Raw genomic sequence first — 55,837 nt, forward strand, 5'->3', positions numbered from 1 at the left:
GTCTGAATAGTCGTTAAACAACTATCCCAACAAGTGCCCACACTTCTGTCTTCATCTTCTTGTTAAATACCCATCAAATCGCTCGGATTTGATGCTTGCCGGCCAACCCTCGGGCTGGGCGAGGCGCGCATTATACGCATGCGCCAATAGTGCACAAGTCTTTTTATCAAAAAAGTTTTTAAGCCCAGAGCGGGCTAAAAAAACGGGCTAGTTTCGCCAGCGCCGAAGCTGCTCCACAGGGCCAGAAAGCGCATAGGCAAGGGATGCCAGCAAGAGGATTTTTGGAGGGTCTACAGTGACCAACCCAAACACGAGAACAACGGCAAGAATGGCAACAAAAGGCACTCTTCCGTGCAAATCGAAACCTTTAAAACTGTGGTAAGGAACATTCACCACCATAAGCATAGCCACGATGGCTGTGAGAGCCGCCACAACAACCGCGATCTCGACCGGCAGTGCTGCTCCGACCCAACCCTGATCCTGACACACCCACACAGTACAGGCCATGATGCACGCTGCTGCAGGACTAGCGAGTCCCATAAAGAAATTCGGATCGCCAACACCCACCTGGGTATTGAAGCGCGCTAATCGCAAAGCGGCGCAGGCGACATACACAAAGGCAGCGCTCCAACCTGCTTTACCAAGATCACCGAGGGCCCAACTGAACATCACCAAAGCAGGGGCAACGCCAAAGGACACCATATCCGCCAGGCTATCGTATTCAGCGCCAAACTTACTGGCGGTATTGGTCAGACGCGCAACCCGTCCATCAAGGCCGTCAAACACGAGAGCAAACAAAATGGCGATGGGCGCTGTTTCGTAATCGCCGCGCATCCCTGCCACCACGGCGTAGAAACCACAGAACAGCGCCCCGGTGGTAAATAGATTTGGCAGCAGATAAACACCACGACGCTTAACCGTCTGGCCGTTTTCAGAGACTTCTTCTTCGTGATCCTCAATCAAGCTCTCTATAGAGCTCGCAGCCTCGCCGAGACTATCGGTGAGCGAGCTGGCTGCGCCAACAGCACCCGATCCTTCGCCGTCGTCCGCCGAATTGGCACTCTTCACCCCATCAACCACATTCAAGCTTTCAACGCCTGTGTCGATGTCGGATACCACGTCTCTTGGATCTTGGTCAGCCATGGGCCCAATCCTGTTGTTAGCCGGCAAGTCTACCAGATCAGCACTACAGCTCTCGCGCCACCTGCCAGAGGCCATGAATAACGGGATCCACCAGTCTCGGCCGTCTGGTGCACAAACCGATCTCGAACCTGGGTAAATCCTCTTCAAGAACGATCACGCGTAAGTTTTCCCCAAGGCCACTCGCCTCCACCACCAATCGCGGAAGGATTGCTACGCCCAACCCTAGAGAGACCATCGCCACAATCGCTTCGTGACCCGCAACCCGAGCATATATAGAAGGCGATCGCACAAAACGTCTGTTCAGCAAACGGTCAATCAGGTCTTTACTGACCCCTCGCTCGGGTAACACCCACGGCGCCTCCTCTAGCGCAGTCCATAATGCTTGCCCGGAAAGCTCCTGCAGAGCATCGCGCAAATCACAATCCACGCTGGGCAAACACAGACAAAGGGGTGTACTCGCAAGCGGACTGAAAGCAAAACTGGCGCCGAGACTCTCAGGGCGAGCAATCACCGCCACGTCAGAGTTACCGCGGCGGACCCTCTCAACCCCGTCAGCCTGATCACCGGTCTGCAGCAAAATATGCACCTGGGGATACGCCTCGCGATGCGCCGCTAACAACGGCGATAACAGCCTGTGAGTTGCGGTAACGGAGCAAAATAGTCGAAGCTCGCCCTGGAGGCTGCCGTCACTGCCCAGGGTCTGCTGCAAAGATCGCCAGTCTGACAACATTCGCTCTGCCACAACCTGGAGTCGACGTGCGGCATCCGTCGCGGTCATCCCCCGGCGATCGCGGTCAAACAAGCGCTCCCCGAGCTCCTCCTCAAGGCGCAGTACGCTGCGACTCACGGCAGACACGCTGAGATGCTGCTCGGCCGCCGTTTGCGTAAAACTCAGATTGCTGCAGACCGATAAGAATATGTGCAGTGACTTTAAGTCCATGTTTTGCATTTTACGCAAAACAGTTTTCTTTATATAGCGTTTTACGCAACTAATGCATTCCCTTAGAATTGCGCGCTTTCTATCAACAAGGAACACAATCATGGGCCAGAATTACTTCAACACCCTTCCTTTACGCCTGCAGCTCCAGCAGTTAGGTCAATGTCGATTCATGGACGCCAGCGAGTTTGCAGATGGCGTAGAGAAACTCCGAGGAAAGAAACTCGTTATTGTCGGCTGTGGCGCCCAGGGCCTCAATCAGGGTCTAAACCTTCGCGACAGCGGCCTCGACGTAAGCTATGCGCTGCGTGAGTCTGCGATCACAGAGCAGCGCGCCTCCTGGCGCAACGCTACGGACAATGGATTTACTGTGGGCACCTATGAGGAACTGGTGCCTACCGCCGACGTGGTACTGAACCTTACCCCTGACAAGCAGCACAGTGCAGTGGTTACCGCCGTCATGCCTCTGATGAAGCACGGCGCTTGCCTCTCTTACTCCCACGGTTTCAACATTGTAGAAGAGGGCATGCAAATCCGAGATGACCTCACGGTAATCATGGTAGCCCCCAAGTGTCCGGGCACCGAAGTGCGCGAAGAGTACAAGCGCGGCTTTGGCGTACCAACGCTGATCGCCGTACACACAGAGAATGACCCTCATGGCGACGGCATGGAGATCGCCAAAGCCTACGCCGTGGGAACCGGCGGCCATCGTGCCGGTGTACTCCAAAGCTCATTCATCGCCGAGGTAAAGTCAGACCTCATGGGCGAACAGACGATCCTCTGCGGCATGCTACAGACCGGGTCGATTCTGTGTTTCGACAAGATGGTCGAGAAAGGCATCGATGCCAGCTACGCCTCCAAACTCATCCAGTATGGATGGGAAACGATCACCGAAGGCCTCAAACACGGCGGCATCACGAATATGATGGACCGTTTGAGCAATCCCGCAAAGCTGCGTGCTTTTTACCTGGCAGAAGAGCTGAAAAACATCATGCGCTCTTTGTACGAGAAGCATCAGGACGACATCATGACGGGCGAGTTTTCACGCACCATGATGGAAGACTGGGCGAACGATGACGTCAATCTGTTGAGCTGGCGCTCAGCAACTGCAGAGACCGCGTTTGAAAAATCCGAGAACTGCGCTCAGGAAATCACAGAGCAGGAATACTACGATCACGGCATTCTTATGGTGGCAATGGTTAAGGCCGGTGTAGAACTGGCATTTGAAACCATGGTGGCCGCAGGAATCATTGATGAGTCTGCCTACTACGAGTCCCTGCATGAGACGCCGCTCATCGCAAACACCATTGCCCGTAAGAAGCTCTATGAAATGAACGTGGTGATCTCAGATACCGCAGAGTACGGCTGCTATCTCTTTGATCATGCCTGCCGACCGCTGCTCGCAGACTTCATGAAAGATATGGAAACGGATGTGATTGGTGGAGGCCTGGGTGACGACAATACCGTCGACAACCAGGAGCTCATTCGTGTCAACGAAGCCATTCGCTCACATCCGGTAGAGACTGTGGGAACCCTGCTCCGCGGTCACATGACCGCCATGAAGAGCATTCTGTAAGTAGCTATCGACTGAAACTTCTGCGGCCCTAGGGCCGCAGCACTTTCTCCCCTCTAGAAATCCCCGCAACACCCGAGCGTACGACTTCCAGAATATCTGCCTCAGGTATCGCGGAGACGAAGGAATCCAGCTTGTCCGTAGTTCCCGCCAGCTGGATGGTGTAGACCCTGGGGCCGACATCCACGATTTGCCCACGAAAAATATCTGTGGTGCGCTTGATCTCTTCCCGTTGGGTAGAGTCTGCGCGCACTTTAATGAGCATCAGATCTCGCTCGACGTGCGCCCCTTCCGTGAGATCAACCAATTTAACTACGTCCACCAGACGATTGAGGTGTTTGGTGATCTGCTCGATGTGCCTATCATCACCAAAAGTCGTCAGGGTGAGCCGCGACAAGGTCGCGTCCTCGGTCGCGGCCACGTTGAGCGTCTCAATGTTGTAGCCCCGTTGCGAGAACAGCCCCACAACTCGAGATAGTGCACCCGGCTCGTTCTCCATCAATATTGAAATAATGCGTCGCATGTCAGCTCCTCTCATTCTTGCTAAGCCACATGTCTTTCATGGAGCCGTTGGGAGCCACGTGCATGGGGTACACATGCTCCATGGGGTCCACAAACACATCAAGAAATACGAGCCGGTCTTTGAGCGCAAAAGCTTCTGCCATCTTTTCGTCCAGCTCAGCCTTATCGCGCACGGTAATACCCACATGGCCATAGGACTCCGTAAGCTTCATGAAGTCCGGCAGTGAATCTTCGTAGGTACTCATGGCGTAGCGCCCCTCGTACTGCATGTCCTGCCACTGCTTGACCATGCCCAGATAGTTATTGCGAAGATTGATAATCTTGACCGGCGTGTTGTATTGCAGACAGGTCGACAGCTCCTGAATATTCATCTGAATACTGCCCTCGCCGGTGACGCAAGCGACCTCCTCCTCAGGGAACGCCAGTTTGACGCCCATCGCAGATGGCAAACCGAACCCCATGGTTCCCAGCCCGCCCGAATTGATCCAGCGGCGAGGCTTGTTAAAGCGGTAGTACTGCGCTGCGAACATTTGGTGCTGCCCCACATCAGAGGTCACAAACGCATCGCCTTCGGTGATGCGATACAGACTTTGAATAACCTCCTGAGGCTTGATGTAGTCGCTTTCGCCAAAGCGTCGGCCTGTCCAGAGGCCATGACTTGCTCGCCACTCTTCTATTTGTGCCCACCAGGGGTCGAGGGACGTTGGCTCCATCGCTGCGTCATCACTGCTTTGCGCACTGCGCACGGCTTCCATTAAGTCCGTAAGAACCGCCCGCACAGGCCCAACAATGGGAATGTCGGCCATTACCGTTTTTGAAATCGCTGCGGGATCAACATCGATGTGAATAATTTTCGCACCCGGGCAAAATTTACCCACGGTATTGGTCACACGGTCATCAAAACGCGCGCCTACCGCCAAAATCACATCGGAGTGATGCATGGCCATATTTGCTTCGTAGAGCCCGTGCATGCCCAGCATGCCCAGAAACTGACGATCCGACCCCGGATAAGCCCCCAGGCCCATCAGCGTATTTGTGACAGGAAAGTTCAAGTGCTGCGCCAGCTCAGTCAGAAGGTCACTGCCCTCTCCCAGAATGACGCCGCCTCCAGAGTAGATGATCGGACGCTTGGCAGACAGGAGCAGCTTAGCCGCTTTGCGAATCTGTCCGCTATGCCCACGCACCGCAGGAGAGTAGGAGCGTAACTTCACACTCTCGGGATATTCGTAGGGGAAACGCTCGTCGGGGCGCGTAATGTCCTTGGGTATATCAATGACCACGGGGCCGGGCCGGCCACTGGCAGCGATATGAAACGCCTTTTTGATAACCCCGGGCAACTGGCTCGCGTGGCGCACCTGAAAACTGTGTTTTACGATAGGCCGGGAGATCCCCAGCATATCGGTTTCCTGGAATGCGTCCTCGCCAATGAGGTGACTCTGTACCTGACCGGACAATACCACCATGGGAATAGAATCCATGTAGGCCGTAGCTATACCGGTGACGGCATTGGTTGCTCCAGGGCCTGAGGTAACGAGCACAACCCCGGGCTTACCCGTAGCTCGGGCATAACCATCGGCCGCGTGCGTCGCCGCCTGCTCGTGGCGAACCAACACGTGAGGCACGCTCGCTGACTTAAACAGGGCATCGTAGATGTGCAGTACTGCACCGCCCGGATACCCAAAAATAAACTCTACGCCTTCATCTTCCAGCGCCCGTGCAATCATTTCTCCGCCGGAGAGCATTTCAATGCCCTCCTCCAAATCTGCGGCTACTTCTAACTCTGCGTTCACAATTGTGACTCCCGCTCGTGCCAACGCTTACCCTCGCCCGCAACAAACATGACTAAGCGCACCCAAACATCAGGCACGCCTCGTCCGTCGACACAACAGGTCAACCGCTACTACAGAGGGAAAACAAGCACGAAGGAACCCCGTGTCGCTGTCGCCCTGCGCGGTAACGCAGTGTGGACTGCAAAAATCTGACAAATAAGACGGATTTTTGCCGACGGGACGAAACCAAGGTCAGCGCAGATAATGGCACCGCGATGATAAGCCAGTGGCAGGGGGTACCCTGCGTGACTGTTGCCATAGTTTCGACGCTGAGAGTTTGTGAGCGAAAAGCTGCAAAGTCAATGGCAGAAATTCTCAGTCATTCCCCGCCACTGCGTTGCACACTGCCTGACTGTCAGTTATGTTCAAAGTGTGCAGAAAAACCAATCGGAGTGGTCCATGATCAGCTTGTCGTCATGGGGTCGACATAAGCGTACGGCTCTTTCGCTGAGCGCCGCAGCTATAACGCTGTGCGTCCTAGTCCTGTCACCGCTTTCAATCGCGGACTCAACTTCCTATTACCGCTGGCTAGACGCGAACGGAAAGTTGGTCATTAGCGACAGGCCTCCTCCCTCGGGACAGCCCTTCGAGGAGGTCACTGCAAGCGGTCAGCGAAGACCGCAACCGGGTGTTGCGCCTTCCGTAACAGGAGTCGAGGCCGCCAGTAATATGGCTAGCAGTGAAGCTGCTGATCCGCGAACCTGCCAGATCGCGAAAGACAACCTGCACGCCCTCGAAACGACGGAGATGATCCGCAGTCGAGGTGCCGATGGTGAGTATTACTATCTGAACGACGAAGAAAAACAGCTACAGGTTGAACGTGCGAGCGCACTCATTCGCGTGCACTGCCGCGATGGCGGCGAAGGAGATGCAAAGTAATGAAAAGTAAACGATGGATACCGTTAGCGTGCGCCACAGCGCTGCTCACAGTAGTGTCCTTAAGCTCTCCCACGCATGCTAACGACTATTACACCTGGCTTGATGAACGCGGCAAAAAAGTAATGAGTGATCGCCCCCCTCAGGACAAGAGCATCAAATACGAACATGTGCAGGGCGCCTTCGGTGCGCGCAAAGATGCTCCCGCCAATCGGGCTTTTCGCCCCAAGGATGACCCCGCCAGGCCAGCAAACGGCTCGCCCAGTTCCTCGGCCTCGCAACAGCAACCGGAAAGTTTAGCTAATGAGTCCAGCGCGGCTAAGTGCGAAGCGGCGAAAGAACGTCTTTTCAAGCTAGAAACCTTTCCGCAATCGCGCACCTACGATGAAAATGGGGAAGTGCGATTTATGACAGATGCCGAGCGAGACCAGCAGAAAGCCACTAACCAGCAGCTAATCGACGAGCATTGCGGCTAACTAATCTGGTGCAAAAAAAGGGGCGCCTACAGGCGCCCCTTAAGGTACAAACGGCAATTCAGCGCTCTATCGATCCATATCTTCTATCCACCAAACCCGCTGACGCGTCTGGTCAACACTGGGGTCTAGTTCGATAACATCGAAGCCGGTACAGCCAATGCACACCGTTCGCGTCACCGGCTCTTCGCAAACGTTTGTTTCACTAGGGACACAGTCGGGATTGTATCCGGGAGGATCAATAGACACCGTCGCAATGACCGGAGGAATTGGCATACCACCTCCGGGAAGTTCGGTGCCATCGCTAATCACAGGAGAAAAGATCGGAATGTCATAGGCCGTTGCTATCCCCAGAGGCGGAGAGCATAAGCCGCGATCTTCCCCACCAGGCTGATAGCTGTTGAAGAATACCCGTCCGCCACCTATCGCCGCCGGGTTCACAATCTGCTCCCCCCTGTCAGGCACAGAAAACAGCCAACCGTTAGCGGTAGTAATCTGCTCTGTCGTAGGAGCCGAGCCCGTCAACGCGAGCAAAGAGTCAAGATTGATCGGCAGTGTGGCAGCCCCAAAGCCACTGGGGCGATCGAAGAACATGTACAGCTTGTTTTGCACAGAGTCTTCATAGGGGTAATTCTCTACCAAAGGTTTCTCACGGTCTCCACTGGTAATGGCTACCGCGACAAAGTTCGTCTGTGGCACCTTAAATGGCTCTGGACGACTGAAAAAGCGCCTCTCATCAGCGTCGCCTGCACTTGGAGCGGCCACCTTGAGTATGGTCGAGTTGGCAGGCGTGGCATCAAGCGTTATTCGATACAGCCCACCCGCCGCGTCCACTACGTAAACCAGATCAGCCTTGCCATCAAAGTCGGAGTCCAGCGGTGCAGGCTCAGCTACCACGGGGGCATCCACTGCAAACTTTTTAAGGACGGCCCCGCTTCGTGCATTGACAATGTAAATCGAACGCCCGTTGGCCGAACTGTCACAGCCGTTAGCCGCCACATCAACATCCAGGCACTCATCGTAACCGCCACCAAAAACGACTACCGGGATAGGGTCCACGGCAGCATCGAGGTCATCAACGGGCGGGGCCTCATCATAACCTTCTATGATGAGTGCCTGTGGCGTAGACCAGGTATCACCAATGTCGGTAAAGTCGGCCGACGAGCAAGCGCTAGTGGTATCGTCGGCGCAGCCAAGCACCCAAAGCAGACTCGGTGCAGCCGCAGGATCAGAAACATCCAGAGCGTATATCTCCCTGCCACCACGTCGCATAGACGGGAATATGAGCGCTTCCGATACCACGTCATCGTCGTCGTAAGTCACATACTGACCGGACGCCCCATCAAAGAAATAGTCCTTAGGCTCATAATTGGCATCCCCGACGTCGCCCGGGAAGCCCCCATACAGGATCTTCGGTGCGTTATCATGCAAGCGCTCCACGCGATCCATGTGCCCCGGGGCCATGAGTGCCCAGTCTTCCTGTCCGGTTACTGAGTCTGTGGCTCTGAAGAGTCCGTCGTTTGCACCGTAGAAGATCTTGATGCTGCTCCCGTAATTGACTACGAGGGGTCTGGAGTGCACTACGCCACCGTGAAGTGATGCACGAAGGCCAGTATCTGGCAGGGTTTCATCGATTCCCGCCGAGGTTCCCAGGAAGTAACTATAGATGTCGGCCCCACCCATGGCTGCTGCATCGGAGGCACTAGTCATGGCTCTGAGAGTATCAACGCCACTAACGGTGCCCACCGTATACAGTGTTCTGGTCCCATTGCCACGCACCATCTGAGCGGCGCCGCCCTTGGAAGTAAATGGGCCATCGGGGGCATCCGACCAGTCACTGGTCAATACGTCGTCAGCGAGACAGGACCCCCGCGGCGCAGGCGCATAACCGAGTTCTTCCCAGTAGTTGCCGCTATCGGTGCTCCACCAGCTGGTTGCACACTCCGCGGGCGCGCCCGTTAGCGGATTGATCGCAAGACGGTAATCAACATCAGCAAGCTCTACCGCCCCGTTAAAAAGGCCGAGTTGATAGCGCTTAAGATTACCAAACCAGCGGGGCGTCTTATCCAGTGCGGGCCGAAAACTGCCGACATACACCTGATTCGCGCTTTGAGTTCGCTCACCCGCGTTTACGGGGAGGGTCACTGCCGCAAAGCTGGAGGTCACCGAAATGATGTCTGACAGAATCGAATCAAAAGCATTAATAATGTCGTCTTCATTGGTAGCAGCGAAATAGCTTCCGCCTCCCGCGTCAGCGGTGCTCACAAGCAGCGATGTGTGATCTGAATTTGGCTGCGCATTGAACACATCGACTGTATAAGTCACTACAGAGACTCTTTGCTCCATATCGACGCCGTCAACATTCACGGTGTATTTGGGACCGTAGTTGAGCAAGAACTTCGCCCAGTCGTCCAGATTCCAGTCCCGCCCGCTCTCTGTATCCTCATTTCCGGTGGGTGTGATGACGGTGGATGATTCTCCGGCAATACCGACCTCAAAAGAGCAGTCCGGATTGCTGCCACTCTCGCACGCCTGTTCGGTGTCAGCGATACAACTACAATTCGTCTGCCCCTCGCAAGCACCGCGAGAGCCGTTCTCAACGCGGGTACACTGGTCGACCGCACCCTCTCTGTGTTTAGAAGCAGACAGTCCTAAAATAGTGATGTCCCCATCGATTACGCTAGTCGTGATTTCTGGGAGAGGAATAGGAACACCGGAAGCGGAATCAGCCAGCGCGTCAGGTGGCGTTGCAGACGCCTCTTCATAAAGGGCTGTCAGCGCTGCGGAATTCGTGGCGTCGTCGTCTGCGGGACCGCTGGAATTCGGATTGCCCACAAAGACGACATACACATTACCGCAGGCGTTGTCGGAGGTCAGCGGGGAATCAAAGACTGAGTCGTAAGTCGAGTAACCGGTCGCATCTGCAGTACCCAGCAGAGTTCCGTCGCCTCCGAAGCTCTGTGTGTCGCCACCAAGATAGTTGTAGACATCGTAAAGAAGGTTGCCAAACTCGGTGTTAGAGTTGCGCTTCTCTGCGGGAGCGTTGGGATCAATATTGTCCAGAACATTCGAAAAATCGGTATAAACATCATCGGTTAACGTACGAACGTCGTAGCGAACCTGTCCTCCGTTGAGGTTGGCACTACCGTCGTTAGAGAACGTAAACAAACCTACATTGACTTTATTGATCACATTGGACAGCGCCAACTTAATCGCCCGAAGCTCCGACTCGCCCATATTGTTGCCATCAGGCCAGCGCTGATTTTGCGCCGTCCAGTTAGACGTGTTATCGAGGACAAAAATCACCGTAGGCAGTGCATCAGTACCATCAACCGGCACGCCGGCAAACAGGTCGATATCTTCAGCAAAGCTAGGAGCGCTCAGCAAGGCGAAGCCCGCCAACACGCTTTTTAACCACTTCGTTGCTTTCATAGTCTTTACTCCAATGCTATCGCGGGGCAAGAGGTAAGCAGCTGCGCCCGAGTGGTCAGCAGCGATACTCCCTGTCGCACCGTCATCTGAGCGCCGGTCACGTTATCGGTGGCGACCGCGCTTAACTGCCATACTGATCTTGCGCAGAATGAGTATTCGCCTGGCGGGAAAAAGCACTCTGCATCATTTGGATTGTTAAACACATCCAAGTCTTCGTTTCGTATTTGCTCAACAATTACGCAGGCGGGCGGATCTACTACGACCGTGACGTCATTGGTCAGGTCACCATTGAAGTCGAAGCACTGCGTATTGGCTACTCCACAGGACTCTTTAAAAACATTGCCAGGCGAGGTAACAAATTGTGGAGAACTTATGGCCTCTTCAATGGCTGCCTTGGCTGCAAAGCGCGCCATCTCACGACTCTCCAGATTTTGGACTACCTTCAAATTGGTCTGCGCTAGGTTTGACGATGTTACGGAGATCAATGTGATCACCAAGAGCATGATCAACGCCACGGCCAGCACCACACCGCGCTCTCGCTGGCAGCCTACAGGCGACTTGCTTATGCGATGTAAAGTCATGGTTGGCGACGCTCAGAAATATTACGGATAGGCACAGTCCTTGCGAATACCTGTCGCTTGTGATCGGCAAAATCGGGGGGAACCGGATAGGTCACCCCACCAACGGTGTAGGTCCTATCATCGGTAAAGCCGGGCGTAGATGTGGGACTACGCACGACAACACTCAGCCGCACCGACACCACATCGGCCCATTCGACGCCGACCGGGTCCCGGTATTCATCAACCTGCCCGTCGCCGGCCACGTTATCCAGCCCATACTCGAGCTGCATAAACTCTACGCCATCAACCAGCTGTTGAGGATTGGCGTAGGCATTCGCACCGGTACCCTCAAGCTGTGCAACCATAAGATTGTCATCTACGTCGATATAAAAAACGCGGCTTAGATAACGATAAATCGGCGCTAGTACCGCCGGGGTTGCATCACCACAATCAATAGCGAAGTAATCAAGGTCGGCGATGGTCGCGCTCATCTGAATGTCACCAGTGGCAGGCTCCCCGGGCAATACCGGTAAACAGGCATTCACCTGCATGTGTATGTCGCTGCCATCCGCCACGTCACAACCCGCATCGCCCTGCGCGCAGGAACTCGCCCTTCGCACAACAAGGTAATCGGTACCGGCTTTCACAACCACGCCTGTTACAAGCGTTAAATCACTACCAGTCGGTGCGCTACCCCCTTGGACCGGGTAGCCCATTCCTTCGACAAGCTCATCAATCGCATCTGCGGGATCCGCTGCAGTGCCCACCAGCACCGGCGGGGCCGCGCTGGGATCGGCAAACTGTGCGCCCGTCTCTCCCCAAAAACCGGCGTTGCTAATTTCGCCTTCGATGGCTCGCACTGAGTACACACCATTCTCTATCTGTGCCGCCGTGCGCTCCAGCTCGTTGCGGGTTGACGAGTTACGCGTGGCAACTTCGGTGACTGCCAACATCAGCAAAGCACCCAGTGCAATGGCAACCATGAGCTCGATGAGCCCGTATCCACGTTGCCCGCCAAAGGTGAACGTAAGAGTCATAAGGTATTACTCAAGTCAGCAAGAATGATATTTGCGGACACGGTCCGGCGTAAGGTTTCATCACCGTACTCACCCGAAGCACAGCCGATAGCGGGGGCTTGCGTGCTGGCAAAACCCTGCCAGGCCACCGTCACGCGAATGGTCACAAATGCGTCGCCGACCGCGCCTATTGACTCGATGCAACCACGCGCCGATATGATGCTCCCCAGGTTAGGATTGTCCGGGTCTGCGACACGTTGCACGCTACTGCCTACCAGCGCGTTGTTCCACTCGCAGAGATCGCGCTCCGCCAAATCAACTTTAGTGGTGCAATCTTCTACGTCGCGCGCGCCGTAGAGGTCATCGCCGGGGGCAGCGAGGTAAAGATTGCCCGCCGTGCTTGCCACTGTCGCGTTCGCCCGCAATCGGCCCGCCATTTCTTCGGCCAGAAGCAGCGCTTGCGCCCTTTGGTAGGCGTCAAACTGCCCGTTCACCGTGCCCAGCTGCAGTCCCGCTAGACCTAACAAGCCCACCGCCAGTATCAGTAGAGTGATCAGCACTTCGATCAATCCCACTCCCCGCTGCTTGAACCCGACAACTCTGATCATTAGCAGGAACCTTTTTCGCTTTCGCTGCGGCCGGTTACAAACAGTTGAACACAACTTGGCTCGGCGGCGCTCACGCCCGGAACGGAGACATCAAAATCAGTCTGTGCGCCCGCCGTGATGCGTCCCGTGGGGCGAAAAGTGATATCTGCGCCTGGTCCAGCTACGACAACATCCTGTGCAAGCGAATAGGTCAGTAGCGCAACGGTCGCATCGACGGGGTCCTGTACCACCCAGCCGTTAGACCAGTCCCCATCTATTCTCGCCAGCGTCACGTTTGCGTTTCGTTTTACGGCCTCGGAACGCGCCATAGTCAGGGCCATTCGCAAATCCATGCTCGCCGAGCGTAAACGCTGTTGCGCAACAAAATTACGGAAGGACGGAGCAGCTACAGTAAGCAAAATCGCAATTATCACGATCACGATCATCAGCTCCACCAGCGTAAAGCCTTTGGCCAACTTAAGCTGTGCGTTTATATTCATTGGCGACTGCCGTTTCATACTTCTCGCTCACCAATCCACGCCGGGGCTACCGCGTAGCTTTTGGCCCGTGTTATCAATTGTGAGGATCCCGTCCGCCACCTGCCCAGTGCCTGCGACTGGGGTTGCAGTAATAGTGAAAGTTGGGGGTGGCCCGGCGCTTGTCGCAAAGGTAATCGTATAGTTTCCTTGCACGCGATCGGGAACAGTTTCGCCCAGCGTCGCAACATCCGCGGCGTAACGTCGCGCGTCCATGAGAAACTGCTGCTGAAGCTGAGCCACATCCATCAAGAAGGCCTGGGCCTCTCCGCGATTCGCTCGAACCACAGAATTTTGATACGCGGGGAGCGCAATTGTCACAAGGATCGCCACGATCGCCACGACGATCATCAGCTCGATAAGGGTAAAACCCGAATGTCTGCAGATTATTTTACGACGTAGTTCCGATTCGCCCGATTCACCCGATCGTTGTTCCGTTACGCTTTGCTTCTGACGCATTCTGCCGTCCCTAAAAAAATCTCCAGCGATAGATTAACCAGGGCCAAAACAAAAGCCCCGCCCAAACCGATGAGCGGGGCTTTTCGCAGATGAACGGTCAGGCAGCCTGCGCGCTAAACACCACCTTGGCATCCTCGGTATCGACCGAGATGGTGTCCCCGGGCGAGAATTCTCCCGCGAGCAAGCGCTGCGCGAGGGGATTCTCCAACTGATGCTGAATGGCTCGCTTTAGGGGTCGCGCGCCGTAAGCTGGGTCAAAACCCACCTCTACCAGCTGCTCCATAAAGGCATCACTGATCTCCAGCGACAATTCGCGGTCGGCTAGACGCTGACGCAGTCCTGCAAGCTGAATCGTAGCGATCCCACGGATCTGCTCCCTCAAAAGCGGATGGAACACAACGCTCTCGTCAACCCGATTGATAAACTCAGGTCTAAAGTGCTGCCCAACCACACCCATTACGGCGGACTTCATCGCATCGTAGTTCTCTTCACCGGCAAGCTCCTGAATCAAATCAGATCCGAGATTGGAGGTCATCACAATCACCGTATTGCGAAAGTCCACGGTGCGACCCTGACCATCAGTCAGCCGGCCATCATCCAGCACCTGCAACAAAATATTGAAGACATCGGGGTGCGCCTTCTCAATCTCGTCCAGCAATAAGAGGGAATAGGGACGACGTCGCACGGCCTCGGTGAGATAACCCCCCTCTTCGTAACCCACATATCCCGGCGGCGCTCCGATCAAACGCGCTACGGAATGCTTTTCCATGAATTCGGACATATCGATCCGAACCATGGCCTGCTCGCTATCGAAGAGAAAATCCGCCAGTGCTTTGCAGAGCTCTGTTTTGCCGACGCCCGTAGGGCCCAGGAACAGGAATGATCCATTCGGGCGATTGGGGTCTGAAAGACCAGCACGAGAGCGTCGAACCGCATTCGCAACAGCCACAACAGCTTCATCCTGCCCCACCACTCGATCGTGAAGGGCATCTTCCATGCGCAGGAGCTTCTCCCGATCTCCTTCGAGCATTTTAGAAATGGGGATGCCTGTCCAGCGAGACACCACTTCGGCAACCTCTTCATCAGTCACCTTGTTACGCAACAGTGTTTTCTCTACATCCTCTGCAGCCTGAGCCTGCGCCAGCTGCTTCTCCAGCTCGGGCAGCTTGCCGTATTGCAGCTCCGACATGCGGGTAAGGTCACCCGCGCGACGGGCAGTTTCAAGATCAAGCTTTAGCTGCTCGATATCGCTCTTGACTGACGCTTCTCCCTGCAATGACGCTTTTTCAGCCTTCCAAACTTCTTCAAGATCCGCGAACTCCTTTTCGATTGCTTCGATCTGTTCGTCGAGCAACGCCAGCTGCTTGGTTGCAGACTCATCCTCGTCTTTACGAACAGCTTCGCGCTCGATTTTTAGCTGGATCAGTCGACGCTCGAGACGGTCCAGGGGCTCAGGCTTGGAGTCGATTTCCATGCGGATACGGCTAGCAGCCTCATCAATCAGGTCAATGGCCTTGTCCGGTAGTTGACGGTCAGTGATGTATCGCTGCGAAAGCTGTGCAGCGGCGATGATTGCCGCGTCAGTAATATCGACCCCGTGGTGAACCTCGTAACGCTCCTTAAGACCTCGCAAAATCGCGATGGTATCTTCCTCGCTGGGCTCATCTACCAGCACTTTCTGGAAACGCCGCTCCAGGGCCGCATCCTTCTCGACGTATTGCCGATACTCATTCAATGTCGTTGCGCCCACACAGTGAAGCTCCCCACGAGCCAGCGCGGGTTTGAGCATGTTCCCTGCGTCCATGGATCCTTCTGCCTTACCAGCACCCACCATGGTGTGAATTTCATCGATAAAAAGAATGACCCGGCCTTCTTCTTTCGAGAGCTCGTTGAGCAATGCCTTGAGCCGTTCCTCAAACTCACCCCGAAACTTTGTTCCAGCCAATAACGCGCCCAAATCCAGGGACAATATGCGCTTGTCACGCAGTCCTTCAGGAACCTCGCCGTTGATTACCCGCTGTGCGAGTCCCTCAATGATCGCTGTTTTACCCACCCCCGGCTCGCCGATAAGTACGGGATTGTTTTTTGTGCGACGCTGCAGAACCTGCACCGTTCGGCGAATCTCATCGTCTCGCCCAATCACGGGATCGAGTTTGCCGTCCCGCGCACGTTCAGTGAGATCAATGGTGTATTTTTCCAGTGCTTGCCGCGTTTCTTCTGCATCCGCACTGTCTACGGAACTGCCACCGCGCACAGCTTGCACGGCAGCCTGCAGTCCTGCTTTGCTGACGCCGCTATCTGTTAAAACCTTGGCCACCGCGCCACCGGCCTCAAGCAGTGCCTCAAGCACAAGCTCGCTGGAAATAAAGCTATCTCCCCCCTGTTGCGCCTTCTTGTCGCTCAGGTTCAGCACCCGGCTCAAATCCGGCGACACGTGCACCTCACCCGCGGAGTTACTTACCACGGGCATGGCATCAATGAGGACCCGCAAAGACTGCTGTAAGGCGTCAATATTGGCGCCGGCGCGCTGCAACAGAGGTCTCGCAGACCCCTCCTGCTGATTGATAAGCGCCTGCAGCAAATGCGCTGAGTCAATCTGATTGTGATCCCGGCCCACCGCCAGGGACTGCGCGTCCGCCAGAGCGTTTTGCAAGGGATTGGTTAACTTATCCATTCTCATAACTGTCTACCTCCACAGCGATTCCAAGACCACCGTCAACCAGCTCTGTTGCTGGCGTGATCATCTATACCCCCATAGATATTGGGGTTTAAGGATGAATTTCAAGAGCTGGTTTTGGGGCTATCCCGCAGTATGAGACAGGCCATGCGTCCCGTAGTGCCGTCTCTGCGGTAAGAGAAAAACCGCGAGGGATCACTCACAGTGCAGGCATTCAGGCTTTGCACTTCGCGCAGACCAATGGCCCCGAGGCGCAGTCGGGCCAGCGCGTTGAGGTCTGCAAGGTAATGCCCAGGTCGATCGCCGGAAGCTCGAAAACAGGCGTCACAATCCGCAGTGTTAAGCCATTGCAAAAATGCCCATCGAACTTCCGGGCCCACTTCAAAGGCATCTCTGCCAATTACAGGGCCTAGCCAGGCACAGACTTCCCGCGGGGCAACGCCGAGGGCCGATACCGCCGACTCCAATACCCCATCGGCCAAACCTCGCCACCCAGCATGCACCGCCGCGACAACTTCACCACTGCGAGCGCTCAACAGCACAGGCAGACAATCGGCCACCATAACAGCGCAGGCAATACCCGCGTCAGCGGTCCAGGAGGCATCTGCCGTGACGGCTTCGTTCAAGCTGTCACGCGCAGCAACTGTGTGCGTACCGTGAACCTGATCCAGCCAAGCGATCCTCGTTCCCAAAGGCAGCTGTGCCTGGAGTTCAGTCCTGTTTTGCAAAACTGATTCTGCATCGTCACCCACGTGAAGACCCAGATTGAAGCCATCATAGGGCGCCTGACTGTGGCCAGCATCGCGAGTTGTGTAGAAAACGCGCACGTTTTCCGGCCAGCCCTGGAGACGGACCTCGTGGAGACTCACGGCACGCCCGGAGTCTGTGCACTGTCGGCGGCATTTTCTTCAGCCAGCACCTGAAGCAAGTGCTGCAGATCATCGGCCAAGGGCGACTCAAAACTGCAGTATTCACCCGACCCGGGATGCACAAAACTCAGACACCGGGCATGCAAGGCCTGCCGTCTAAACGCGCGCAGTGTTTCCACCAGGCGATCACTACAACCTCGCGGTAACTGCAGACGGCCGCCGTACACCGGATCGCCCAGTAGCGGGTAACCTCGATGCGCCATGTGTACACGTATCTGATGAGTTCGCCCGGTTTCGAGCTGCACATCCAAGGCTGTGTACTGCGCAAAACGCTGTGCGATCCGGTAGTGCGTCACCGCGGGCTTTCCGCCATTGGCTACCACCGCCATACGCGTTCTCTGCCTGGGATGGCGACCAATGGCAGCTTCGACGCGGCCTCCACCACTGGGCACTCCCCGTACAATTGCAAAGTACTCCCGCTGTACGTCCTTTTTCTGAAGCTGCGCCACAAGACTGCGGTGCGCATTCAGAGTGCCTGCCACCACCAGCAAACCGCTGGTTTCTTTATCCAAGCGGTGCACAATCCCGCCGCGCGGCATTGCCTCCAGCGCTGGGCGGTGATTCAACAGCGCATTGACCAGAGTGCCGTGGTGGTTACCAGCGCCGGGGTGGACTACGAGACCCGCTGGCTTATCAATGACCAGAAGCTCCTCGTCCTCGTACACGATGTCGAGAGGCAGAGCCTCCGCGGCCCAGGACACTTCGCTTTGCAACTCGGCATGGAGACTCAACAGTGCACCGCTCCTGACGGCATCTCTGGGGCGAGCCGTAACGCCATCCAGCAAAAGCTGGCCGCCACGAATCCAACTCTGAAGCCGGGCGCGAGAGAATTCTGGAAACAACTGTGCCGCAGCCTGATCAAAGCGAGCGCCCGCAAGATCGTCTCCCGCGGTTGCACTCCTTTCAATCTGACGCGCTTCTATGGTCTGTTCTATGGTTTATGGACTCCGCCGGCTGTGCTTAAATAGCGCCCTCGTTTTCACCGCCGATTTTAGCATGAGCCTTATTAGCAAACGCGTCACGCCGCTCCGACGCTGGCCTTTACTCGCCAGCCTCCTCTCTGCCCTGCTGTTTATGGGCGGCTGCGCTAACAATGACGAAGAGGGAGAGTTTTCCGCAGACAGCGGGGAGCAGCAGATTTACGAGGAAGCGCAGCGTTACCTCAATGCGCGAAACTTTGATCTTTCCATACGCGCCTTACAGGCCTTGGAGTCCCGGTATCCCTTTGGCCGCTATGCGGAGCAAGCGCAGCTGGAGTTGATTTATGCGCACTACGGAGCCTATTCGCCCGAGGCCGCTATCGAGGCAGCAGACCGATTTATTCGACTGCATCCCCAGCACCCCAATGTTGACTACGCCTACTACATGAAAGGTTTATCGACGGCCACGGCTAGCCAGGACTTTCTTGCGCGCTTCACGCCCACGGACAAAACCCTCAGGGACACCAGCTTTGCCAAGGAGGCTTTCGCGGAATTCTCACAGCTGGTGACGCGCTTTCCGGACAGTCCCTATGCAGCAGATGCCAAGTCGCGCATGGTTTATCTGCGCAACTTGCTGGCGCGCAACGAGATCCACGTAGCGAACTACTACTTTCGCCGAGGAGCATATCTCGCAGCAGCAAACCGCGGTCGCTATGTAGTGGAAAACTTTCAGCGAACACCTGCGGTCGGCGATGGCCTGGCGGTTATGGCACAGGGCTATCTAATCTTGGGAATGGACGATCTTGCCCAAAATGCCATTGATACTCTCGTGCTGAACTATCCAGACCACCCGGCCGTCACTAACGGGGAGTTTGATACTGTCTACACGCAAGATGGCCTGCAGCGTTCGATTATCAATAAGCTCAGCTTTGGGCTCTTCGATCCACCAAAGCCCCCGCAGTTTGATAGTCGCAGGGGCATCAGCTAGACCCACACTCCGTTAGCTTCTCGATTGACTGCCCCGGAGCTCGCTGCTCCCGAGTAACCTACTCCCCAATACGCCACGCAGAGGTAATTGGATAACGACGGTCGCGTCCAAAACCGCGCTGCGTAATGCGCACGCCAATAGGCGCTTGCCTACGTTTGTATTCATTAATGTCCACCAGCCTGACAGCGCGCTCAACATCTGCTCTGGCAATACCCTCGGCAATAATGGCTTCGGCACTGAAGTCCTGCTCAACATAGAGCTCAAGTATTCGGTCCAGCACATCGTAAGGCGGGAGGCTGTCCTCATCTTTTTGATCGGGGGCCAGCTCAGCGGACGGCGGTCGCTCAATCACACGGTCGGGAATACAGGCACCGAGGCTATTGCGGTAGCGACAGAGGGCGTATACCAGCGTTTTGGGGACATCCTTTAGAACGTCAAAGCCCCCCGCCATATCGCCGTAAAGCGTAGAGTAACCCACGGCGAGTTCGCTCTTATTGCCCGTGGTCAGCACTAATGATCGCTTTTTATTGGAGATTGACATGAGTAGCACCCCACGACAGCGGGCTTGCAAATTCTCCTCGGTGGTATCGGCCTCGAGCCCTGCAAACTCTTCGCTAAGGGCGGCCAAAAAGCTCTCATAGATCGGCTCAATAGAAATCACGCTGTGACGAACACCCAGCATCGCGCTTTGCTCTGCCGCATCAGCGATGCTGATATCAGAGGTATAGCGAAAAGGCATCATCACAGCTTCGACGCGCTCCGGACCGAGTGCGTCCACTGCCACCGCCAGGGTCAGCGCAGAATCAACACCCCCGGACGAACCCAGCACAACGCTGGGAAAGCCGTTCTTGTTCACATAGTCCCGCATGCCCAGAACCAGCGCCTGCCAAACCGCCTCCAGCTCTTCGAGCGGCTCCGCCAGCGCAGCCTTCCTGAAGCTTCCACTGCTCCCGGAACGCTCAACCCAGCTCGCCGAGGTGTCAAATCGGGGACTCTGAGCGGCCAGACTGCCGTCGCTGCTCATCGCGAAGGATCCACCGTCAAAAACCAGTTCGTCTTGCCCACCAACCTGATTCACATAAACCACTGCCAACGCGTTGTCCCGACACCGAGTGGCGACCAAATCCTGGCGCTCCTGCTGCTTACCACGGTGATAAGGAGAGGCATTGAGGTTGATCAGCAACTCGGCGCCCGCTGCTGAAGCCGCCGCGGTGGGGCCAGGCACCCAAATATCTTCACAGATGCTCAAGGCCACCTGAGTTCCCTGAATGTTCAGAACGCAGGGCTGTGTTCCCGCGGTGAAGTAGCGCTTCTCATCGAACACCTGATAATTGGGGAGCTCACTCTTACGATACTCTGCCTTGAGCTCACCCCCATGAATCACGCCAGCGCAGTTGTATAGAACCTCGTCGCGACGAATGGGATAGCCCAAAATCACCCAGGCACTTGCGGGGAGCTCTCGACACAGACGCTCAATGGAATCGTTTACCCGCTTGCACAGTGCGGGTCTCAATAGCAGATCCTCCGGCGGGTAGCCCGAAAGCGTTAACTCCGGGAAGACCACAACAGGCGATTCCCGTTCCTGGCAAGCCTGAGTCGCGACCTCGATAACCTGATCTGTATTGCCGACAAAATCACCCACCTGGGTGTTTATCTGGGCCATCAAAATGTGCATAAGGATTTTCCAACTTTCAGAGGTCGCTATTGTCAGTGATCCTGAGCAAGCTGACCAGATAGCGCGACAATATGTCGAGCGCTGCTAGAATGCACCCATGCAGCTGAAGGTAACTACGATTGGATAATACGCCGTGAGTAATCCAGCCATACTGGTGCCTCCCGGCGCCATGGGATCCGAACAGAATGCTCTGCTGCTTCGAATCTATCTCATCTACCGGACAGTACTGTCCGTGGTGTTTTTGGTTCTGATCACTCTGCCAGCCACCCGCCAACTCGTGGGCGCGCAAAACCCGGCCCTGTACGTGGCGGTCAGCAGCATCTTTTTATTCAGTAATGTCGCACTATTGGGCGCTGTCGCTGTTCAGTGGCAAAGCTCCAACGCCAAACTGGTACTTCTCTTTTGTGTCGACATCGTCTGCATCACGCTTCTGAGTGACGCGTCAGGCGGTATGAGTAGCGGGCTGCCGCTGTTATTGGCGATCACGGTAGCCTCGAGTGCAGTACTGATTAGTAATCGCACGGTAGCAACGCTGGTCGCAGCATTGACCGTACTGGCAGTACTTGGTGACACGCTTCGTCTCATGTCCACCAGCGACGCCGGCATTAGGGCGCTGTTTCCCGCCGGTCTTCTTGGACTCTTGTTCTTTGCCGTATCGGGCATGGTACAGCTCGTGGCAATGCGACTGGGTCGGGTTGAGGCCCTGGCAAGTGAGCGCGGCAGTGATATCTATCGCCTGCAAAGACTCAACGAACAAATCGTACAGAACATGCAAACAGGCATACTCCTCGTTGACTCTCAGAATCGTGCCCGATTGCTCAACGCCGCTGCGGGCAGACTGCTGGACCCCAGCAGGCCCATCGCTTTGGAGCAGGGTCGCGAGCTCATGGACTACAGCGCTGTGCTTACAGAGCGTATCGATAACTTCCGCCTCAACGGACACCAAGTCAGAACCCCCTTTGAGGCCAGGGGTGACGGCACTGAGGTGGTTGCTCGCTTTCATAGCCTCGAAGGTGGCGACGAGGACCAGATTCTGGTCTTTTTGGAGGACTATCGACCAGTGGCGGCCTACGCACAGTCGCTCAAGCTGTCCTCTCTCGGACGCCTCGCCGCTAGTATTGCTCACGAAATTCGCAATCCGCTGGGGGCCATAAGCCACGCCTCCCAACTGCTCAACGAATCACCCACGCTGGCAAAAGACGATCGAAGAATGGTTGATATAGTGCTGACCAACAGCCAGCGGGTTAACGACATTGTAGAAAGTATTCTGCAGATCTCTCGTCGGGAGCCGCCGAAGCCAGACACCCTGAAGCTTGTCGACTGGATGAGTGAATACTACGAACGCTACCGCAGTGCCCGGGACAACCCCGGACAGCTGACTATTGAGTATGTAGACCCTCAGGCGCGCATACTTATGGACCCGGAACACCTCGAGCGCGTGTTGGATAATCTCGTCGACAACGCCATGCGCCACAGTGAAGTGACCAACCAGAAGCAATCTGCAGAACTGAGAGTTCGCGTGGATCGCAAGAAACGGGAGTGCGTCGTTGATGTGTACGATGACGGAGAAGGCGTGGAAGCCGCCGACATCCCCCGGCTCTTTGAGCCCTTTTTTACACGCAGTCAGGGTGGAAGCGGTCTGGGGCTATATCTTTGTAGAGAGCTTTGCGAACTCAATCAAGCCAGAATCGCCTATGTGCCCACGACCGAGGGTCGCAGCCGGTTTCAGATCATCATCGAACAGCAGGAGTAACACAGTTTGAGCAGCAATGACGCCGCCCGAGTGCTTATCGTTGACGATGAGCCGGACATTCGCGAGCTTCTGGAAATAACCCTGGGGCGCATGGGACTGGAAACGGTCAGTGCCGCCACCCTTGGTGAAGCGTACGCGCAACTTGATAGCGAAACGCCTTTGCAACTGTGCCTCACTGATATGCGCCTTCCCGATGGCAATGGTATTGACCTGGTTGAGCACATACAGGCCACGCAGCCCTCACTGCCCGTTGCCATGATTACAGCCCACGGTAACGTAGACAGCGCCATTCGCGCACTCAAAGCGGGCGCCTTTGACTTTATTAGCAAGCCCGTGGCCCTCGAAAAGCTGCGAACCCTGATTGCTGCGGCGCTGGAGCTCGACGCGATTGCTGGCGATAGTGCTCGCCCTGCCAACGAAGAGCTCATTGGTGAGACCGAAGCCATGGGGCAACTGCGAAAGCAGATCGAAAAGCTTGCTCGCAGTCAGGCGCCCGTGCACATCAGAGGAGAGTCCGGAAGCGGCAAAGAAGTCGTCGCGCGCAATATCCATGGCCGTGGCCCCCGCGCCGCCGGCCCCTTTGTGCCGGTCAACTGCGGCGCAATACCTGCCGAGCTCATTGAAAGCGAGCTGTTTGGCCATCTCAAAGGAAGCTTCACCGGAGCCAGCCGCGACAAGCTAGGCTTGTTTCAGGCAGCCGAAGGAGGAACACTGTTTCTTGATGAAGTGGCTGACCTGCCCGTGGCAATGCAGGTCAAGCTGCTGCGAGCCATACAAGAGAAGCGGGTTCGTCCTGTAGGTGCAAACGAGGAAATAGCCACCGATGTGCGCTTGCTATCGGCGACGCATAAGAGCCTGGCCAAAGAGGTCGCTGAGGGGCGTTTTAGAGAGGACCTGTTCTTCAGGATCAATGTCATTGACCTTTACGTACCCAGTCTTCGTGAACGCAAAGATGACATCGCGTTACTGGCCAAAGCCTTGATATCGCGCATCGCCGTCGCCAACAATGCCCCGGCCCCAAAAATCAGTCCGAGAGCAATATCGAGCATGCTGGACTATCGGTTCCCGGGAAACGTACGGGAACTCGAGAATATACTGGAACGCGCTTTCGCCCTCTCTGATGGGGGAATCATCGAGGCTGATGATCTTCAGATAGGCAGCATCGAGTCTCCCGCAATCTCACAGAAGCAAAGCGAGGGCGACGCTCTCAGCGCAGTTGCCGGCGATCTGGACGTCTACCTGGCAGACATAGAACGAAATGTGTTGGTAGAAGCCCTGGAGCAGCATCGCTGGAACCGTACCAAGACAGCAGAGACTCTGGGGGTGAGCTTTCGAAGCTTGCGTTACCGGATGAAAAAACTGGGCCTTGATGAGTAATTAATCTTTATCGATAAGCATGTCTCGCCAGTAAAGTCGTTTTACAGCCGGATGTTCGATGGCAACGCTCGCCGGCAGGAGCGGCAATATGCCCTCTGTCTGCGAGTCTTCATCGCCGAGCGATGGCTCATTCGTGGAAACAGTGGGCTCTTTGAGAAACGACTGATCAGCTAATCCTTCGCCCGTTCGCAGATCCAGGGCGACTATTTCGGTGGGTCTTGGGAGTTCCGAGCACGGCTGCGAATCGGGTGTTTGGGGCGCCACAAACACCCGTCCGCTCACGACGACAAGACTGGGATTAATAGGTGCATCAACAATAGAGAGATCCTTCCACCAGCCAAGACACCGCGAACCCAAACAGGAGTCGCTTTGTCTCCCGTCCTCTAGAGAATCAAGATCTTCCAGTAACACCGGAGGCCGCTCTGGTGAGAGAGAATCAAAGTGGTAATCGCGTAGGTAAAACAAACGCGGGCCCCCTAACAGAGACTCGCCGAGCTTACTGCCAATCAGAAGTAGCCCATCAAAAGACGAACCCCGCGCATCGAAACTGTGCAGAAGCACCGGCGCAGATTCGAAGCGCAAGGGGTCGGCACCTGCTAGAGAGGCCAGGCGAAGCAACTGATTGCTCTCCCGCTGAGACTCCTGTGCTGTAACAGCGTTAGGGAAGAAAAGACGCCAAATGTTACCCCCGGAGTCGCCAAAGTACGCCCGCAGGGCTATTCCATCAGCTCCGACAACAACGCTTACAGCTGCGGGACTAAACTGCGCGGCCACCTCTGTAGCTGCCGCAGGAATCTGAGGTTTAGCAACCCAAACCTCCCGACCGGAAACCGCGTCCACCAAAGACGCGACTGGGCCGTTCGACAGATGCAGCTCAAACTCTTCGGGTACCCCGCCCCCAGCCATTGGCAGGCGCACAGTGACTACCCTGGAATCAATTTGACCTTCCGGCGGCCGGTTTTCGAGACTGCCGGACTGGACATTTGGGTCCAGACATTCAGGCTGTGCGACCACGTGGCTAACAAAGACCATCGAGTTAAGCCACAACAAGGTAAGTAGCGATAGTGAACGATGGCAGGCAGATGTCTGCATATACCGAGCAATCATGGTGGGCCCGCTCGCTGCGAAACCGCCAGCAAGAGGGAATGGTCCGCAGGGCTTTTACCGCTTACAAATACGCGAAGATCCAACACCCGGTGTTGATACAAACCCACCGATGACACAGTTGACTCACTACTGCGAATTGGTTCCTTAAAATCAACTTCTTTAATCGATGTGCTGTGTGTCAGAGGCTGCATGCTCTCAAGACTCAAGCCGAAGGCCTGCGCACGCTCATCGAGACACTCAGGCGTGGATAGACAGCTAAAGAGATCCTTGTTGAGCTCTCCCCGAGAAGCCGCCTCAGCCAGGGCAGTCACCACCACGTTCATTAAATTAAGGGCGGCATTGTCCGCATCCACCTGCGCCATCAACCCGCGGGCGAGACGCGCATCCATCAAGGATCGCTGCACAGCGGTATGAACCAAAAGTGCTGACAGGAGCGCAAAGATCATTGCAGCGATCAATGCGAAACCACCTTGAAGACGATGACCGCCGATGCTGCGGAGCGTAGTCATAACAGCGAATCCTGAAAACGCTGATTGGGCAAGGGTACCGTGACCCGAAATACACGCCGCAAAAACCCATCACCACCGAGAACCATGCGACGCAAGCCCAGGGCGTACTCCGTCTGATCCGAATCTGGCAGATTCAGGGGTTCGATAGAACGAATAAGTAGATACAAAAAGGCGTGAGTGGCTGGGCCAAAATTGAACCCGGAGCGCGGATCAACAACCCGGTCCGGCTTGCCATCACCATCTTCGTCAAGCGCCAAATCAACTTTCAGGGACTCTACGCCTTCGAACAAGCATTGAGAACGTAGCCCGGATCGAGACAGCTTTTTTACGCAAAGGGCCGGGATATCGTCACCAGGAGTCGCCGAATAATCTCGCAGGTAGTAGAGCGCAGGAGACCAACGCCAGTACTGATAAGCCCCTGATGCGGAATGAGAAGAATCGTCTGACCGTGCATCTGCCTCTATCGCCCGATAAAAACTCGCCGGGGCTTGCCCGGAGGTACGGAGGTACCAGTAACCATCCCTGAGGAGAGCTGCACCGTTATCTGTAACAGACTCAACCGCTACTGCTGCCACGCGCTGCACCGCAACAAGATCGGAGCTCGACTGCAGGTACCTCTGTGGCAAACAGTCCAGCGAAGACACATCCAAACCCGAGGCATCATCCACTGAGTAAACCTCAATAGATTGATGCAGTCGCATGGGCCAGCCCGCCGGATTGCCACAGTCGGGAACATCAGTGCTCTGGAGGTCAATTTCCGTCAGGGCCCCAGCAAAGAACCCGGACATGCGCAGCTCTCTGGACAGGTGTAACAATGCGCGACTTCCGGTCAGATCCACGTCCGACGAAGCCTGCTGCCAGGCCAATGCGTTGGTCAGCTTTTGAATAACCGTCAGCATGACCGTTAAAAGTACTAATCCCAACGTCATCGCTATCATCATTTCAGGCAGGGTAAACCCTCTATCTGAACCGGTAATATAGCGACGCAACATCAGAGCACTTCTCCCAGTCGTTGCATCGTCAGCCTCATCTGCGAAGGCCCAGCGTTCTCCGATTCCGCCTTTAAGCCGTGCAGTAATGCTCGCGACAAAGAAGACCAAACCGCCGTAAGATGTGTGATCTGGCCATGAACAGAGAACTCAAGGCGGAGGTCAGGTAACGCCCTCATCGCAACATCGCTTCCTCCATCGAATTGGCGCGTCATCAGAAGGTATTGATGGACTGTGTCCTCAGATGCCGACTGCACGGCATTGCGTTCCATCTGATCCCAGGCAATCAGCGTGGCGCGCGTATAACGGGAGGCATCCTCGCTATTTCGCATGGCGTCCAGTTGCAAACTGAGCAACCCCGACGCGGTCGTAGAGAAGACCAACACTGCCAACAGCAAGTCAATTGTCAGAAAGCCCCGGTGCCCCCTTTGCCTATCGAGCACTGGCGCCCTCGAGCACCCGCCATAACGCGGCACCTGTTTTGTGATGTTCAAACCACGCATCGCTGGTGCTCCACGGCTGACCGAACCCTGCCAACGCCACTCACGACCACCAGCCAGCTTTTACGCGGAATCGCGCCAGGCGCACAGACAACAAATGTCTTGCCCGGAACGACATATCCGCTAGCGCGATAACTTAGTCCGGAAGTGAGGCTGTGCTCACCATCACGATTTCGTATTTGCACCTGCGATTGAAGAGCCCCTTCGCGGCGAAGAGCGTGATCAACACCAAAAGTAAAATCGCCATCGCCATCAGAGTCCTCGAAAACCAACCAACCTTGCTTGTAATCTCCACCACAGGCGCTAGCGTGAGCGATCTCGATATTTTCGGCATTTTCACTATGTGTTGCCGGGCAAATCGTCACATCCACCCGATTCAGCACCGCATGGCTACGGGCAGTCTTTAGACTCGACACTAATCTCGATGCGTCGCTGCGGATTGCGAGACTTACCTGCAGGCGATCCATAGCCGGCAGACCCAAAGAGAGAAAGATCGCCAGCAGTGAAGCTACGATCAAAAGCTCAAGCAAGGTAAAACCCCGCGGGTTTTTGTATGGCTGTCTGGAGTAACTCGGCATCAGATCATAGTGGCCAAGTCGATATGCGCTCGCCACAAAAGGCCGCTATTTGATCAGATGACGGTGTTTTGGATGGTTTCGCGAATGATTGAATCTCACCAGCAGCGGCGTGTGTCGGATCCGGTAGCCGATCTTCGACCGTAGGAATCCAGGCTCATGCTAGTGCAGAGGACATCCCCTGTCTGCGATGAGCCTTGTCTGGGCCGGGCAGTTAGCAGATAACAGGTCCCCAGGGAGCCTTCGCTGCAAGCACTAGCTTCAACGGTGTAGTGACCCTGTTCAGAGGCAAGAGACCGTTCAGAGAAGCCGAGATCTCGCATATCAGCGGTATAGGTACCATGGCGGAGCATGAACAGCTCCTGCCGTGACGCGGCGTCCAGCAATGCCTTCACCGCGTCACCGCGACGAGTTTTTACTAGTGTTTGCCGATAGCCCGGAATAGCGAGCGTAGCGAGAACGGCCAACACCAAGATCACAATCATCACCTCGATGAGAGTAAAGGCGGATTGCCTGACCAAAAATCGTGCGGGGGGCATCACGCGACCGCGGAAACATTGAGCGCAGTTGGTGTCAGCAAGATAGCGATGGCGATGGCGACAACTAAGCAAAACGGACACGCCGGCAAATTCAGGTGCGACAATTCTGCCCCGAACGAGCGCTCAGCTCTTCATCCAGAAACGTACAAATCTCATCATGAGCAGCGTCGGAGCGATACCGGCACCGCTCTGTGCCTCGGCGACTACTGTACTTTTCGACCCAGCAACAATGGCTTTATGCCTGTTACTCGACCGGCGTGAGTCTCAGCTCCCGGGGAATACTGAAGGTTACGTTCTCGGGACGGCCGTCTATCTCCTCGACGCTACCAGCGCCAAGATCCCGCAGCCGGTCGATTACTTCCTGCACCAGAACTTCCGGCGCCGAGGCGCCCGCCGTGACGCCCACGCGAGATTTGCCAGTGAGCCATTTGGGGTCAATTTCATCCGCACGATCAAGTAGAAAGGCCTCGGCCCCCATGCGCTGTGCAAGCTCCCGCAGGCGATTCGAATTTGAACTATTGGGTGAGCCGACAACAATCAGCAAGTCGCAATCAGCCGCCAGGCCCTTCACCGCATCTTGACGGTTTTGAGTGGCGTAGCAAATATCGTCTTTTCGCGGACCGGAAATCGCGGGAAACCTAGCTCTCAAGGCGTCAATGACTCTGGCTGTATCGTCCATGGACAGCGTAGTCTGGGTGACATAAGACAGTTTATCCGGATTATTCACGGTGAGGCTGGCCACCTGCGCCTCGTCCTCAACCAGATAAATTTCACCGCCGTTACTGTAATCGTACTGCCCCATCGTCCCTTCGACTTCGGGGTGTCCCGCGTGCCCTATCAACACGCACTCCCGACCTTCGGCGCTGTACCGTGTGACTTCTATGTGCACCTTGGTTACCAGAGGACAGGTCGCATCAAAGACCTTAAGCTCTCGTACGTCCGCCTGCTTGCGTACTGCCTGAGACACACCGTGCGCACTAAAGATCACTATGCAGCCGTCAGGAACCTCGTGCAGCTCATCAACAAAAATCGCCCCTCTGGATCGCAGATCATCTACGACGAAACGGTTATGCACCACTTCGTGGCGCACATAGATGGGCGCACCAAACACTTCCAGGGCCCGGTTGACAATATCTATTGCACGATCCACGCCGGCGCAGAATCCGCGGGGATTAGCCAGTTGAATTTGCATCAGTGCAACTCCACCGCTTCAAGACGATGAATGTGAACGTCGAAGAGAATTGTGTGTCCTGCAAGGGGGTGATTGAAGTCGACTGTTACCTCCGAATCATCAAAGCCCACAATCATTCCAGGTAATTCACCACCGGAGGCATCCGCAAAAGAACAGACCAGCCCCAGTTCGAGCTTCATCTCATCATCAAAGCCGTCCCGGGGTACACGCTGAACATTACTTTCGTTGGGCTGACCAAAAGCGTCCTCGGGAGGCACCTGAAACAGTTTCCTCTCACCGGGCTCCATGCCGATGATGCAGCGCTCAAAACCCGGCAACAAACTGCCGTCGCCGATGGCAAAACTCACGGCTTCACCGCCAAAATTTGAGTCCACCTCCGCCCCATCTTCCAGAGCCAGAGAGAAGTTCAAAAACACACGGGTACCATCACCCACGTTTACGTCCATAGCATCACTCACGACGGCTGACCTTAACTGTGCCCGGTCTCATTAGAGGGGCTATCGGTCACCGTATTAAACACACTGTCAATAATAATCAGAAAAGCACCTACCGATATAGCAGCGTCTGCGACATTAAAGGTCGGAAAATACCAGTCACGGTAATGGACACTGATGAAATCGACAACGTAGCCAAGATACACCCGGTCAACAAGATTCCCCAATGCACCGCCCAATACCAGTGCAAGGGCCAGAGACAGCTGCCACTGCCGAGGTTTCAGCTCCTTGATCCAGTAGGCGATCATGCCACTGACGACAAGCGCCAATACGGCAAAGAACCATCGCTGCCAGCCGCCCGCGCCCGCCAGAAAACTGAAAGCGGCGCCCTCGTTATGGTGCAGCGTCAAATTGAACCAACTGAGAATTTTGACCGGCGTGGCATAAGCAAGTTCAGATGAAGCGAGCCACTTGCTCCCCTGATCCATCGCCACAATCACAGTCGCCAGACCATACCAGCGTCCGGTGGCCGCGACTGCATCAGGCAAAACGACGTTCCTCACCCGGACCATCAACGTTAGTGACGCAGCGACCACACAAGGTAGGATGCCCGGCGTGCTCGCCGATATCCGCGCAGCGATGCCAGCACCGCTCACACTTCTCAGCGTCAGATACAGTTACCGACAAACGTAAGCCATCAATCTCGGTGGCAGCAGCATCCTCTGGCGCGGATGCAAAAGGGGCAACCTCCGCCTGAGAGGTGATCAACACAAAACGCAGCTCGTTTTCCAGCCCTGTGAGTCTCTCTGCCAGCTGCCCATCACAGTACAAGGTGACGGCCGCATCCAAAGAGCCCCGCAAATCACCGGCCGCACGCAATGTTTCCAGTTGCTTGTTGACCGCGGCGCGCACCGCAATCAATGCATCCCAGTAATCGGCATCCAATGCGTCGTTTCGAGACAAACGCAACAGGGGTTCACCCCAACCAGCGAGAAGTACTGAGTCTTCTCGCTCACCCGGAAGGTTCTCCCAGATCTCTTCGGCGGTGAACGAAAGCACGGGGGCCATCCACCGTGCCATTGCATCCGCTATGCGATACAAGGCTGTTTGCGCCGACCGTCGCGGCAGGCTGTCCGCCTGCGTGGTGTACTGCCGGTCTTTAATGATGTCCAGGTAAAAACCACCCATCTCCCCCGAGCAAAAATTGTGGAGGCGATGACATACCTGATGAAACTGATAGGCATCATAGGCCTGTCTCAGTTCCTCCTGCAGACGTGCGGCGGCATCCACTGCCCAGCGATCCAGAGGCAATAAATCCCCATCCGCTACGATGTGCTCTACGGGATCAAAACCCGACAGATTAGCGAGCATGAATCGAGCGGTATTGCGGATGCGACGGTAGCTATCGCCGGTTCGCTTAATAATCTCATCGGAGACAGCCACTTCGTTGCGATAGTCCGTAGACGCGAGCCAGAGGCGCAGAATGTCAGCGCCGTTATCGTTCATCGCCTTTTTGGCGGGAATAATATTGCCAATGGACTTGGACATTTTTCGTCCATCGCCATCAACGGTAAAACCGTGCGTCAATACCGCTTTGTAGGGCGCCACGCCATAGGCACCGATCCCCGTCAAAAGAGACGACTGGAACCAGCCCCGATGCTGGTCGGAACCCTCAAGATATAGATCCGCAGGCGCCGAGAGCTCCGCTCTGCGCCGTAGCACGCAGGCATGGGTCACACCCGAATCAAACCACACATCCAGGGTGTCCGTTACCTTGTCATAGTGTTCAGCGTCATCGCCGAGGAGCTCCCGCGGATCAAGACTAAACCAGGCCTCGATACCGGATTCCTGTATGCGAGTTGCCGCCTGCTCTATCAGTGCAGGTGTGTCGGGATGCAGCTCTGCGGTTTCCTTGTGTACAAACAAGGTGATAGGCACACCCCAGGTACGTTGCCGGGAGATACACCAATCGGGACGATCGCTGAGCATGGACTCTATGCGAGCACGCCCCCAATCCGGTATCCATTGCACTGAGTCGATGGAGTTTTGCGCCGCCTCCAACAGGCCATTTTCATGCATACGCACAAACCACTGCGGAGTAGCGCGAAAGATCAGCGGCGTTTTGTGACGCCAGCAATGGGGATAGGAATGTAGATAGTCTTCGTGATGAAGGAGCATACCGCGCTCCTGCAGCGCAGCAACAATATTCGCATTAGCCTTGAAGACATGCTCACCGGCAAACAGCTCGGTATCCGCGCGGAAAACCCCGTTGGGACCCACGGGGTTGTCCACGGAGAGGTCGTAACGAAGACCTACGGCATAGTCATCCTGACCATGGGCTGGCGCGGTATGCACGGCACCCGTACCCGCCTCCACTGTGACATGCTCTCCAAGAATCACCGGCACCTGACGCTCGAGAAACGGATGTTGGAGCAATTGATTCTCCACATCCCGTCCCTTACAGCGACCCAACACCTGGGCCTCTCCAAGCCCGAAGCGCAAAGCGCAACTCTCAGCCAGCGCCTCGGCCACCAGCAGGCGCTGACCGTGTCCGGCAATAAGTACGTAGTCGAGATCGGGATGCAGACTCACAGCCCGGTTAGCGGGCAGGGTCCAGGGCGTCGTTGTCCAGATGGGGACGACTACCGATTGGTCATTCTCCAGATCGCAGGCTTGATTGAAAGCCGCAGAGTCCACCGCTGCAAAAGCCACGTCGATAGCCGGAGATTGCTTATCTGCATACTCAACTTCCGCCTCGGCAAGTGCAGAGCCACAATCAAGACACCAATGCACGGGCTTGAATCCTTTGTGCACGTGACCGCGATCCACCAATCGACCGAGGGTTCGAACAATGTCCGCCTCAAAATCAAAGTCCATGGTCAGGTAGGGATTGTCCCAATCGCCAATAATGCCCATGCGCACAAAGTCCAGGCGCTGGTTATCGATCTGACGTTGGGCGTAGGCGCGACATTTCTCACGAAATTCAGCGGCACTCAGCTTCACACCCGGTTTACCGACTTTCTTTTCTACATTGAGCTCGATAGGTAGTCCGTGACAGTCCCAACCCGGGATATAGGGAGCGTCAAAACCATCAAGGGTCTTGTACTTAACGATGATGTCCTTGAGCACCTTGTTCACCGCGTGTCCCACGTGGAGATCGCCATTCGCGTAGGGAGGGCCATCGTGAAGAACGAAAGTTGGTCGCCCCTCTCTAGCCTCCCGAATGCGCTGATAAAGCCCCATCTCCTGCCACTGCTTGAGCCTTGCGGGCTCACGCTGGGCAAGGTTCGCCTTCATGGGAAATCCCGTGGTCGGCAGGTTCAGGGTGTCCTTGTAATCACTCATGTGCTCAATCAGTCCTCAACGCCCGATGCAAACCAGGCACGAGCTCCTTCAATATCTTGATAGATTTGCGCTTTGAGTAAATCAACCGACTCAAAACGTTGTTCATCACGTAACTTGTGCATAAAGCTCACGGTGAGCCGTTGGCCATACAGCGCGTGGTCACCATCGAGAATGTGTACCTCCAGATTCGGACGAACACCTTCTTCTACTGTGGGTCTCACCCCCACATTGGCAATTGCAGGAGCAGACTCAAGACCCGCGCCCTGCACTCTCACGGCAAACACACCACTTAAAGGAACGCTGCCTCTTCGTAAGGCAATATTCGCTGTAGGCGTACCTATTTGTCGACCCAACTGCCGGCCATAGATCACCCGCCCGGCCATCTCGTAATCGCGCCCAAGACAGGCTCGAACAGTCCCGAAATCGCCTTGCGCCAAAGCACTGCGCAAACGCGTACTACTGACACGCTCGTCTCCCCGCTCAATGGTGTTGGTACTCAGGGTGTCGAAACCCTCTCTCTCACCCATCGCCTTCATCATCGAAAAGCCACCCTCACGATCGTGTCCAAAGCGAAAATCATCGCCTAAGACCAAAGAGCGAACACCGAGACCTTGTACGAAAATTTGATCTGCAAACTCCTCAGCGGACATTTGTCGCAGGTTTTCATCAAAGCGCAGGCAGAGCAAACGATCAACGCCCAACGCCGCGAGCGACTCAAAGCGCTCCCGAAAACTCTGCAATCGAGCCGGCGCAGATTCCGCGGCCAAATACTCTCTGGGCAAAGGTTCAAAGGTCACTACCGTAGTGGGCAGATCATATTTACGGCCCTGCTCAGCTAACTGAGAAACCACGGTCTGATGCCCCAGATGCACGCCATCGAAGGCACCGATGGTGGCAACACAGGGGCGATGCTGAGGACGCAGGCCTTTAAGACCGCGAAGGAGCTTCATGAGGTCACTGAGGTTTAAAAAATAGACGCGACAGTATATCGAAGAACAGGCGGACAGCCTATGCAGATGCGTCTGAGTCGGACCCTGCTTTCGGCGCGACGGGAGCGGGGGCCCGAAGTTCAGCTAGGCGTAAACCCGCGACCCAAAGAACACTGAGATAAACCGCCAAACCCACCATGCAGAGCCCGACGATAGTCATCGCGCGCTGCCTCCAATGCCAGTCTAACCAGAGTCCTTGCTCGGGGGTTACCACAGCGAGCGCAGCACCCATACAAGCACAAGCAATAGCCAGTCGAATAAGATATCGACGCCATAGGGGATCAAACTGGTACACCCCCTCGCGGAGAAGCCCTTTCCACAGAAGTCCGGCATTCAGAAACGCACTCAGACTAGTAGCCAACGCCAGTCCTACATGACCAATACCGAAGTAGAACATGAGGGGCACCACGAAAATCACGTTAAGCACCATGTTGGCGACCATGGCACGAATACCGATACGTACGGGCGTCACCATGTCCTGACGAGCGTAGAACCCCGGCGCAAGCACCTTGATAAGCATAAACGCGCAAAGACCGAGGGTATAAGCCCGGAGACTCAGGGCCGACATGGCAATATCCCGCTCACTCAGCGCTCCGTAGTGGAACAGGCTGATGAGAATCGGTTCCGCCAGTATCAGCAGCGCCAGAGACGCGGGCACACCGACTAGCAGTACGGATCGCACAGCCCAATCAAGGGTCTTTGAATAGTCCTCCTCGCGGGCCGCGGATTTATGTCCTGCAAGCGTTGGCATGATCACCGTAGCCACGGCTATGGCAAAAACCCCCAAAGGCAACTCGGTGAGGCGATCTGAGTAGTACAGCCAGGACACGCTGCCCGTCGGTAAAAATGACGCGAGCACCGTGTCAAACAACAGGTTTAACTGACTTACCGACACGCCGAATAACGCGGGAATCATCAGAGTCATCACCTGGCGCACCCCCGGATGACCTGGCTCCCAACGGGGCCGTGGCACCAAATCCAGTCGGTAGAGAAAAGGCATTTGAAACAAAAGCTGTATGAATCCCGCAAACAGCACTCCCCAGGCAAGGGCAAAGGCGGGTTCTGCAAAGTAAGGCGCTGCCAAAAGGGACGCGCCAATCAATGAAAGATTGAGTAAGACGGGCGTAAACGCAGGCACAGCAAAACGCCCATAGCTGTTGAGAATCGCTCCACACATACCCGTTAGCGATATGAGCATAAGATAAGGGAAGGTAATGCGGATGAGATCGGCGGTGAGCGCAAATTTTTCTGGTTGCGCGATGTACCCCGGAGCAAAGAGCCCCGCCACCAGAGGCGCGGCGAGCAGGGTGAGCGCCGTCAATAAAAAAAGCACGCCTCCCAGCACACCCGCCACTCGGTCTATCAAGGCTCGAACTGCAGCCTGACCGCCCTCTTCCCGACACTCTGCGAGCACCGGAACAAAAGCCTGTGCAAAGGCGCCCTCGGCAAACAATCGACGGAGAAAATTGGGTATTTTGAAAGCGATAAAAAAAGCATCGGCGTTCGCACTGGCGCCAATCACCGCCGCGAGAATTACATCCCGAGCAAGACCCAAAACCCGGGAGAGCATGGTCATGGTACCCACCACCGCGCTTGAGCGGAGCAAGCCCGGGCGATTTTTTTCTGTTAGATCGGCGCTCATGCCGTCGCGGCGGCTCCGCTGTTCCAGGCGTCCCTCAATCGCTCTCCGTGAAGAGCGAACCACTGCAGCGCGACCAGCGTGTGTCCATTGTTGATTTGGTTCTGCGCCAGCAGTTCCATAACCTCAGCCCTAGGAATACGATGGACCAAGATATCTTCGCCTTCGTCTTCCAAACCCAGCACCTGCCCCACCGCTGCACTTAGCACACGGCCACAGAATAATCTCACGTGTTCTGTACAAGCACCGGCACTGGGATAGTAAGAAGCGATGGGGACCAATTCTGCGAACTCGCAGCCGGCCTCCTCCTGAGCCTCGCGGCGAACCACGACCTCATCGCTCTCGCCCGGCTCCACGATCCCGGCAATCAACTCAAGCATCCAGGGGCTATTCGCGTCCCGGAGAGCGCCTGCGCGAAATTGCTCAATGAGAATCAACGAGTCGGTCTCGGGCTCGTAGGGCAAAACTCCCACGGCATCGCCGCGCTCGAACACCTCTCGGCTGACAGGCGCGCTCCAGTCACCGGAAAAGCTTCTGTGCCGAACACGAAGCTTCTGGATCGCGAAGTACCCGTCGAACACTTGCTCATCATCGAGAACGCGCACATCTGCGGGACCAAAGCGCAAAGAAAAACTCACGTGAAGCGACCACCGGTGTACCAACCAACATCTCTCGCGTGCTTGTCGACCTCATCAACAACATCCAACACCAGCGCAAACAGCGCCATACGGACCAGGACCCCGTTATCTGTCTGCCGGAAGATGGCCAAATTGGGATTGTCGTTCAAGTCATCGTCGAGCTCCCGCGCGGCCTCTCTGGAGTCTCGGGGGAGCGGATGCATAATCACGGTATTGGGATCGCAGTGACGGGTATAGGTTTGCTGATTCAGTCGAAAGCGCCCGCGGTACAAACTCGCCTCTTCTGAAGAGGCAAACCGCTCTTCCTGAAGCCGGGTGCTATAGACAATGTCCACCTGCGCAATACCTTCTTCCATGGCGTCGCTCTCGATCACCTCGTGACCAGCCTGACGCAGGGCTTCGACAATGTCGCCGGGCATGCGAAGCTCGTCGGGAGACACCAAAGTCACGCTGACTCGATCAAACAGGCAGAGTAACTTGCAAAGACTGTGTACCGTACGCCCAAATCTTAGATCTCCTACCATGGCTATGCGCAGGGTATCGATACCGCGATTCTGAGCGGATAACTCGCTGCGGATGGTGTAGAGATCCAGGAGCGCTTGTGTGGGGTGCTCATTGCTTCCATCTCCGCCATTGATGACCGGCACACGGCTGGCGGCAGCAAACTCTGCGACGGATCCCGCTTGGGGGTGACGCATAGCAACGACATCGGAATAACCCGAAAGAACTCGGGCGGTGTCATAGAGTGACTCGCCCTTAGCGAGAGCGGAATTCTCTATGCCTGTTGTCTCTCGAACCTCGCCTCCCAGGAGATTAAATGCACTACCAAAACTCACGCGAGTACGGGTGCTGGGTTCAAAAAACATCGATCCGAGAATAGCGCCCTCCAGGACCCGGGTAACCTTTCGGCGGCGGGCGTAGGGCTGCATCGCGTCAGCCACTGTGAACACCGACTCCACATCCGAACGTTCGAATTGCCCCACAGAGAGGATATGGCTGCCCGCAAATTTCATATTAGCCCGCCTGATTCAGAGATCGTTCAAGACGGCATTATACGGGTGGAACGGTGCAGGCATACCTCAAGCCAGTAAGGTATCGCCCCAGTGCTGCAATTCTTCAAGGATTTTTCTGTCGCGCTCGGTCAGTTCGGGGGCAGCCAATCGCACGTCAATCAGTTCGTTTAGTGCCTCGAGATTCAAAGCACGACCATCTCCCTCGTTGATCCTGGAGAAGCGAAATTCTTTCCAGCGAGCGCGTTCGTCGTCATTGAGCGTCTCGGGGAAATTCCTGGCACGATAACGAAACAGCATTTCTTCAAGACGTGAATCATCAAATGCAACCGTTGCAGCTGCCAGATCTTCGGGGCTTAGTTCGAGAATCCTGTCGAGCGTCTTGCGATCCTCCCGGGGGATAAAGCCTCCGCTATAGAGCATTCGATCCGGGTCGGTCTCAGGCTTTCGAATAGACAACTCGCTCAGACCGCGTAGCTTGTCGCGAAGCGCGCCAGGCATCCGTGCATCGTAGTCACGGAGTTTTTTGAAGTTACTCCGGCAAGCGTCTAAATCAAGATTCGCTCTTTCTGCCACCGCAGTGTCCGCCATTTTCGCCGGCAGCAGCACCGGGCAGCGATTGATGTGTACCGACTTTAGGCCGGGCCTTTGCTCGCCCTCCGCCAGGTCGGCGCCTGCGGTGTAAAGCAGACGATGCAGTTCTGACACCGGCAGATCGATAAGCACATCGGCGTCTACACTCAGGTCCGCGCAAAAAACCTCGTTGCGTATTTGATGGTGCGCCGCCAGAGGAAGAATCATACCCAGATTGGCCCGCTGGGCGCCGAACATGCCTGAAACATGCAACAGGGGCTGCGACATGGGTTCCAACATTGGCTGCACTGCCTGTTTAAAACGCTGCTTAAACAGCCAGTCAAACAGACGGGGCTGTTTTTCCTTTAGCGCTTTAGCCAGGGCGATCGTCGCCTTTACATCGACCAGGGCGTCGTGCGCCTGCCCCTGCTCGAGTCCATTGGCTTTGCAAAGATCCTCGAGTCGAAAACTCGGCAGTCCATCCTCCCGGCTGGGCCAGTTCAAACCGTCAGGACGAAGTGCATAAGCCGTACGTACGATGTCAATGAGATCCCATCGTGAGCGGCCATCGCCGTACTCGCGCGCGTAGGGGTCTCGCAGATTTCTATACAAGGTGGAACGGGTAACCGTGTCATCAAAGCGCAGGGAATTGTAGCCAACAGCACAGCTGCCGGGCTGCATAAACTCAGCGACGATAGTCTGAATAAACTCCGCCTCGACCATGCCATGAGCGTCAGCAGTTTGAGGCGTGATGCCGGTAATCAAGCAGGCATCCGGATGGGGGACGTAATCGCGCGGTGGCTTGGCATACACCACCAGAGGCTCACCGATGGGATTGAGCGCCAAGTCTGTACGGAGACCGGCAAACTGCGCCGGTCGATCGTATCCGGGGTCTACGCCAAAGGTTTCGTAGTCGTGCCAGTAAAACGTTTCAGATGAGCTCAAGAGCCTGCTCTTCGATGACGCCTCGCCAGTGCGCAGGCCCCGATAAGTGCACAGACGTCCCCCGTGTATCGACAGCGACGCTTACGGGCATGTCCTTTACCTCGAACTCATAGATCGCTTCCATTCCCAGCTCGGGGAAAGCCACCACGCGCGAGGAGGTTATCGCTCGCGACACCAGATATGCGGCACCGCCGACAGCCATAAGGTAGACCGCTTCATGCTTACGTATCGCCTCAATACCCGTGGGTCCGCGCTCCGCTTTACCGATCATGCCAAGCAACCCGGTCTCTTCCAAGATAAAGTCGGTGAACTTATCCATGCGTGTGGACGTGGTGGGTCCGGCAGGTCCCACTACCTCATCACGAACGGGGTCCACAGGACCCACGTAGTAAATAAAGCGGTTTTTAAGGTCCACCCCATCAGGGAGTCCTTCACCACTGAGGATGAGCTCCTGCATTTTCTTGTGGGCCGCGTCACGCCCCGTCAGCATCTTCCCGGACAGCAGTAAGGTATCACCGGGCTGCCAGGTGGCTACCTCTTCGCGGGTCACCGTATCGAGATTCACGCGTCTAACATCGTCGCCGGCTTCCCAACTGATCTCAGGCCAATCATTAAGATCTGGTGGCGTTTGCAGGGCCGGGCCATTGCCGTCAAGCGTAAAGTGAGTGTGCCGAGTGGCGGCGCAATTGGGGATCATAGCTACCGGTAATGATGCAGCATGGGTCGGAAAGTCTTTGATCTTCACGTCTACAACAGTCGTTAATCCACCGAGTCCCTGGGCGCCAATACCCAACCGGTTCACAGCATCCATGATCTCCAGGCGTAACTCCTCAACGCGACTGGACGGACCCCGCTCGCGAAGATCATAGATATCAATGGGATCCATCAGAGACTCTTTGGCAAGCACCGCAGCTTTTTCAGCTGTTCCGCCAATCCCAATGCCCAACATTCCTGGAGGACACCAGCCGGCGCCCATCGTGGGTACAGTGTTAACGACCCAATCAACGACCGAGTCCGAGGGATTTAGCATCGCCAGCTTGGCTTTATTCTCAGATCCACCGCCCTTGGCAGCTACGCGCACATCTACGGTATCCCCGGGCACTAACTCCATGTGAACGACCGCCGGCGTGTTGTCGCCGGTATTCTTGCGTGCGCCCGCGGGGTCACTAAGAATGGATGCGCGAAGCACATTATCGGGATGGGTATACGCTCGACGGACGCCTTCGTTGATCATATCGGTAACCGAGAGCTTCGCATCCCAACGCACATCCATTCCCACCTGCAAAAACACGGTCACAATGCCCGTATCCTGACAAATAGGACGATGACCCTGCGCACACATTCTCGAATTAATCAGAATCTGCGCCATGGCATCTTTTGCTGCGGGGTTTTGTTCCATCTCCCAGGCCTTATGGACCGCCTGCACAAAATCTACCGGATGGTAGTAAGAGATAAATTGCAAAGCATCAGCAACACTGTCGATGAAGTCGTCTTGTCGGATTACCGTCATATCACTGTCCTATCCGTATTAGCCGGGTGTTAACCACCCGCACCCGGTGTCTGCATTGCACGTAACTGAGACTGCAACTGGCTAATGCTTGCATTGGTAGATTGCCGGAAGGCATTGATGGATTTGATCCATTCTTCATTGCCCCCCACCCGCTTACTCAGCTTGGCCAGCTCCAGATCTATTGCGTTTAAAGCGTCTGCCACCCGCTCCACCTCTGCCTGGCTAGAACGCGCATTAGCTGCGCTCCTTTTGAGGTCCCCAGACACCTTCTGCAAACGAGTAATGTCCTGCAGCGCTTTACCCAAATCCGCCTGCGTGGCCTTCACTGTCTGCGCATTCGCAGCACTCGCTCCATCGGCACGCTTCGCGCTGGCTTCTAATTTACCCAGGCGCTCCTTGGTACTCTTCCACACGTTGTCCCACAGCTTGCGAACCTCACTGTCGAGCTCACGTATTTTTGCTGCCTGCACCGCTGCGTTCTGGCTCATGCCCTCGTCTGTGTCGGAAAGCCGATCTTCGAGATCTCCTATCCGTTTTTCATAACGCTCTAGCGCGTGTCCGGACTGCGTAAGCTTTTCCTGAAGCTGCCAGGACCAGGCGCAGGCAGCAATGGCGATGAGCAGCGCCACAACCAGGCCGATACCTGAAAGTAATCCAGGTTTGCCACCGCCACCATCAGACTTTGGCGCTGACCGCGAACCCCCACGGGGTCGGGGTACCGCAGCGGAGGGAGAACCACCTTCTCGGCTGGCACTTATTGAGGGTATAGGTGAAATATCGTCGTCTTTAGACATGCGCTCTGATTTCTAAGTAAAACGGGCGCGATTATATCGCGCCCGTGGGTGTTAAGTGAGTGCTAGCTGAGCCACCGTGAAACATCAGGCTCGTAGCGGGCGTTCAGCCTTAGAGAAACGCCAACAAAGCCCAGATCACGCCCGTGAGAAGAATACTCATATGCACTACGCCCACCACGCTTGCCATGGGCCCCATGCGACCAAAGAGTGCGTTGAGCTCCAACACAACAATCAATCCGCAGGCGGCAATCAGGCCCGTATCACTGATGTCAGGGATAATCAGGTGCTTCGACCCGAGCATGCCCAGCAGCATAGGACCAGAAAAAAGTGTATTGGTGCGCGACGCCAGGCCGGCCTTGGCCGCAGCGGACGGACCGTCCCCTTCCTTCATACCCAAAACAATTTGCTGCTTAGGCCAGATGATCAACCAGACATTCAGGAACATAAAGGTGCCAGCCAAAGCACCCATGTTAATCAACGCGCTGGCCGCCGGGTTGCTAAAGGAACCGACGTAATGGAGCAATACCAAGCCGGTGATAAAAGTAACGAGCGCACCGTAGCGGAACCACTTAAGCGCCCGGGGAGCCAGCTTTTTCATGGCATCAGCTTTTGCGGGGGCTTCTGCCTCCTTAAAGTACTCTGTCTGCACAAAGTTGAAGTAATAAAGCATACCTATCCAGACGACTCCGGCTAGGACGTGAAACCAACGAAAAATGAATTCTACGATCATGTGACTGTGCTCCTGTTGTGTTTTTGCTCATCTATAATACACCGGCCAGCACGCGTACACATCGACCTTGCAGATAATTCCGTATAAGCAACACGCGTAAGACAAAACTCAGGGGAGTTCTCAAAAGAAGCTTTTGGGAGGACGTTGCGCGCCCCTGATATGACACACTCAAATGGAGCTTGGAGAAGACACTATGGCTTTTGAACTACCTGCCCTGCCCTACGAGCAGAACGCTCTTGAACCGCATATCTCGGCGGAGACCCTCGAATACCACCATGGAAAGCACCATCAATCCTATGTCAACAAACTCAATGGCATGATTGCCGGAACCGAACTGGAGTCTGCAAGCCTGGAAGAAGTAATCCGCCAGTCTGAGGGCGGCATGTTTAACAATGCAGCGCAGATCTGGAACCACAGCTTTTACTGGGAGTGCCTCTCACCTAATGGCGGCGGCGAGCCCAGCGGCCCTCTAGCAGATGCAATCAACAGCGCTTTCGGCTCTTTCGCTGAGTTCAAAGAACAGTTCTCAGCCGCAGCCGCGGGCAACTTTGGCTCCGGCTGGACCTGGCTTGTGCAAAGCACTGATGGCACTGTCGCTATCAGCAATACCAGCAATGCGGGCTGCCCCCTGACCGATGATGTAACCCCGCTGCTCACCGTGGACGTCTGGGAGCACGCCTACTACATCGACTACCGAAATGCGCGACCTAAGTATCTTGAGGCTTTCTGGAGCCTGGTTAACTGGGAGTTTGCTGCGAGCAATATGGCGTAAAAACCCTCGCTTTGACCGAGCCGCCCTGGCGAAAGCTAAGGCGGCTTTTTTGTGCGCAGCGAGCAAGCGCGGTGTTGTCATTCGAAGCGTAAAAGCGACCGCAGCGAGAATGGCAATGCCGGGATTGCTCGCGAATTGGTCCTCAAGTAACCCGCCTGCACGAGCGCAGCGCTTACTCCGCGTCGCGCAAGCGCTCCTGATTGCTGCGTAAGCACTACCCTCGCACCGGCTGACGCAGTGCGCTCGGATGGAACGAGCAAGCACGGTGTTGTCGATCGAAGCGCAGAAGCGACATCAGCGAGAGCGGCAATGCCGTGATTGCTCGCGAATTACTGACGCACAAAAAAGCCCGGGCTGCGAACAGACCGGGCTTTGATTAAGCGCTTGGGAAGCTGGCTTACATCATGCCGCCCATACCGCCCATACCACCCATATCAGGCATGCCGCCGCCAGCAGGAGCGCTGTCGACAGGTGCGTCGGCAATCATCACTTCTGTGGTGATCATCAGACCAGCTACGGAACCCGCCGCCTGCAGAGCAGCGCGAGTTACCTTCGCAGGATCAAGAATACCCATCTCGATCATGTCGCCGTACTCGCCGCTTGCCGCGTTGTAGCCGAAGTTACCTTCACCCTGACGAATCTTGTCCAGAACAACAGAGGCTTCGTCACCGGCGTTGCCGACGATCTGACGCATGGGAGCTTCCATAGCGCGCAGCGCTGCGGCGATACCAATGTTCTGATCTTCGTTGTCGCCTTTGAGGCCTGAAATTGCTGCAATTGCGCGGACAAGAGCCACGCCACCACCAGCAACCACACCCTCTTCAACGGCTGCACGAGTAGCATGCAGAGCGTCTTCAACGCGAGCTTTCTTCTCTTTCATCTCGATCTCGGTGGCAGCGCCAACCTTGATCACCGCAACACCACCAGCCAACTTGGCTACGCGCTCTTGCAGCTTCTCACGATCGTAATCTGAAGAAGTGTTTTCGATCTGAACACGGATTTCCTTCACACGCGCTTCGATAGCAGCAGCTTCGCCGGCACCGTCGATGATCGTGCTGTTGTCCTTGTCCATGGTGAATCGCTTGGCATTACCCAGGTGCTCAAGAGTTGCAGCTTCCAGGTCCAGGCCAACTTCTTCAGAGATCACAGTCGCACCGGTAAGAATAGCGATGTCCTGCAGCATAGCCTTACGACGATCACCAAAGCCCGGAGCTTTACAAGCTGCGACTTTAACGATGCCTCGCATGTTGTTCACAACCAAAGTGGCCAGCGCTTCGCCTTCTACATCCTCAGCCACGATAACCAATGGCTTTGAAGCCTTGGCTACCTGCTCCAGCAGAGGAAGCAATTCACGGATGTTAGAGATCTTCTTGTCAACAAGCAGGATGAATGGGCTGTCGGTATCGACGCTCATGCTGTCCTGATTAGTGATGAAGTAGGGCGAAAGGTAACCGCGATCAAACTGCATGCCTTCAACAACATCCAGCTCGTTCTCAAGGCCTGAACCTTCTTCGACGGTGATAACACCCTCTTTCCCGACCTTATCCATTGCATCAGCGATGATTTCACCTACTGCGTGGTCAGAGTTTGCAGAGATAGTGCCAACCTGCGCGATCGCCTTGTTGTCTTCACAAGGAATTGACGCAGCCTGAACCTGCTCTACTGCCGCAGCAACGGCCTTATCGATACCGCGCTTAAGGTCCATCGGGTTCATGCCCGCTGCAACCGCCTTCAGGCCTTCGTTAACAATAGACTGAGCGAGTACGGTTGCAGTCGTTGTGCCGTCGCCAGCAACGTCTGAGGCCTGGGAAGCAACTTCCTTTACCATCTGTGCGCCCATGTTTTCGAAGCGATCTTTCAGTTCGATTTCTTTCGCAACAGAAACACCGTCTTTAGTCACGGTCGGCGCACCGAAGGACTTCTCCAGGATAACGTTACGGCCCTTGGGTCCAAGCGTCGCTTTAACAGCGTCTGCCAGGATGTTTACACCTGCCAACATACGTTGGCGTGCTTCGTCAGCAAAAAATACGTCTTTAGCTGCCATGATTTGTTCCTTTAAGTCTTTCTAAAAATTGAATGTCTTGGGTTAGCTAGTCAGAGGAGCGCTTACTCAACGACCGCGTAGATTTCACTCTCACCCATGATGATCAGCTCTTCGCCATCAACTTCGATAGTGTTGCTACCGGCGTACTGACCAAAAACGACGGTATCGCCAACCTTCACAGCGAGAGGTCGAACCTCACCGCTATCCAGTGCTTTGCCATCACCAACAGCGACAACCTCTCCCTGATTTGGCTTTTCTTTGGCGGAACCGGGCAAAAGGATGCCACCGGCCGTGGTTTGTTCTTCTTCGTTACGACGAATGACCACACGGTCATACAGCGGACGGATCTTCATTGCTTCAAATCTCCAATCAATCGACTTTACGGGACCCCGAAGCGGGGGACTGACTGGTTTATGGGGGGTGTCGGCGGGATTTCAAGGGTTTTTTGGCAGTCTTTTGCCGAGAGTGCTAATTATTTTCGTGCCGAGACAGGGAGTCGCGTTTCGCGAGCCAAGCGAATATCAATTAACTCAATTAATTCAATCACTTAGGTTTACTCATCATCAAGACGGCGAAACTCTCCCTCAATGGGGTCGCCGGGGCGTGATTGTGGGCGTGATTGTGGGCCTGATTGGGTGCGAGAGTCGTAACTCGACGGGGGTACCTTACCCCCAAATGCCCTGAAGAGCCTGCGCCGGAGAGGCCCCAAAAACACAATCAAGGCCAAGGTGTCTGTCACCAGTCCGGGAATAATCAACAGCAGTCCCGCAAGACCCATGGCAAGCTCATCGACGAGGAGTTGCTGAGGCATTACCGCCACACCGCCTTGAGCCGCCCGAAGCTTATTGACGATCTCCATACCCTGGGCTCGCAGAATAGTCAGCCCGAGCAAAAAGGTCGCCAGCACATAGAACATTGTCTGAAGGGCACCAATGTTGCCACCTAGCTGGATCAACGTGAATAGCTCCATCCAAGGGAGCAAAATAAAAAACCATCTCATGGTTAAAGTATGGGGACTCCCCGAGGGTTTGCAAGCGCCCTGCTCTCTTCCCGTACAATCAGCTAATGGCAGACAATAACCCCATGGACGGCGACTTGGATCAACGAATCTGGCTGACCGTGTGCGCGATCCCCGCCGGCAAGCTGTCTACCTATGGCGATATTGCTGAGCGTGCAGGACTGCCAGGCGCCGCAAGACGCGTGGGTGCGGCACTAAGAAAATTGCCTCCGGGTAGCACAGTCCCCTGGTACCGAGTGGTGAACGCCAGTGGCAAAAGCTCCTTACCCCCGGGTACTCAAGGTGCCGATCGACAGCGCGCAAAGCTGGCAGACGAAGGAGTGCTGTTGGGAGCAGGCGGCGCCGCTGTCTTGAGACGCTATCGATGGTGACTTGGGTAGCCGCCCGGCCGCGCGAAGCCATGGGTCCGCAGGGCGCCAAGAGTTAAGCCTTTTGACGCTCCACATGCATCAAGACCGCCACCAATAAGATAGCTGGAATACCCAACGCCGCTGCGATCACAAAAAACTGCGGATAGCCCGAAGTATCCACCACCCAACCGGAAAACCCGGACAAAAACTTCCCTGGTAAAGTCATCAGCGAACTAAATAGTGCGTACTGCGTGGCAGTGTAGCTCCGGTGGGTCAGACTCGATAAATAGGCGACAAACGCTGTGCTGGCAATGCCGCCACTAAGGTTGTCCGCGCTAATCACTAACGCCAACCACACGAGCGCCGGTGGCCCATCGGTCTGCAGGCCCGCAAGCACCGCGAAGAGCAGGTTTGTGCTCGCCACCATCACAGCACCCAACATGAGTGGTCTCAGTAGACCAAAGCGTAATACGAGCACACCGCACAAAGCCGAGCCGGCAATAGTCATAAAAAAGCCAAACAATTTGGCCACACTCGCAATCTCGGACTTGCTGTAGCCAAGATCGAGATAAAAGGGATTTGCCATAACGCCCATGGCAATATCACTCAAACGAAATACCGCAATAAACAGTAGTAAGACAAATGCAAAGGAGCCAAAACGTCGGACAAATTCCAAAAACGGACAGATAACGGCGCCCAGTAGCTGTCGCTGCCAGACCGAGCGTTCATGCAAGTGCATGGGACGCCCCATGACCTCATCCACCATCTGCGCATCCATCCGCCGCTGCTCCTCGGCAGTGCGATGCAGTGGCTCATCGGCCCAAAGAGTAGCGAGCATACAGACGCCCACCAGTGCAGCCATCCCCAGATAGGCAAGAGACCAGCTATGAATGTCCGCCAGATAAAGCGCACCGGCGCCAGACACCAGTAGTGCGAGTCGATATCCAAATATGTAGGAGGCCGACAGCGCGCCCTGCTCTTCGTCCGGCGCGGACTCAATCCGAAACGCATCCAGAGCAACATCTTGCGTGGAAGATGAAAACGCGACCAGCAAGGCAGCCAAGGCGATGTTTACCAGGCTTTGCTGAGGATTCATCAGACTCATAAGCGCTAGCCCCGAGGCGATGCCCAGCTGCCCCAGAAAAATCCAGCTTCGTCGCTGACCGAGCAGACCATGCAGCAGTGGCAGCTGCAGACGATCGACCACGGGCGCCCAAAAGACCTTAATGGAGTAGGTTAAACCCACCCACGCAAAGAAGCCGATAGCGGTTCTCTCTACGCCCTCATCCCGAAGCCAGGCTGTTAGCGTTGAAAACACCAGCAAGAACGGCAGGCCCGCGGAAAATCCCAACAGACTCAGCACCAGCACTTTTTTGCGGGTGTATATGAGTAGGGCTTCGCGCCAGGAATAACTGTTTGTAGCGTCGTTCATTAAGTACTTGGCATCCGATTTATTCTCATCAGTGTTAATCTGGCTATGCGCATTCTTTGGACGCTGTGATGCAACCCAGCTATCTTTTCATACTCTCGCCTCCCTACAGCGGATCGACTGTGCTGTGGCAGCTGATAAAGACATCATCTCAGGTATCGGCCCTACCTGACGAGGGGCAAAAACTCCCGGAACTCCGCGCCATGATGCGCGAGAACCCCTGGGACCCGAATACGACCTTCGATTGGGACTTGATTGCCCGCGTCTGGCATCAGCACTGGAGCGACAGCAAAGCTATTCTGCTCGAGAAAAGCCCTCCACACCTGTGCCGTGTCGATGTCCTTGAGCAGCACTTTCAACCGGCGAAGTTTGTGTTTCTGATGCGAGATCCTCTCGCGATCTGTGAGGCCCTGCATCGTCGAAACGGCATGGACTGGGAACTTGCCGCCCAGCGTTGGCTATTCTGGCTATCTCTTCATCTCGAGGCGAGTCAGAAGCGCCCTGCCAGTCACGTTGTGTATTACGAAGACATGGTGACCGACCCCGGGCACACGTTTAAAGCTCTCGGTGAGTGGTTCCCTGCCTTGCAGGACATAGAGCATGAAAGCGCGATCGAGGCACACGCCGTTGACGGCGTACAAAAACGCCCACTCCTGGACATGAATCCTCGCAAAATCGCAAAGATCCCGACACGGGACCGGCAGCGGGTGCTCGCTATTTTGGAAAAGTCTGCCGAGCTGGTGGAGAAAACGCCTTACGCGGCAGAGTACTTTTAACGCTTCGGATCACACGCCTTGTCGCCTTCGTCGTTGCCATCCTCGCCTGTGTTCCCGGCCGCGCGCTCAACTTCGGCATCCTCCACATCCTTATCTTCTGCCACGATAAACTCGTCAGGGCGCTCCTCCGCGCTCTCCTCTTCACCATTCTCCTCTTCAACGGGCTCCACATAATTTGCAAGTTGCGCGTTAAATTTCTGAATCATTTGAAGTAATGGACCTTCATTTGCGACACTGTCCCGAATGCCATTGACATAGGTTTCGTGATACAAAAAAATCCGGGTGATCGTCAGGGTGCGACCGTGATTCTCGATCTCGAAATCAATACCGTCATCAAAAACATCCTTTAGATCGACTGCCACCTGCGCGCTGAGAGTGCCTTTCGAACTTGCCTCGCAGATCGCCCAGGCGCCTTTGTTCACCCGCACGCGCAGCTTCGATGCGCCGAAACCCCGCCAGCGCAGAAAGTTTAACTCCAGGGTCAGCTCCGTTGTGCTGTGATTCCGCTGGACCCAAGCCAATCGAGGCTCAATCCGTTGTGCCAGCCGTCCACCCTGCACAAGTCGCACACCCCCTGCCCTTCGAACGTGAGAAGGTTTCGTTACTGTCCAGCCCCGACCATTATCGAGCAGCGCCCCGTTGAAGAGAATGCTCATGCGGTAGTCACGGCTTGCCCAAAGTCCATAGCCTCTGGAGTATCTGCGTAATAGCGGCAAGGCAAGCTGCAAAAATTCATCGATCTCATCATCAGCGATCTTTGCATGCGTGCCGAGATACTTCTGCGTGTTATCAACAAAGTTGAACTGCTCGACAACCTGCCCGGGATGCAGTCCATCGTGACTCGTTGTCTCCAGCATGTAGCGCAGCAGAACCGCGGCCTGTTCGGCAGAGAGCTGCTCTCCAACATTTTCGGCCCCCATAAAAGGAGCCCAGTATGAGAACCGATTGGGCTCCCAATCCAAAAAAGCCTCGTTGTCTCGCCAGTGAACGCCGTCCTCAGAAGGCACAGGGTCTTTATCGACGCGATACTCGACGCCAAGCGCCGGCCACCGTGACCGGGCCAGCTCAAACATTTCGGCCATTCGGGCATTTGCAAAAGCCAGGTAATCCCCATGTGCCGGGCTTTGCTTTGCCGGTATGCGGCCCTCGTGCGCAATACCCTGCGCTTCAAGATAGTCGAGGTAACCAGAGGCCTTTGCCGCAGCAATGTTTGCCTCGCCCGTTTGTTCCTGCCAAACCCTGAATGCGTGCCACAACTCTTCCCACGAGATAAACCCGCCCATACAGCAAGGGTAGTCCCCGCTGATTCGAGAGATTTGAGCAAAATAGTCCAACCATACATCTTCAATCGCCGGATCCGTGAGTAAGGCCTGTGCCCACTGAAAGCCGTTAAGTAGCGGCCTCAACATGACTTGATGGGTGTAAGCAACTCGCAAGAGTACGGCGACGCCCGCACGCTGTGCTTCGGAAAGCACCAGCCGCAGCTGACGTTCATAGAAACCGTCGTAGGCAATGGGCGTCTGACTCGACTGAAAGCTACGCCAGGGCACCACTACGATGATCGTATTGAACCCGTCTTTGCGAAGCTGCGCCAACTCCCGGCGAACAAACGGTCGACGCATGACCTGCAGGGAATCCAGGGGCCAACCATCAGAAAAATAATGCGCCGCGATCACGAACTCAGGTGGGGGAACCCCCTTGGACAGCAGTCCTCGAAGCCCTAGCCCTGTCCCTATCCCTAACAACGCTAAGGTGCTCCCAATTGCTGACAACGTGCATCCAGTTCGTGAAGTAAAGCCTCTGCGTTTGCGAGGTTTTGCCAATCGGAGTCAAAGCGCTCGCAGGCGAGCTCATATAAGGCGAGGTCCAGGCTGTTCGCGCTGCGAACCGGCTCCAAGAGCTCGCCAAGCTCCTGCTCTACAGACGCACGTCGTTCCTCAGGACTCCGTCGATCACTGGCATCGCGAACATTCTGACGCTGAAACGACAAATCAATCTCCGTAAAATCCGATTTCAAGGCCTGCTCAAACAACACGGCACTCTCGCGATACCGCTCCACGATACCAAACGCTGGGAGCGCTTCCAGAAGCTGTGCAGCGCACTCAAATTGATGACTATCGCCCGTGCCGGGATAAATGCCGGACAACATACGTGTCTGGTAGTTCCTGATAACAGGACCTGTGCTTTCCTCCAAGCGCCAACGCACATAGCTCTGTAAGTCCCCGTCCCTGGCCTTCTGTGTTCCCGGATGATCCACCGCCTGGCGACGCTCAAATTCGTACACCGACAAAATGCGCTCTATAGGGTGCCTCAGGATCACCAACGGTCGTAGCTGCACGCTGTCCAACTCTGGCAAGGGAAACGGCATCCAATGACTGGAAAGCGCGCGGATCTGCTGATTATCCATTAGGTACTCTGCAAGATACTGCGGATTTCCACGCATACTGGCATCATCACGATGATCGCAAAAACCTGTAGAAAAACTCCGCGCCAAGCTCCAATCCAGTGTGGTACCTGCGTTCTTGAACAAGTGCGCGTGGAGAAGAACAGGCCTCATGGCCTTAGCGTCGCTCATCGTAGTCCGATTCGCTCAAGCACTGAGCCTACGTTCATACGCTTACAGCGTTTGCGAAACTTTACGAGACGACGCTCAAAGTCGTCGATTCTCGATATCGCCTCATCAAGCTTTTGATTTGCTTGGCGATAGAGGGCGAGATCGTAACTGTTACGACTGATTACATGAGCCGCCAGGTCGCCCAACTTGTCGAGAGTCTTGTGCACCCGAGTATCGATGGCCTCCTCAACGGTGCTTTGCTGGGTCACGTTTTGACGCACATAGGCCAAGTCGATATCTGGAAAATAAGGCGCGAGGTAGTGCTCAAAAACCACCATGCTTTCGTCGTAGCGATCTACGACACCAACACAGTCTAAAAACTCTAGATGATGCAATGCCCGTTGCAACCAATCCGCTGGCTCGGTGGACTTAACATGCCTATGGTGAAACCCAGCGATATAACTCGTCTGATAGTCCCTGATGGTTCGGGGAACCTCCTCCTCCATCCGCCATGCAACATAGGCGACGAAGTCCTTTTCCTTGGCCGCGATCGCGCCCGGCGTATCGGCATCCTGCTTTCGTTCAAAGGCGTAAACCGACTGGATGCGCTCAATGGGATGTCGCAACAAGTAGGCTGTGTGGAATTTAACCTTAGGCGGCTGGGGCAGCGGATAACAAAGATGATGGCTCGACAGAGCCATCAAGTCTGGGGTGCTGGCGATCACCATTGCCAAGTGCTTTGCTCGCTGTTGAATCATCGCCTGATTATCCCGATGATCCATAAAGCCATCTCTGAAGCTCCGGCTCAGACTCCAGTCAAAGGTGGTCCCGGCATTCTTGAAGATATGACCATGCAGGATGATGTGGCGCATTGATTGGATCCAGACGCAAAATGTTGTGTGGGCATCAGCAAACGCTCGTGCTGATGTATACGCATCGCAAGCTTAGGCTCGATGTAGAACCCTGTAGAACCGCAGTCGAGACTGATATCCTCTAATTTTACGATAACAGGCATGCCCAGCGATACTGTCGCCCTATGCCTAACCTTCTGATACATATAGGCAGACTTAAAACTGGGACCTCATAGCATGATGCGCAACCTCAAAGCCTGTCCCTGTTACGGCATTTTGCTATGTTGATCTCGGTCCACATGCCAAAAACCGCTGGGTCAAGCTTTCAGGCAACGCTGGAGGCGCACTTCGGCGAAGGACTCAAACTTCGCTACGAAGACCGCCCCCTTCACCGAAGCGCATGGTCCCGCAACTTTGACGCGACCTTAAACTGCCTGAAAAACAAAGGCGCAGCATTCGTAGACCGGGATGTATCCTGTGTCCACGGGCATTTTCTGCCACTGAACTATCGACTCGCAAAGCCGCATACACAGCTTCAGTTTGTTACCTGGCTACGAGACCCCGTGCAGCGTTTGCTCTCGCATTACTACTACTGGAAACGCAGCTACCAACCGGGCCAGTCCGGGACCTTACATCAGCAAATGATTGAAGAGGACTGGTCGCTCGAGCAGTTTGCCGTTTGTCGCGAGCTTCGCAATCTATACAGCATTTTTCTGTGGGGATTCCCGCTGGGACGCTTCGATTTTATAGGCATCACCGAGCACTTTGCCTCCGAGCTCGAAGACTTCGGCAGGCGAGTCTTAGATGCACCGGTGGTTCAAGAAGAACGCAACCGAAATCCCGACGGGGATGACCAGGAATACAAAGTGGACGGATCGCTTTTACGGTTGATCGAAACAGCACACGCAAAAGACATCGCACTGTATAGCCGTGCATTAATGATGCGAAAGCTACGACTAGAAGAAGATTAAGTCCTAAGCTTCTCTGGAAGCACGACCCGGTTCAAACTGCGCAACGTAATCCAGAGAAGTTCGGGGGTCGATTTCCAGGAGCTCAGCCTCCGGCTCTTGCGCGTAACCGAGGTACTGAATGTTCTCGCCCCACTCTCGGTCGATAAAATCGAGATCTTCGGTGTTCAGCCAGGAACGCCATTCGCCAAAGCCCCGGGACCGAGCGACGCGCATATATTCTTCGGGGACCTCGGCATCTCCTTCGAGAGAGAGGCTCGTGTAGGCACTCAACTCAGGCAAGGACTTCCCCTGTAAAAGGTCTTCGTAGCAGAGCATGAAGGGCTGGAAACGCTTTTCATAGTCTCGCTGAATCCCATGGAGTCGCTTAAAAACGCCTATCGGGCCACGCCCCACCAATGCTGCAAGAGTGTTATAGAGCTCAATGGTCGACACGGTCGATGGTGAATTCACTTTGGCTTCCAGCGCTCGACGAGCTGTGCGGTACGCATCTCCATCGCCACTGACCTGAAAGTCATAGAACAGATACAACAACATGCTGATGAATTGATCCCTTGGGTCGCGGTAGATCAGCACATGGCTATCGAAGCACTCGAGAATGGCGTTATCCATCGTCACCCGTCCAATCAGAACCTTCGTGAGCGTGGACCCACTTTGGCTGAGTATGTTTTCAAGAGCCTGGTCAGTGTCGGGCTCAAAGAACGTCTGAAGCGTCTCCGGCGATTGATCTAAAGCCTCTTTAAGCTGACTAAACAAGCGCGTCGTGCCGGACTTCGCGAGCCCAGAAATCAAATAGTGCATTTACCCCTCCGGGGAAGTCTTTAGCCAACGTCGCTTGAGCCCAAGCGCAGGCTTCTCCAAAAAATGCCAGGACAGTAAGGCCAGCGACACCACCACGATCGTTGCAAGTCCTGTATTGAAGTATGGACCCTGCTCTGGGAAAAAGTTCGCTATCACTTGCTGAACCGGCCAGGCATAAATGTAGATGCCGTAGGACGGATCGCCAAGCCAACGATCCAAATCGATAAAGGGACTGCGGTAAGCGGCAAAGAAGATCAGATACACAAAGGCTGGAGGGAACACGTAGGCAAACCATGGCTCTCCCAGAGCCGCATAAGCCAGCGCCCCCGCCACTATCGCCAAAGGGAGGCTCAAGGGAACCGATGTCCTATTGATATAGAACGTGACGCCGAGGAGAAAGTAAACGCAAGGCTGCGCCCACTTTTCGATGCGACCAACGAGGGGAATATCTCCAAAGTAACTTAGGGAGAATAGAACGAGAGCCACGGCCGTGAGATTAGCGAGAGTGCGCCAGCGCAGAAGACCCGTGGCACCCACCACCATCAATAACAGGTAGCAGGAGACCTCAACAGGCAGCGTCCACAAAGATCCGTTAACACCCTGCCGGGGCAGGGAATCAAAGACTCCGGGCAATCGAAAACTCATGGGAAACAGCGCTGTCGTGTTCCAGAAGTAGTTCCACGTTCTTGGATCAGAAAAGTACGCGGACCTATCCAGAGTGGTAAGCCAGGAGCCGAGCACCAGGACCGTCAGGCAGACACAAACAATCAAAGCCGGATAAATACGCAAAACCCGCGAGATACAGTAATCCACCAAACCTCGGCGTACAAAACTTGCTGCAACCAAAAAGCCGCTAATCGCAAAAAAGCCGCTTACCGCGATTTCACCTATCCAGGTGGATTTTTCGAAAAAGTCGCGCAGCGGATTGAGCTCACCATGACCGGTGATCGGAAAACTGTGGCCAAACAACACTAGCCAAGCGAAGGCAATTCTCAGCGCCGTAAAGTTGTTTCTTCGACTGCCGTCATAGTCACCCAGAAATGGCGTAGTGTCAGCCGCACCGTTCATCACTGACGATGGCTCTTCAGGCTTCCAAGGCGAGGAATGTCAGCACGGAGAACGGACGCCGCACATTCCTGATCAAAGTATCGGTGTAACCACTGTTCATGGTGGCTGAGTTTTTCCAGTGTTGACTCGCGACCGCTTAACAATGCGATGAGCTTTTCTGCGATGGCGGCTTCCGTATTCTCTATCCACATAACCGTGTCACTATCGGGAATGCCCTCTACACCGATGTCAGTCGTTACCAAAGGAATATGATTAGCGATGGCTTCGATGATCTTCCCCTTAATACCCGCACCATAGCGCAAAGGTACTACGACCACGCCCACGCGACGGTAAAGCTCTTCAAGCGCCGCATCACTGACGTACCCATGTACCTGCACGTTGTCGTTGGCAAGGGACAACACATCAGTCGGCGGATTCGACCCAACGAGATGCAATCGGGCGTCGGGTATCGCCTCTAGCACCCTTGGCATAATCTCGTTCACCAGCCAGAGCGCTGCATCAACGTTTGGCGGATGATTGTAGCCGCCCACAAACAATAGCTCCGTGGGCCCCGAAGGCCTGTACTCCGGTAGGTCACTCACTTCCATAGTGTAAAGGGGAATACGCCGCAGTTTATCTGCAGACATGAGCTCCGAAAGCGCATCAATCTCCACATCCGAAAAGTAATAAACTCGATCGGCTCGCTCACAGACCGCTAACTCGCGCTTGCGCCAGGATTCCGAATCCCGCCGCAAAGCATCATCATCCTTCAATGCGGCTTCCCGAGCGATTCGCAGATAGTGAAGATCGTGGCCAAAAAAGCTGATAGCGGGTCGCGGAGACATTCGCTCCAAATGCGGCAGCATCTGCTCCGCTATATGAGGTCGGTGCAGAAATATCTCATCAATATATGGGGCATGTTCCGCCAGCCACTCATCAAGATGCCG

General features: G+C 55.3%; 52 protein-coding genes and 1 pseudogene. 11 read left to right on the forward strand and 42 right to left on the reverse strand.

Going from position 1 to position 55,837, the window contains the following annotated elements; all coding sequences use genetic code 11:
- Window positions 1–207: 207 nt before the first annotated feature.
- Complete coding sequence (gene pssA / locus ACTG39_RS08945; RefSeq protein ID WP_439107201.1) at window positions 208–1,143, reverse strand: CDP-diacylglycerol--serine O-phosphatidyltransferase; 936 nt, start codon at window positions 1,141–1,143, stop codon at window positions 208–210.
- 43 nt (window positions 1,144–1,186) lie between these two features.
- Window positions 1,187–2,092, reverse strand: coding sequence for an HTH-type transcriptional activator IlvY (gene ilvY / locus ACTG39_RS08950; protein ID WP_439107246.1), 906 nt, complete (start codon window positions 2,090–2,092; stop codon window positions 1,187–1,189).
- A gap of 91 nt (window positions 2,093–2,183) precedes the next feature.
- Between ilvY and ilvC the strand changes: the two genes are divergently transcribed.
- Window positions 2,184–3,656, forward strand: coding sequence for a ketol-acid reductoisomerase (gene ilvC, locus ACTG39_RS08955; protein WP_439107202.1), 1,473 nt, complete (start codon window positions 2,184–2,186; stop codon window positions 3,654–3,656).
- Between the two features lie 28 nt (window positions 3,657–3,684).
- Here the strand turns inward: ilvC and ilvN are convergent, their stop codons facing one another.
- A complete protein-coding gene (ilvN, locus tag ACTG39_RS08960) occupies window positions 3,685–4,176 on the reverse strand; it encodes an acetolactate synthase small subunit (protein ID WP_439100680.1) in 492 nt (163 codons plus the stop codon).
- 1 nt (window position 4,177) lies between these two features.
- Window positions 4,178–5,923, reverse strand: a complete 1,746-nt coding sequence (locus tag ACTG39_RS08965) for an acetolactate synthase 3 large subunit (protein WP_439107247.1) — start codon at window positions 5,921–5,923, stop codon at window positions 4,178–4,180.
- A gap of 480 nt (window positions 5,924–6,403) precedes the next feature.
- On the opposite strand from ACTG39_RS08965, the pseudogene ACTG39_RS08970 reads away from it, so the two are divergent.
- The 3 genes and pseudogenes from ACTG39_RS08970 to ACTG39_RS08980 form a co-directional block, all read left to right on the forward strand.
- A pseudogene (locus tag ACTG39_RS08970) lies at window positions 6,404–6,607 on the forward strand (DUF4124 domain-containing protein); the annotation flags it as partial.
- A 66-nt stretch (window positions 6,608–6,673) separates the two neighbouring features.
- Window positions 6,674–6,883 (forward strand): hypothetical protein, encoded by a 210-nt coding sequence (locus tag ACTG39_RS08975; protein ID WP_439107251.1) that lies wholly within the window; start codon window positions 6,674–6,676, stop codon window positions 6,881–6,883.
- Window positions 6,883–7,356, forward strand: coding sequence for a hypothetical protein (locus ACTG39_RS08980; protein ID WP_439107203.1), 474 nt, complete (start codon window positions 6,883–6,885; stop codon window positions 7,354–7,356). Before ACTG39_RS08975 ends, ACTG39_RS08980 begins: the two co-directional genes overlap by 1 nt.
- Before the next feature lie 66 nt (window positions 7,357–7,422).
- Here the strand turns inward: ACTG39_RS08980 and ACTG39_RS08985 are convergent, their stop codons facing one another.
- From ACTG39_RS08985 to rluD, 9 genes are all read right to left on the reverse strand, one after another.
- On the reverse strand, window positions 7,423–10,785 hold the full coding sequence (locus ACTG39_RS08985; RefSeq protein WP_439107204.1) for a pilus assembly protein: 3,363 nt from the start codon (window positions 10,783–10,785) through the stop codon (window positions 7,423–7,425).
- A gap of 5 nt (window positions 10,786–10,790) precedes the next feature.
- A complete protein-coding gene (locus ACTG39_RS08990; protein ID WP_439107205.1) occupies window positions 10,791–11,366 on the reverse strand; it encodes a pilus assembly PilX family protein in 576 nt (191 codons plus the stop codon).
- Window positions 11,363–12,382 (reverse strand): PilW family protein, encoded by a 1,020-nt coding sequence (locus tag ACTG39_RS08995; protein WP_439107206.1) that lies wholly within the window; start codon window positions 12,380–12,382, stop codon window positions 11,363–11,365. Before ACTG39_RS08995 ends, ACTG39_RS08990 begins: the two co-directional genes overlap by 4 nt.
- Entirely contained in the window at window positions 12,379–12,969 is a 591-nt protein-coding gene (gene pilV, locus ACTG39_RS09000) for a type IV pilus modification protein PilV (RefSeq protein ID WP_439107207.1), read from the reverse strand. The genes ACTG39_RS08995 and pilV overlap by 4 nt, the downstream gene beginning before the upstream one ends.
- Complete coding sequence (locus ACTG39_RS09005; protein ID WP_439107208.1) at window positions 12,969–13,448, reverse strand: GspH/FimT family pseudopilin; 480 nt, start codon at window positions 13,446–13,448, stop codon at window positions 12,969–12,971. Before ACTG39_RS09005 ends, pilV begins: the two co-directional genes overlap by 1 nt.
- A gap of 27 nt (window positions 13,449–13,475) precedes the next feature.
- Window positions 13,476–13,943: a type IV pilin protein gene (locus ACTG39_RS09010; protein WP_439107209.1), complete on the reverse strand. Its 468-nt coding sequence runs from the start codon at window positions 13,941–13,943 to the stop codon at window positions 13,476–13,478.
- A gap of 97 nt (window positions 13,944–14,040) precedes the next feature.
- The gene (clpB, locus tag ACTG39_RS09015) at window positions 14,041–16,623 is read right to left on the reverse strand and encodes an ATP-dependent chaperone ClpB (protein ID WP_439107210.1); all 2,583 of its coding nucleotides are present in this window, start codon (window positions 16,621–16,623) and stop codon (window positions 14,041–14,043) included.
- 101 nt (window positions 16,624–16,724) lie between these two features.
- The gene (gene pgeF, locus ACTG39_RS09020) at window positions 16,725–17,489 is read right to left on the reverse strand and encodes a peptidoglycan editing factor PgeF (protein WP_439107211.1); all 765 of its coding nucleotides are present in this window, start codon (window positions 17,487–17,489) and stop codon (window positions 16,725–16,727) included.
- On the reverse strand, window positions 17,486–18,457 hold the full coding sequence (gene rluD, locus ACTG39_RS09025; protein ID WP_439107248.1) for a 23S rRNA pseudouridine(1911/1915/1917) synthase RluD: 972 nt from the start codon (window positions 18,455–18,457) through the stop codon (window positions 17,486–17,488). The genes pgeF and rluD overlap by 4 nt, the downstream gene beginning before the upstream one ends.
- Window positions 18,458–18,545: 88 nt before the next feature.
- On the opposite strand from rluD, the gene ACTG39_RS09030 reads away from it, so the two are divergent.
- The gene (locus ACTG39_RS09030) at window positions 18,546–19,457 is read left to right on the forward strand and encodes an outer membrane protein assembly factor BamD (RefSeq protein WP_439107212.1); all 912 of its coding nucleotides are present in this window, start codon (window positions 18,546–18,548) and stop codon (window positions 19,455–19,457) included.
- 58 nt (window positions 19,458–19,515) lie between these two features.
- Here ACTG39_RS09030 and ACTG39_RS09035 read toward each other — a convergent pair whose 3' ends face one another.
- Window positions 19,516–21,132: an NAD+ synthase gene (locus ACTG39_RS09035; RefSeq protein WP_439107213.1), complete on the reverse strand. Its 1,617-nt coding sequence runs from the start codon at window positions 21,130–21,132 to the stop codon at window positions 19,516–19,518.
- Between the two features lie 133 nt (window positions 21,133–21,265).
- Here ACTG39_RS09035 and ACTG39_RS09040 point away from each other — a divergent pair, with 133 nt between their 5' ends.
- Window positions 21,266–22,885, forward strand: coding sequence for a sensor histidine kinase (locus tag ACTG39_RS09040; RefSeq protein WP_439107214.1), 1,620 nt, complete (start codon window positions 21,266–21,268; stop codon window positions 22,883–22,885).
- Between the two features lie 6 nt (window positions 22,886–22,891).
- A complete protein-coding gene (locus ACTG39_RS09045; RefSeq protein WP_439107215.1) occupies window positions 22,892–24,262 on the forward strand; it encodes a sigma-54-dependent transcriptional regulator in 1,371 nt (456 codons plus the stop codon).
- Here ACTG39_RS09045 and ACTG39_RS09050 read toward each other — a convergent pair whose 3' ends face one another.
- The 18 genes from ACTG39_RS09050 to ACTG39_RS09135 form a co-directional block, all read right to left on the reverse strand.
- Window positions 24,263–25,354, reverse strand: a complete 1,092-nt coding sequence (locus tag ACTG39_RS09050; protein ID WP_439107216.1) for a hypothetical protein — start codon at window positions 25,352–25,354, stop codon at window positions 24,263–24,265. It lies immediately after the preceding gene.
- Between the two features lie 11 nt (window positions 25,355–25,365).
- Entirely contained in the window at window positions 25,366–25,878 is a 513-nt protein-coding gene (locus ACTG39_RS09055; protein ID WP_439107217.1) for a hypothetical protein, read from the reverse strand.
- On the reverse strand, window positions 25,875–26,870 hold the full coding sequence (locus ACTG39_RS09060) for a PilW family protein (RefSeq protein ID WP_439107218.1): 996 nt from the start codon (window positions 26,868–26,870) through the stop codon (window positions 25,875–25,877). The genes ACTG39_RS09055 and ACTG39_RS09060 overlap by 4 nt, the downstream gene beginning before the upstream one ends.
- Window positions 26,870–27,310 (reverse strand): type IV pilus modification PilV family protein, encoded by a 441-nt coding sequence (locus ACTG39_RS09065; protein WP_439107219.1) that lies wholly within the window; start codon window positions 27,308–27,310, stop codon window positions 26,870–26,872. The genes ACTG39_RS09060 and ACTG39_RS09065 overlap by 1 nt, the downstream gene beginning before the upstream one ends.
- Before the next feature lie 47 nt (window positions 27,311–27,357).
- A complete protein-coding gene (locus tag ACTG39_RS09070; RefSeq protein WP_439107249.1) occupies window positions 27,358–27,945 on the reverse strand; it encodes a GspH/FimT family pseudopilin in 588 nt (195 codons plus the stop codon).
- A gap of 95 nt (window positions 27,946–28,040) precedes the next feature.
- Entirely contained in the window at window positions 28,041–28,481 is a 441-nt protein-coding gene (locus ACTG39_RS09075; protein ID WP_439107220.1) for a type IV pilin protein, read from the reverse strand.
- A 244-nt stretch (window positions 28,482–28,725) separates the two neighbouring features.
- Window positions 28,726–29,673: a 4-hydroxy-3-methylbut-2-enyl diphosphate reductase gene (gene ispH, locus ACTG39_RS09080; protein WP_439107221.1), complete on the reverse strand. Its 948-nt coding sequence runs from the start codon at window positions 29,671–29,673 to the stop codon at window positions 28,726–28,728.
- Window positions 29,673–30,119: an FKBP-type peptidyl-prolyl cis-trans isomerase gene (locus tag ACTG39_RS09085; RefSeq protein WP_439107250.1), complete on the reverse strand. Its 447-nt coding sequence runs from the start codon at window positions 30,117–30,119 to the stop codon at window positions 29,673–29,675. Before ACTG39_RS09085 ends, ispH begins: the two co-directional genes overlap by 1 nt.
- 23 nt (window positions 30,120–30,142) lie before the next feature.
- A complete protein-coding gene (lspA, locus tag ACTG39_RS09090) occupies window positions 30,143–30,655 on the reverse strand; it encodes a signal peptidase II (RefSeq protein WP_439107222.1) in 513 nt (170 codons plus the stop codon).
- A complete protein-coding gene (gene ileS / locus ACTG39_RS09095) occupies window positions 30,648–33,452 on the reverse strand; it encodes an isoleucine--tRNA ligase (RefSeq protein WP_439107223.1) in 2,805 nt (934 codons plus the stop codon). Before ileS ends, lspA begins: the two co-directional genes overlap by 8 nt.
- Window positions 33,453–33,460: 8 nt before the next feature.
- A complete protein-coding gene (gene ribF, locus ACTG39_RS09100; RefSeq protein ID WP_439107224.1) occupies window positions 33,461–34,402 on the reverse strand; it encodes a bifunctional riboflavin kinase/FAD synthetase in 942 nt (313 codons plus the stop codon).
- A gap of 58 nt (window positions 34,403–34,460) precedes the next feature.
- On the reverse strand, window positions 34,461–36,083 hold the full coding sequence (gene murJ / locus ACTG39_RS09105; protein ID WP_439107225.1) for a murein biosynthesis integral membrane protein MurJ: 1,623 nt from the start codon (window positions 36,081–36,083) through the stop codon (window positions 34,461–34,463).
- On the reverse strand, window positions 36,080–36,718 hold the full coding sequence (locus ACTG39_RS09110; RefSeq protein WP_439107226.1) for an NUDIX domain-containing protein: 639 nt from the start codon (window positions 36,716–36,718) through the stop codon (window positions 36,080–36,082). The genes murJ and ACTG39_RS09110 overlap by 4 nt, the downstream gene beginning before the upstream one ends.
- A complete protein-coding gene (locus ACTG39_RS09115; RefSeq protein WP_439107227.1) occupies window positions 36,715–37,731 on the reverse strand; it encodes an aspartate carbamoyltransferase in 1,017 nt (338 codons plus the stop codon). Before ACTG39_RS09115 ends, ACTG39_RS09110 begins: the two co-directional genes overlap by 4 nt.
- A 66-nt stretch (window positions 37,732–37,797) precedes the next feature.
- Window positions 37,798–39,246 (reverse strand): exodeoxyribonuclease I, encoded by a 1,449-nt coding sequence (gene sbcB, locus ACTG39_RS09120; protein WP_439107228.1) that lies wholly within the window; start codon window positions 39,244–39,246, stop codon window positions 37,798–37,800.
- Window positions 39,233–40,756 carry a fumarate hydratase gene (locus ACTG39_RS09125; RefSeq protein ID WP_439107229.1) on the reverse strand — a complete coding sequence of 508 codons (1,524 nt, stop codon included), beginning with the start codon at window positions 40,754–40,756 and terminating at the stop codon, window positions 39,233–39,235. Before ACTG39_RS09125 ends, sbcB begins: the two co-directional genes overlap by 14 nt.
- Window positions 40,757–40,785: 29 nt before the next feature.
- Window positions 40,786–41,550: a hypothetical protein gene (locus ACTG39_RS09130; protein WP_439107230.1), complete on the reverse strand. Its 765-nt coding sequence runs from the start codon at window positions 41,548–41,550 to the stop codon at window positions 40,786–40,788.
- Window positions 41,551–41,659: 109 nt separating this feature from the next.
- Window positions 41,660–42,280: a urate hydroxylase PuuD gene (locus ACTG39_RS09135; RefSeq protein ID WP_439107231.1), complete on the reverse strand. Its 621-nt coding sequence runs from the start codon at window positions 42,278–42,280 to the stop codon at window positions 41,660–41,662.
- 193 nt (window positions 42,281–42,473) lie between these two features.
- Here ACTG39_RS09135 and sodB point away from each other — a divergent pair, with 193 nt between their 5' ends.
- Complete coding sequence (gene sodB, locus ACTG39_RS09140; protein WP_439107232.1) at window positions 42,474–43,052, forward strand: superoxide dismutase [Fe]; 579 nt, start codon at window positions 42,474–42,476, stop codon at window positions 43,050–43,052.
- 397 nt (window positions 43,053–43,449) lie between these two features.
- Here the strand turns inward: sodB and groL are convergent, their stop codons facing one another.
- From groL to ACTG39_RS09155, 3 genes are all read right to left on the reverse strand, one after another.
- On the reverse strand, window positions 43,450–45,096 hold the full coding sequence (gene groL, locus ACTG39_RS09145; RefSeq protein ID WP_439107233.1) for a chaperonin GroEL: 1,647 nt from the start codon (window positions 45,094–45,096) through the stop codon (window positions 43,450–43,452).
- A 62-nt stretch (window positions 45,097–45,158) separates the two neighbouring features.
- Window positions 45,159–45,449 carry a co-chaperone GroES gene (locus ACTG39_RS09150; RefSeq protein WP_439107234.1) on the reverse strand — a complete coding sequence of 97 codons (291 nt, stop codon included), beginning with the start codon at window positions 45,447–45,449 and terminating at the stop codon, window positions 45,159–45,161.
- 200 nt (window positions 45,450–45,649) lie between these two features.
- Entirely contained in the window at window positions 45,650–46,096 is a 447-nt protein-coding gene (locus tag ACTG39_RS09155) for an FxsA family protein (protein WP_439107235.1), read from the reverse strand.
- 65 nt (window positions 46,097–46,161) lie between these two features.
- On the opposite strand from ACTG39_RS09155, the gene ACTG39_RS09160 reads away from it, so the two are divergent.
- Window positions 46,162–46,485, forward strand: coding sequence for an MGMT family protein (locus ACTG39_RS09160; RefSeq protein WP_439107236.1), 324 nt, complete (start codon window positions 46,162–46,164; stop codon window positions 46,483–46,485).
- A gap of 52 nt (window positions 46,486–46,537) precedes the next feature.
- On the opposite strand, the gene ACTG39_RS09165 is transcribed toward ACTG39_RS09160, so the two are convergent.
- Entirely contained in the window at window positions 46,538–47,896 is a 1,359-nt protein-coding gene (locus ACTG39_RS09165; RefSeq protein WP_439107237.1) for an AmpG family muropeptide MFS transporter, read from the reverse strand.
- Between the two features lie 68 nt (window positions 47,897–47,964).
- On the opposite strand from ACTG39_RS09165, the gene ACTG39_RS09170 reads away from it, so the two are divergent.
- On the forward strand, window positions 47,965–48,669 hold the full coding sequence (locus tag ACTG39_RS09170) for a sulfotransferase family protein (protein WP_439107238.1): 705 nt from the start codon (window positions 47,965–47,967) through the stop codon (window positions 48,667–48,669).
- On the opposite strand, the gene ACTG39_RS09175 is transcribed toward ACTG39_RS09170, so the two are convergent.
- The 3 genes from ACTG39_RS09175 to ACTG39_RS09185 all read right to left on the reverse strand — a co-directional run bounded on the left by ACTG39_RS09175 (window position 48,666) and on the right by ACTG39_RS09185 (window position 52,095).
- The gene (locus ACTG39_RS09175; RefSeq protein ID WP_439107239.1) at window positions 48,666–50,291 is read right to left on the reverse strand and encodes a hypothetical protein; all 1,626 of its coding nucleotides are present in this window, start codon (window positions 50,289–50,291) and stop codon (window positions 48,666–48,668) included. The genes ACTG39_RS09170 and ACTG39_RS09175 overlap by 4 nt on opposite strands.
- Before the next feature lie 125 nt (window positions 50,292–50,416).
- Complete coding sequence (locus ACTG39_RS09180) at window positions 50,417–51,244, reverse strand: hypothetical protein (RefSeq protein WP_439107240.1); 828 nt, start codon at window positions 51,242–51,244, stop codon at window positions 50,417–50,419.
- A complete protein-coding gene (locus ACTG39_RS09185) occupies window positions 51,241–52,095 on the reverse strand; it encodes a hypothetical protein (protein WP_439107241.1) in 855 nt (284 codons plus the stop codon). Before ACTG39_RS09185 ends, ACTG39_RS09180 begins: the two co-directional genes overlap by 4 nt.
- Before the next feature lie 260 nt (window positions 52,096–52,355).
- Between ACTG39_RS09185 and ACTG39_RS09190 the strand changes: the two genes are divergently transcribed.
- A complete protein-coding gene (locus ACTG39_RS09190; protein ID WP_439107242.1) occupies window positions 52,356–53,045 on the forward strand; it encodes a hypothetical protein in 690 nt (229 codons plus the stop codon).
- A gap of 3 nt (window positions 53,046–53,048) precedes the next feature.
- Here the strand turns inward: ACTG39_RS09190 and ACTG39_RS09195 are convergent, their stop codons facing one another.
- The 3 genes from ACTG39_RS09195 to ACTG39_RS09205 all read right to left on the reverse strand — a co-directional run.
- Window positions 53,049–53,843, reverse strand: a complete 795-nt coding sequence (locus ACTG39_RS09195; RefSeq protein WP_439107243.1) for a hypothetical protein — start codon at window positions 53,841–53,843, stop codon at window positions 53,049–53,051.
- Window positions 53,844–54,911, reverse strand: coding sequence for an acyltransferase family protein (locus ACTG39_RS09200; protein ID WP_439107244.1), 1,068 nt, complete (start codon window positions 54,909–54,911; stop codon window positions 53,844–53,846).
- Window positions 54,911–55,837: glycosyltransferase (locus ACTG39_RS09205; RefSeq protein WP_439107245.1), on the reverse strand; the 927-nt coding region annotated here is incomplete at its 5' end. The genes ACTG39_RS09205 and ACTG39_RS09200, both read right to left, overlap by 1 nt.

It is taken from the genome of Congregibacter sp., from assembly GCF_965662665.1.
GTDB lineage: Bacteria > Pseudomonadota > Gammaproteobacteria > Pseudomonadales > Halieaceae > Congregibacter.

What these genes read in the sequence shown, in the direction of transcription:
- pssA (WP_439107201.1), bottom strand. Translation starts at nt 1,143, where the DNA reads ATGGCTGACCAAGATCCAAGAGACGTGGTATCCGACATCGACACAGGC.
- ilvY (WP_439107246.1), bottom strand. Translation starts at nt 2,092, where the DNA reads ATGCAAAACATGGACTTAAAGTCACTGCACATATTCTTATCGGTCTGC.
- ilvC (WP_439107202.1), top strand. Translation starts at nt 2,184, where the DNA reads ATGGGCCAGAATTACTTCAACACCCTTCCTTTACGCCTGCAGCTCCAG.
- ilvN (WP_439100680.1), bottom strand. Translation starts at nt 4,176, where the DNA reads ATGCGACGCATTATTTCAATATTGATGGAGAACGAGCCGGGTGCACTA.
- ACTG39_RS08975 (WP_439107251.1), top strand. Translation starts at nt 6,674, where the DNA reads ATGGCTAGCAGTGAAGCTGCTGATCCGCGAACCTGCCAGATCGCGAAA.
- ACTG39_RS08980 (WP_439107203.1), top strand. Translation starts at nt 6,883, where the DNA reads ATGAAAAGTAAACGATGGATACCGTTAGCGTGCGCCACAGCGCTGCTC.
- ACTG39_RS08985 (WP_439107204.1), bottom strand. Translation starts at nt 10,785, where the DNA reads ATGAAAGCAACGAAGTGGTTAAAAAGCGTGTTGGCGGGCTTCGCCTTG.
- ACTG39_RS08990 (WP_439107205.1), bottom strand. Translation starts at nt 11,366, where the DNA reads ATGACTTTACATCGCATAAGCAAGTCGCCTGTAGGCTGCCAGCGAGAG.
- ACTG39_RS08995 (WP_439107206.1), bottom strand. Translation starts at nt 12,382, where the DNA reads ATGACTCTTACGTTCACCTTTGGCGGGCAACGTGGATACGGGCTCATC.
- pilV (WP_439107207.1), bottom strand. Translation starts at nt 12,969, where the DNA reads ATGATCAGAGTTGTCGGGTTCAAGCAGCGGGGAGTGGGATTGATCGAA.
- ACTG39_RS09005 (WP_439107208.1), bottom strand. Translation starts at nt 13,448, where the DNA reads ATGAATATAAACGCACAGCTTAAGTTGGCCAAAGGCTTTACGCTGGTG.
- ACTG39_RS09010 (WP_439107209.1), bottom strand. Translation starts at nt 13,943, where the DNA reads ATGCGTCAGAAGCAAAGCGTAACGGAACAACGATCGGGTGAATCGGGC.
- clpB (WP_439107210.1), bottom strand. Translation starts at nt 16,623, where the DNA reads ATGAGAATGGATAAGTTAACCAATCCCTTGCAAAACGCTCTGGCGGAC.
- ACTG39_RS09030 (WP_439107212.1), top strand. Translation starts at nt 18,546, where the DNA reads ATGAGCCTTATTAGCAAACGCGTCACGCCGCTCCGACGCTGGCCTTTA.
- ACTG39_RS09035 (WP_439107213.1), bottom strand. Translation starts at nt 21,132, where the DNA reads ATGCACATTTTGATGGCCCAGATAAACACCCAGGTGGGTGATTTTGTC.
- ACTG39_RS09050 (WP_439107216.1), bottom strand. Translation starts at nt 25,354, where the DNA reads ATGCAGACATCTGCCTGCCATCGTTCACTATCGCTACTTACCTTGTTG.
- ACTG39_RS09055 (WP_439107217.1), bottom strand. Translation starts at nt 25,878, where the DNA reads ATGACTACGCTCCGCAGCATCGGCGGTCATCGTCTTCAAGGTGGTTTC.
- ACTG39_RS09060 (WP_439107218.1), bottom strand. Translation starts at nt 26,870, where the DNA reads ATGTTGCGTCGCTATATTACCGGTTCAGATAGAGGGTTTACCCTGCCT.
- ACTG39_RS09070 (WP_439107249.1), bottom strand. Translation starts at nt 27,945, where the DNA reads ATGCCGAGTTACTCCAGACAGCCATACAAAAACCCGCGGGGTTTTACC.
- ACTG39_RS09075 (WP_439107220.1), bottom strand. Translation starts at nt 28,481, where the DNA reads ATGCCCCCCGCACGATTTTTGGTCAGGCAATCCGCCTTTACTCTCATC.
- ispH (WP_439107221.1), bottom strand. Translation starts at nt 29,673, where the DNA reads ATGCAAATTCAACTGGCTAATCCCCGCGGATTCTGCGCCGGCGTGGAT.
- ACTG39_RS09085 (WP_439107250.1), bottom strand. Translation starts at nt 30,119, where the DNA reads ATGGACGTAAACGTGGGTGATGGTACCCGTGTGTTTTTGAACTTCTCT.
- ileS (WP_439107223.1), bottom strand. Translation starts at nt 33,452, where the DNA reads ATGAGTGATTACAAGGACACCCTGAACCTGCCGACCACGGGATTTCCC.
- ribF (WP_439107224.1), bottom strand. Translation starts at nt 34,402, where the DNA reads ATGAAGCTCCTTCGCGGTCTTAAAGGCCTGCGTCCTCAGCATCGCCCC.
- murJ (WP_439107225.1), bottom strand. Translation starts at nt 36,083, where the DNA reads ATGAGCGCCGATCTAACAGAAAAAAATCGCCCGGGCTTGCTCCGCTCA.
- ACTG39_RS09115 (WP_439107227.1), bottom strand. Translation starts at nt 37,731, where the DNA reads ATGAAATTTGCGGGCAGCCATATCCTCTCTGTGGGGCAATTCGAACGT.
- ACTG39_RS09125 (WP_439107229.1), bottom strand. Translation starts at nt 40,756, where the DNA reads ATGACGGTAATCCGACAAGACGACTTCATCGACAGTGTTGCTGATGCT.
- ACTG39_RS09130 (WP_439107230.1), bottom strand. Translation starts at nt 41,550, where the DNA reads ATGTCTAAAGACGACGATATTTCACCTATACCCTCAATAAGTGCCAGC.
- ACTG39_RS09135 (WP_439107231.1), bottom strand. Translation starts at nt 42,280, where the DNA reads ATGATCGTAGAATTCATTTTTCGTTGGTTTCACGTCCTAGCCGGAGTC.
- sodB (WP_439107232.1), top strand. Translation starts at nt 42,474, where the DNA reads ATGGCTTTTGAACTACCTGCCCTGCCCTACGAGCAGAACGCTCTTGAA.
- groL (WP_439107233.1), bottom strand. Translation starts at nt 45,096, where the DNA reads ATGGCAGCTAAAGACGTATTTTTTGCTGACGAAGCACGCCAACGTATG.
- ACTG39_RS09150 (WP_439107234.1), bottom strand. Translation starts at nt 45,449, where the DNA reads ATGAAGATCCGTCCGCTGTATGACCGTGTGGTCATTCGTCGTAACGAA.
- ACTG39_RS09155 (WP_439107235.1), bottom strand. Translation starts at nt 46,096, where the DNA reads ATGAGATGGTTTTTTATTTTGCTCCCTTGGATGGAGCTATTCACGTTG.
- ACTG39_RS09160 (WP_439107236.1), top strand. Translation starts at nt 46,162, where the DNA reads ATGGCAGACAATAACCCCATGGACGGCGACTTGGATCAACGAATCTGG.
- ACTG39_RS09165 (WP_439107237.1), bottom strand. Translation starts at nt 47,896, where the DNA reads ATGAACGACGCTACAAACAGTTATTCCTGGCGCGAAGCCCTACTCATA.
- ACTG39_RS09170 (WP_439107238.1), top strand. Translation starts at nt 47,965, where the DNA reads ATGCAACCCAGCTATCTTTTCATACTCTCGCCTCCCTACAGCGGATCG.
- ACTG39_RS09175 (WP_439107239.1), bottom strand. Translation starts at nt 50,291, where the DNA reads ATGCGTCGACCGTTTGTTCGCCGGGAGTTGGCGCAGCTTCGCAAAGAC.
- ACTG39_RS09180 (WP_439107240.1), bottom strand. Translation starts at nt 51,244, where the DNA reads ATGAGCGACGCTAAGGCCATGAGGCCTGTTCTTCTCCACGCGCACTTG.
- ACTG39_RS09185 (WP_439107241.1), bottom strand. Translation starts at nt 52,095, where the DNA reads ATGCGCCACATCATCCTGCATGGTCATATCTTCAAGAATGCCGGGACC.
- ACTG39_RS09190 (WP_439107242.1), top strand. Translation starts at nt 52,356, where the DNA reads ATGTTGATCTCGGTCCACATGCCAAAAACCGCTGGGTCAAGCTTTCAG.
- ACTG39_RS09195 (WP_439107243.1), bottom strand. Translation starts at nt 53,843, where the DNA reads ATGCACTATTTGATTTCTGGGCTCGCGAAGTCCGGCACGACGCGCTTG.
- ACTG39_RS09200 (WP_439107244.1), bottom strand. Translation starts at nt 54,911, where the DNA reads ATGAACGGTGCGGCTGACACTACGCCATTTCTGGGTGACTATGACGGC.